This is a genomic window from Hymenobacter sediminicola, assembly GCF_014250515.1.
Lineage (GTDB): Bacteria > Bacteroidota > Bacteroidia > Cytophagales > Hymenobacteraceae > Hymenobacter > Hymenobacter sediminicola.
Window position 1 is genome coordinate 2256188 of record NZ_CP060202.1, and the last position, 57671, is coordinate 2313858.

Consider the following 57671-nt stretch of genomic DNA (forward strand, 5'->3'; position numbering starts at 1 on the left):
CTGCTTTTGGCATTGGGCAGCATCAGCTTAATAATATTGGGGTTCACCATCGTCGAGACAATCAGGAAGAACAACATCAGGAAAAACATGATGTCGTTCATCGAGCCAGTCTCAACGTGCGAAGAAAGCTTACGACGGCGGCTGAGGTCCATGTGGTGAAGTATGACTTGGTGGGTCAGTGGATTCGCTGGACAGCTTGTTTACTGCACCAACTGCATCATCCAGTGCTCCGCTAATTATCCTGCAGAATGTCCATGAACTCGATGGCCGAATTTTCCATGCGGAACACGAGGCGCTCTACCATGATGCTGAGCCAGTGGTAGCCGATGTGGGCAATGATACCAACGATAAGGCCCGTAGCGGAAGTCACCATTTTCGTGTACAGACCGCCCGAAATCTGGGCAATACCAAAGTCGCCGGTGGCGCTGATGGCATAGAAAATCTTGATTACCCCGATGATGGTACCCACGAAACCAAGCATCGGTGCAATACCGGCAATGATGCCCAGAATGCTGATGTTCTTCTCGAGACGGGCAATTTCCACTTTACCTACGTTCTCGACGCTGGTTTCAATGTCTTTCAGCGGCAGCCCAATGCGGCGGATGCCTTTCTCAATCATGCGGGCCAGCGGCGTGGCAGTTTGAGCGCAGAGCATTTTGGCACCCTGCAGGTCGCCTTTCACCATCAGGTTGCGGATGCCAGGCATGAACGACTCCGGCACCGAGGCCGCCCGGCGAATGGTGATGTAACGCTCAATGATGATGTAGAGCGAAACGAACGAGAGCAAAAACAGCGGGAGCATGATCCAGCCGCCTTTCACAATCAGGTCAATCAGGGAGAGGTCGGCGGCGGCGGCGTTGGCAGCGGCGTTGGCAGCAGTGGCGGTTGAGTCGGCGGCGGCAGCCCCGGCATCGGGCGTGCTGCCGACTTGCATCTGGAGCAGCAGAGAAAGCAAAAAGGTCATGCTAGTAATTGAGTACCCAGAGAGAAGAACCCATCCGCTTGCGCAGAATGGTAGCCTGACGGTCGGCCGAGGTCCGGTCGGCGTAGTCGGCAACGGAGAGCTTGAACTGTCGGCTGCCAGCCTGCGGCAGAATTACGCGGGCCGGGTGGCCCAACCGAACCAAGGCCTGACGCCCCTTTTCGGCATTGGCCAGGCTGGTATAAGAGCCTGCCACCACGTAGTAACGGCCCGTGCGGCTTTTAATTGTCGCTGTTTCGGCCACCGGAGTTGCATTGGTGGCCCGCGCCTTTTCCCAGCCCGGTGCTTTCGTAGCCGGCTTGGCTGCAGCAGCTTTAGATTTAGACTTCGCGGCGGCCGGCGTCTGCACATCCACGGAGGCAGCAGCTGGCTTTGCAGCGTCAGCAACTGGCTTTATAGCTACGGTAGGTGCGGCAGCAGGCAACTCAGCAGAACTGCTGGCTGGGCGCTTGGCTACGAAGTTGTCGGCGGGCGTGAGAGCGGCCTGCTGGCGACTGATAACGGCTTCGGTAGCGGCCTGCGAAGCAGCCGGAGCTTCTGGGCGGGTTTCAAATACTGAAAGCTGGGCGGGTAGACGCAGCGAATCGGGCAGGTAGCCCTGCTGATCGGCGAACATGTAGCTGGCCGAGAACATCAGACCTACAACCACCGCTGTCAGGGCATTATACACGACCCGGGAAGCGCGGCGGCGCACTGTCGCCAGTTGCGGAGCAGCGGGCTGCCGCTCACGCGAGTTCAGCGCATCCGTAGCGCGCACCGGTCGCGATACCAGTTCTGGCAGGCCAAAGCTGGCGGAAAGCAGATTGTCGGTACCCGTGTATTCAAACTCAAGGCCACGGCCTGCCGAGCGGCGGAAGATGCCAATGCCGCTCAGTTCGGTGCGCTGGCCGGTTTCCAGTTCCTGCTGCATGCGGGCCACGGCCTCCCGAACCATCTGTCGGGCCTGGGCCGGGCTCAGATTCAGGTGCTGGCTTAGCGCATCTACCAGCAGCCCGTCGTTGCGGGTCAACGACTGATTGAAGGCTACGCGCTTGGCCGGTGGGGCCAGCGTATGGCGCACCGGATGAATGCGGGCGGGAGCGTAGTCGGCAATCAGGCCGCCAAAATCAGGGATGATGACGCAGTCATGGTCCCGGAGCAACGTGCGGATGTGGTCGGATAGCGGCAAGGTGTAGCGGTCTGGGATGAAAAGCAGAGGTAGTAAAATCGTCTGTCAGCCGCTGCAGACAGCAGGCTGACAGACGATTCGGTATCTCAAGGCGCAGATTTAAAAGTCGTAGGTAACTCCTGCCAGGACGTTGATTCCTTTCACTGGGTAGTTCAGGAACCGCTCGTATTTACGGCCTAGCAGGTTATTGCCCTGAGCAAAGATGCTCAGATTTTCCATAATCCGGTAATCTGCCTTCAGGTTCAGGTCGATGACGGAGTCGGTAGGACGCACGATTTCACGGCCGGGCACGAAGGCCGGATCGAAAGACCCCGGCTTGTAGCTGGAGCCGTAGCTGGAGCTATACGTGTATAGTTCGGCGCCCAGCAGCAGCTTCTCATATACGTTGTGCGTGGCGAACAGCATCGACTGGAACGCCGGCCGGTGGAACGGCTGAGCCAGCGTTTTCACGTTGTAGCCGTTGTAGTCGGCCTTGAGCCCGATGCGGGTTTTCTCGGCCGCGTTGTAGATGATTTCGCCGTGTACATTGATCAGCTGCGTGGCCTTCTTGTCATAGACGAGGTCGAACTTGGTGGAGTCACGGCGGGAGTTGTTGTAGAAGTACAGGTTCCGGTCGTTACTCAGCGTCACCTTGGCATTCACCTCCAGCGCGCGGGCCGGGGCCGCGTTGAAGCCGAAGAACACAGTTGGGCCGCGGTGGGTGTCGGCCACGCGCTGGTTGGGCGCCAGCCAGGGGTTTTCGGTGGTCAGGTCGTACATCGTCACACGCTGCAAACCGCCACCCAAGCCGCCAAACACAACGAATTTGTCTTCCGTGACGGTGTACGCTAAACGTACAGCCGGGTAGATTTTGAATTGCGACACGTCACGGATGGTGTCGCCGGTGTAGCCCAGCGTGGCTCCTACCGACACGGCCAGCCGGTCCAGCGTCAGCTCGTAGGCGGGCGTCACCTGCACGAACGGCCGGCTGTAGCTCAGCGAGTCTTTAAAGGAGATGAATGACAGGTCGCCGTTGACGCTCACGCGGCTCGTTTCGCCCAGGGCGTAGCTGGAGCGCAGCTCGGCGTAGATGTTGTTTTCCTTAGCCTCAAACCGGTCGTTCCAGTGCCGGAAACCCAGCGCCACGTCGTACTGGAAAGCCGCGTCGGTGGCCCGGTTGCGGGCATATACCTTGGCATCGGCCCGGAAGAAGGTCTGCTTGAGGCTGTCGGCTACGGGCAGTTCGGGCCGGTTGCGGTTGTAGCCGTAGAAGTTGTACCGCTCCCTTCCCACATCCACTTTGGCCCCCAGCGCCGTAGCGCCGCTGTAGGTTTCGCCGTGCACGCCCAGGCTGGTGCGGCTCTGGCCCGAGTTCTTCTTGTCAATCGGGCCGCTGGCCGAAGACAGGTGATTCAGGTCGAGGCCGTAGGAGGCGGAGTTGCTGCGCGTGTTGTGCAGATGCGCCCGGCCCAGGAACGTGCCGTAGTTGCCGACGCCCGCCTTCAGGTAGTTGCCGGTTTGCGGGGTCAGCTCTTCCTGCCGGATGGTCAGCACCCGCACCGAGGGGTTGAGCAGGTCGGCAGGCATCTTGAAATCGGGGTACGTGTACGGCACCTTGGCCGTGGTTTTGGCCGGCGGTTCAATCTTGATTTTCTCGAAGTTGCGGGCCGCCTCCGGCAGCTGATTGACGCGCTCCTTCACAATCTCAATTTCGGCCTCTTCGATTTTGCCCCGGGGCGTGGTGCGCGTAGGTTGGGCCTGCGCCACAGCCGGCACGGCAGCCAGCAGTCCGGCCAGGGCCAGCAGTTTCGACGGATGAAGCGTCATATAGTCAGGGGTGGCTTACATACAGGCAGTGGTTTAGCACGCCAGCAGCAACCAGTTAAGATTCAGATTTTTATTTTCAGCAGACAACCAGCCTCCTCACTCCTATTCCTCCTCGCCCACGGGCCCATCCGTGCGGTTGGTAACCGTGTCGGTGGGCTGGGTGGTGCTGGGCACCAACGAGCTGCGGCCGGCCGTCTTGCCTTTCGGGGTGGTGGTTTTGGTGGTTCCGGGCTTGGTAGTGGCGGGCTTGGCCGGAGCTGGCTTGGTGGTGCCAGCCGGCGTTTCGCCGGGCAGCGCCGCCAGCCGTTGCCTAGCGCCGGCAATTACCTCGGCCACCGGAAACTTGTTGTCGATGATGGAATTGAGTGTGGCGCGCGCCTGGAAATTCTCACCCTGCGCGGCGTAGATGTCGGCAATCAGCAGGAAGCCCCGGCCCTGCCACAGCTCGTAGTTCGAGGTGTTGGTCTTGTAGGCCGCGTCCAGCGCTTCGGGGTATTTCTTCTGCTGGAACAGGGCGTCGGCCACCAGATACTGCGCTTCGGCGCCGTTTTCGTCGGCGGCGGCCGTGGTGGCGGCCGTGTTCAGCTCCGTGATGGCCTGGTCGTAGTTGCCGGCCTTGAAGCTGGCTTTGCCCAAGTAGAGCAGCGCGGCGTTGGTGGCCGTTGGCGAAGCAGCCTGGGCCTGCAGCTCGGCGGCTACGCGGCGGGTGCCTTCCAGGTCGCCGCTTTCGTAGTAGCTCTTCATCAGGCCCAGCCCGGCGTTGGCTATTTCGCGCTTGTTCTGCGAGGAGGTGCGCAAGCGACCGTAGTAGATGATGGCCTCCGGATAGTTCTTGTTCTCGAACTCCAAATCCGCCACCCGGCCCACAGCGCGGTTCACAAACTCCGACTTGCCTTCCTGCACTACGGCTTTCAGCTTAGGCAAGGCTTCAGCTTTCTTACCGGTGCGCAGCAGTGCGTCGGCCAGGAAGTAGCGGCCATCGGCGGCCAGGGCGTTGTCGGGGTACTGCTTCAGATACGACTCCAGGCGCGGAATGGCCTGGGCATACTTCTCAGCCAGATACAGCGACTTGGCGGCCTCAAACTCCACGCTTTCGGTGGCTTTGCTGTCGGGGTTCTGCTGCTTGAACTGGGCCAGATACTGGTCGAATTCCTCCGTCTTGCCCTGCGCCGACAGGCTTTCCTGCAGCGAGTAGATGGCGCTGCTGGCGGCTTTCGTGCGCGGATATTGGCTCAGCACTTGCTTGAAGTCCGTGGCGGCCTTCTCGTGCTGGTCCAGGTTGGCATAGGCCACGCCGCGCTTGTGCAGCGCCTGCGGAATCAGCTGGGAGTTGGGGCGGTTGGCAATCAGCTTCGAGAAGCCATCCACGGCCTGCTGGAATGAGCCGGCCTCGAAGTCGAGCTGCGCCTGCTGGTACACGGCATCGTCGGCGTAGCGTGACGTAGGCGACGTACGCAGCAGCGTACCCAGCGTCTGGGCGGCTTCATCGCGGCGGCCGAGCAACCCCAGCACCACGCTCTTCTGGTAGTAGGCGTAGTCCTTGTCGGCGGCGTTGGCCGTGATAACCTTGTTGTAGAGGTCGAGGGCCTGCTGGTAGTTTTTGGCCACGTAGTAGGTGTCGGCCAGGCGCAGGGTCACGTCGTAGTAGTTGGGGTCGGCGGGCTTGGCCACCGGGTCCTGCAGCCAAGCCTGGAACTGCGGCCGGGCCCGGTCGTACTGCTGGGTGTTGTAGTAGGCGTAGCCGAGGCCATAGCGGGCCTTCTGCTCGAAATCCTTCTCGCTGGCCGTGACGCCGCCCTGCCGGGCCGTGCGGGCCGCGGCGGTATAGGCTGTAATGGCATCGGGATACTTCTGGCCCACGCTGTAGATTTCGCCCTTCAGCACCTGCGCGGCGGCGCGCAGGGCGTCGTCCTGCGGGTATTTCAGGCTCTTGTCGAGCAGCGGCAGGGCCTCGGAGTAGCGGCTGTTGTTGTAGAGCGTGGCCGCCTGCAGGTACGACACGCGCTGGTAGGTGGCGTTGAGCTTGGTGCTCCGGTCGTCGAGGTTGTCGAGGTAGTTGAGCGCCTGCGCGTAGTCGGAGGAGTTGAGGAAACTCTCGCTCAGGATGTCGTCGGCGGCTTCGCGGTTTTTGGAGCGCGGGTACTTCTTGCCGAAATCCTTGAGCGTGGCAATTACCTCGGGCGTGTTGCCTAGCTCGTAGTTGATCTGCGCGTATTTGAGCGTGGCGTTTTCGCTGATGTTCTTGTCGAACGTGGCCTTGCGGGCGGCATCAAACGAGTTTAGCGCGAGCTGCTTCTGGTTGGTTTGCAGGTAGCTCAGGCCCAGGTGGTAGGCGGCGTTCTGCCCCAGCGAGTCTCGGCGGGCGGCTACGCCTTTGAAGGAGCCGATGGCACCTTTGAAGTCCCCCTGCTTGTAGTTGGCGTACCCGATTTTGTACTGCACCTCGGGCTCAATCTTCTTGCGGCCAGCGGCATACTTGTCGAAATACTCGGCGGCCTGTTTGAAATCCTGCTTCTGATAGTAGGCATCCCCTACCAGCAGCTGGATTTCATCAGCCGACTGCGGCGGCGGGGTCTGGGCCAGCGCCTTGGTGCCGTAGTCGATGAGGCCGTCGAAGTTGCCTTCCTTGTAATAGATCTGGCTCATCACGGCCGGCACCACGGGGCGGTAAGCATCGTTCTGCTCGGCCACCGCCAAATCCTGGCGGGCGCCGGGGTAGTCGCCGGCCCGGAATGCTAGGTAGCCAGCGTAGTAGGAACTGGCGTAGCGGTACTGGTGCGTGCCCTGCTTGTTGCGGTCGAACTGCAGCTTGGCCTTGTCGAACTCCTTCTGCGCGAAGTAGCTGTAGCCGAGCTTAAACTCCGACTCGGCTCGCTGCTCCAGCGTGAGGTTGTCGGCTCCTACGCGTTGCAGGTAGTCGATGGACTTGGCGTAGTCCTTCTTATCGAAGTAGAACTTGCCCAGCTCGAAGAAAGCCACAGCCGCCTTGGGATGACCTGGATTTTGCGTGGCAAAAGACAGAATCCGGTCCTCGGCGTCGGGATGAAACAGGTAGAGGCCGGCTACGGCGTAGTAGTATTCGGCGTCGATGGTTCGGTCGCGCAACTCACCGGTGCGACGCTGCGTGAGGTCGAGGTAGCGCTGGAAAGCCTGTTGGGCGGCGCCATACTTGCCACGGTCGAACAGCTCCAGACCTTCCTGAAAATGGCGCTCGTCGGAGGCGAACACCTGGGTTTGCTGGGCTTGGGCGGCCAGCGGCGCCGCGGCGCTAAGGGAGGCGGCCAGCGCAATCCGGGGGATAAACTTCATTGCTCGGCGTTACGGGAAGCGGCCCAGTAGGGCCGGATATGGCCAAAAGTAGCGAAAAACCTGCTTGGGTTGCCTTTTGGTGCAGATGAACTGCTATTATGCAACGAGCCTTGTATTTATAGTATTGTTGTTTTTACAATTGAAGCAGAAAGCTGAATTCACAATTTCGCTACATTGGCATATCGTTGTATTTTAATCTATCATCACATGCTTATTGCTTCCTACCCGAACTTGCGGGCTGTTATTCTCTGCAGCTTACTGTTGTCAAGCGGTACTGCCTATAGCCAAGGGTTTAATTTTAGTCCTGCAACCTACTATTCCAGAGGATTTAGCGGTTCTGCTCCCCGCCGCATAGTGGCAAAAGATATAAATGCAGATGGCAGAGCTGACATCTTCCTATCCGTGGCCGCAGCCCCTAGACTTTCTAATCAATATCTTACGTTCCTTCAGTCAGTCAATGGCGGTTTTGCGGCGCCAGTTTCATGGCCTATTCCCGGCAGCTCTGGCAATGCAGGCCATATTGAAATAGTCGATGTGACGGGAGATTCTAAACCCGATGTTGTAGTGGGAGGCGGTGCTGTCACTCTCTACACCAATCTTGGCAATTCTAATTTCTCCACAGGCACTAGTATTACAACATCAGGCACTTCTGAGCTAAGCAGAACACTGGCAGTCGGTGATTTTAATGGCGACGGCCACACTGATTTGGCTACGAATGGCGTCTCTACTCCGGGAGGCAGCACCACCATGAAATTGCTATACAATAACGGTAGCGGGCAATTCACCACTCAGCCCCTTACGCTTAGTGGCTACTATATAGAATCAATTGCCGTTGGCCGGCTCAATACGGATTCTCGCCCTGATTTATCAGTGGTGGGATTATATGGAGGTAACTGTTCTACTTATCTGAACACCAATACAACAGGTACTAGTAATAACTTTGCAGCGGTTCCCGGAATAAATCCTTCAGGGGCAGTTGGGTCTAACGGCTACCTTGCTGATGTAGATGGGGACCAGTTAGATGATTTCCTTTCGCCTCATGGATCCAACGTTATTTTTCTGCATCGCAGTATTGGCAACGGGCAGTTTGGTGGAGTAGAACAACTCCCTTATCCGGATGGCCTTAACAGTCCAAGAAGACTGACCACTGCTGATTTCGATAATGACGGAAATCTTGATCTAGTAGCCTCTGGTAACAGTGCTGTACTCCTCTACCGCAACCTTGGAAATGCAAATTTTGCCGCTCCGGTGAGCATTGCTATGCCGGCCGCAGTAATCGACTTAGCAAGTGGCGATGTAGACGGCAATGGCAAGCTCGATTTGGTTGTGTTACTTAATTCTGCAAATCCGATAGCTGTCTTGCTTAACCAAACGGCACTTTCTACCCAGAAGCCCACACTATTGAGCAGCTTAGCGCTTTACCCAAACCCAGCCTCCGAGAAGGTAAATATTGAGCTATCTGATGCCGTTTTTCCGGTTCAGGTGAAACTTGTGAATATGCTGGGACAAACCGTAGCCACGCATACCATCCAGTCCAATAACCAACGTTTCCCCGTTGAGAAATTATCCTCCGGTGCTTATCGAGCAGTGATAACCGATGCAAAAAACCATCAGACTGTTCGCCCTCTACAGATTCGTTGATCCTTTCTGGAAAGATAGTTTTCTTGGTGTTCCGCCTCCTATCTACCTGGGATATTTCAACTGTTCTATTGTTTCTCGCTGCGTGCTCCAAGTCCAGCAAGCTGAATACCTGCTGGACCTGAGTTCGGCCTGGAAAGAAGTGCGGTACTGAGCGCAACCTTTGCTTTCTACTCAGGCTCCTAAGCGCACCCCACACTTGCTCTACCCTGATGCGTTGCGCTTCGCTCCTACTGTTTCTATCTCTGCTGCCTGCTTGCCTATATGCCCAAACGACGGTTGTGCAAGGCACTGTGCTCGATGAGGCTACCCAACAGGTGGTGCCGTTTGCTTCGGTGGGCGTAGCTGGCCGTCCCTTCGGTACCATTGCCGATGAGGCCGGCCACTTCCGGTTTGCACTGCCCGATTCGGTACAGCGCCCGGTGGTGGTTTCCTGCGTAGGCTATGCGGCAGTCACTCTGCCAGCAGACCAGCTGCGGACCAGCGCGACGGTCATCCGTCTGACGCCCGCTGCGCAACAACTGGCGGCCGTCACGGTGCGACCGGGCCGGGTACGCACCCGTACGTTTGGGCGCACCGGCAACGCCACGTTCATGACGGTTCGCCTCTATACCGAGCCCGGAGCTGGGCAGGACGAACTGGCCCGCGAGCAGGGAACAGTAGTGCCGTTGGCTTCCGACTCCTACCTGCGCACGGCCCGCTTGCTGGTGGCTTTCAACCGCTTCCGGTCCGTCACGTTTCGGCTACTGCTGTACCGGGTGCAAAATGGCCTACCCACCGAGCCTTTACCCCAACCCGATATCCGCTTCACTGTCATTCAACCCCGAGGCTGGGTCACGGTAGACCTCGAACCCTACCAGCTCCACTATCCTGGCCTGCGCGAAGTAGCCGTGACGGTGCAGTGGCTGCACAGTGAAGCCGCCCCCGACAGCGCCAATGGTTTCGCCTTTTCGGCCGTGCCGCTGCCAGGTCATCAGGTCCTCACCCGCTCCAAAAGTCAGGCCCGCTGGGAAACCATACCCGGCTACCTGGGCTTTAACCTGACGGCCGATACCTACACCGCTCCCGGTAAAACCAACGGCCTCGCCGACACCGCCCCCAACTACACCTTGCCCGATAGTCTGGCGTATCTGCGCTACTTCACCGCTCCGTACTTGCCCAACCCCGCTGGCTACGGCAGCAATTCGGCCGCCGGACGGTACATCAGGGTGCGCGGAGCCCGCCTCTACTACGAGCGGTACGGCCAGGGCGAGCCGCTGCTGCTGTTGCACGGTAACGGGCAGTCAGGAGCTGCCTTCCAGCTACAGATTGCCGAACTGGCCCGGTATTTCGACGTGCTGGTTCTCGATACACGGGCCCAAGGCCATAGCCAGGATTTCACCACCCAGAATTTCAGCTATGAGTTGTTTGCCGAGGACGCCCGCCAGTTGCTCGACTCGCTGCACCTACGCCGGGTACATATCCTGGGCTGGAGCGACGGGGGCAATACGGCCTTGAGCCTGGCCCTAACTCACCCGGAATACGTGGGCCGCCTGGCCATCATGGGAGCTAACCTGTTTCCTGCCCCCCACGCCCTGGAACCAGCCCTGCTATCCGGGTTCCGACGGCAGTTGCAGCAGGCCCAGGCCCGCAACACCACCGCCATTGATACCCGCCTGCTGCGGCTGCTGGTCCAAGAGCCCCAGCTTACTTTCGCCCAACTCGGCCAGATTACTGCTCCGGTACTCGTATTGGCCGGGCAGCACGATGTTATCCTGGAACCTCACACCCAGGCTATTGCCAAAGCTCTGCCGCACAGTCAGTTGGTTATTTTTCCGGGAGCCACCCATTATGCGCCGCAGGAAATACCAGAGGTATTCAACGCAACCGTCCTGCGGTTTTTCCGGCAGCAGTAGCCAGTGCCAAAGGGTACTATTGGTCAGGCATCCATCCGCGTCAACGTTACCTCATCTTTAGTGAAGTCGATCTGGCTTTTGTCTACCGGGCCGCGGCATTCGAGCACACGGGGCGGCGCCAGCTTGCCTTTGGGGCCGGCCTGCACCTCGGCCTCGCCTGCTATATCCAGCACGGCCACGGTCTCGCCATTCAGGCGCAGCTCCCACTTGCCCGGCTGCACTGCCCCCGTCAGGTATCCAACGAGGAAGGTTTCTTTGGGTGATACCAGGATAATATCAAGGACTTGCATGAGGCGTGAGGCAGCTACTGTATCAAATTGGGTGGCTCTTTAGAAAGCCGGTTTAGTTTATGTCGCTGGCCTTAATCCGCGAATCGAAGCTAAACTCTTCGCGGGCCACGATGCGGATGCGCTTAAAATCGGGGTGGCGGGTGTGCAGGATGTAGTTGAACTCCTGCGGCACGATGGATGAAGGCACCCGCAGCACGGCCGCGCTGCGCCGCTCGTACCACGCGTCGCCGAGGGGCTGGCAGAGGCTGTAGCGGCTGGCTTTTTCCCAGCCGACGGGCAGTTGGGCAGCCGGTATTTCCTCCACGGCCACATCATCGGGCACATCAATCACGAGCACCCGGAACTGGTCGTTGAGGCCTTCGCCGCTCCGGTGTACCACGTTTTCAAGGCAGGCCAGGGCGCGGGAAGCAGCCGTGTAAATCACGAATTTGTCCTGGGTGTTCCAGCGGGCGCGGCGCCCGGAGGCAAACAGGTCGTCGGCGTATTTGGCCAAGCAGATGCGGTATACCTGCATCGTTAGGCCAGGTCGCCGTAAGCAATGCGCGTCAGCTCCTCCTCTACTAGATCAATGCCGCCGCTGGTTTCGAGCAGGCGCAGCGGTACCTCGCCGTCGAGGCCGTGGGCCGGCTTGCTCAGCCAGCGCAAAAACGCCGCCGTATCACCGAATACTTCGATGCCGGTTTCGTAGAGCGCAATAATCTTGAGCGTTTTCTCGCTGCTGGAGGCATTCAGGTTGCGGTTTTCCTGGGTGTAGCTGCGCAGCGTTTTGGTGGAAAGCTCGTAGATGGCCTCCAGTTGGCTGGCCTGCAGCTGAAACGCATCGGCTACCTCAAACGCCGTAGCGGCTGGCAGGCCTTTGCGTGCTTCCATCACCAGGGCAAACGAGTCCTGTCCGGTACGGCTCCAGGCCGCCCATTTCTTCCGCAAAGGCGCAGGAAGCGTAGTCGTGACTTTGGGTTTTGCGAGAGTAGTGGCCATGGCAGTAAGGAAAATCAGCAGTCGAAGCTATGGAAATTTTTCTTCTTAACGCGGAAAAATTTCTTTTTGTTCGATTACCAACTGTCATCCTGAGCGAAGCGAAGGACCTTGTCAGGTTTGAACGGTAACCATTGATAGTAATCCAGCCGTGATAAAATCCTTCGCTCCGCTCAGGATGACGGATGGTATATCAGGCCCCTACCACGGCGTGCAGCGGCACCGGGTGCAGAATCAGCCAGATTAGCTCCCGCAGGATTTCGCCGTCGGTCATCGAGCCCGAGTCGATGCCTTTGCTTTGGGCATCGGCGCGGCGGATGAGGTGCACGATGTCGCGGGTACGGTGGAAGTCGAACACCTTTAGGCCGGTCTGGTAGTCTTTGCGCTGGATGGGGAAGCGCAGGCCCATTTTCAGCCAGTCCGCTTCCGACGGGTTGGGATTCTGGTGCAGCGCCAGCAGTCGGGAGAAGTAGTTGAACAGCAGCGTTAGGTTCGGAATGAGCGGGTTGTTTTTGGGGTTGGCCTCGAAGTAGAGCAGGATGCGGTTGGCCTTGAGCACGTCGCGGCGCACCAAGGCGCTCTGCAGCTCGAAGATGTTGTACTCCTTGCTGATGCCCACCATGCGCTGTACCAGGTCCTCATCAATGCTGTGGCCGGGCAGCAGGTTGATGAGCATCTTGTCTACCTCGTTGGTGAGGCGGCCCAGCTCGCCGCCGATGTACTCGGCCAGCATGACCGTTGCCTGGGGCGTAATCTGCTGGTTTTTGGAGCGCACGTAGTTGCTCAACCAGGGCGCCACCTGGTTGTCGTAGAGCTTCTTGCTGGTCATGAGGACGGTACCGGCCGGGGCGGGCTCCTTTTTGTCGCCAGCCAGCAGCTTGCCGAGCTTTTTGCGGGCGTCCAACGTTTTGTGCTTGTAGCAGAGCACCAGCACCGTGCTTTGCAGCGGGTTTTTCAGGTATGCCTCCAGAAACGGCCACGTTTTCTCCGACTCCAGATCGGCCACGGCCTGGGCTTCTTTCACAATCACCACCGAGCGTTCGGCCATCATCGGGAAGCGCTTGGCTTGGCCCAGGATGCCGGCCACATCGGTGTCCTTGCCATAGAGCACAACCTGGTTAAAGCCCTTTTCGTGCTCCTGTAGCACGTTTTTGTCCAGCAGGTCGGCTACCAGATCGATATAATACGGCTCCTCGCCCTGCAGAAAGTACACGGGCGCAAACTGCCGCTGCTGGAGCTGCTTCAGGATTTCGTCGGCGGTGAGAACAGGCATAGCGGGTTGTCAGATAGACGTTGTCAGTTGTCGGGCCTGAGGATGAACTTCTAACTGCCACCACAAAGGACATGGCAAAGGTACCGCCGGGCCGTTACCTTTGCGCCCTCTTCTGCGGTTTTGCCAGAACACCTTCCGGCCCCCCGCTCCTACCAACCGACAACGACCACCTGACACCTCCCCGAATGGACCTGATAGAAGAATTGCGCTGGCGTGGCATGTTTCACGACATGATGCCCGGCACCGACGAGCATCTGCGCCAGAATGCCCCCATCACCGGCTACATCGGCTTCGACCCCACTGCCCCGTCGTTGCACATCGGCAACCTGGCCACTATTATGCTACTGGTGCACCTGCAGCGCGCCGGCCACCGCCCCTTGGCGCTGGTAGGCGGCGCCACCGGTATGATTGGCGACCCTTCGGGAAAATCAGCGGAGCGTAATCTGCTGGATGAGGAGGCGCTGCGACGCAACCAAGCCGGCATTCAGGCGCAGTTGGAGAAGTTTTTGGTGTTCGATGACTCGCCCACTGGGGCTCGTGTCGTGAACAACTATGACTGGTTCAAGGACTTCGGTTTTCTGCAGTTTCTGCGTGAAGTGGGCAAGCACCTCACCGTGAACTACATGATGGCCAAAGATTCGGTGAAGCGCCGCATTAGTGGCAACGAGGAAACCGGCGCTGAGGGCATCAGCTACACCGAGTTCAGCTACCAGCTGCTGCAGGGCTACGACTTCTTCCACCTCTACAAAGAGCTCGGCACTACGCTCCAGATGGGCGCCTCCGACCAGTGGGGCAACATCACCACCGGCACCGAGCTGATCCGGCGCATGTCGGGCGGCGAAGGCAAAGCCTACGCCCTCACCGGCCAGCTCATCACCAAAGCAGACGGCACCAAGTACGGCAAAAGCGAAACCGGCACTGTGTGGCTGGATAGCACCATGACCTCGCCGTACCAGTTCTACCAGTTCTTCCTCAACGCTGCCGACGCCGACGTGCCGCGTCTCATCCGCGTGTTCACATTGCTCCCGCAGTCGGAAATTGAAGCTCTGGACGCCGAACACGCCCAGGCTCCGCACCTGCGCGTGCTGCAGAAGGCCCTGGCCAAAGACGTCACCATCCGGGTACACGGTCAGGCCGCCTACGAAGCTGCTCTGGCCGCTTCTCAGGTACTATTTGGCGGTGGCGAACTGAGCAGCCTCGACGAAGCAACCCTGCTGGATGTGTTTGCCGGGGTGCCACGTGTAGAGGTACCGCGGGCAGAACTGGCAGGCCTAGATGCCCTCACGCTGCTGAGCACGGCTTCTAGTAACGTCATCTTCAGTTCTAAGGGCGAGGCGCGCAAAATGGTGCAGAACAATGGCGTAAAGCTCAACCGCCAGAAAGTCACGCTGGACCAGACCGCGGAGGCCGTAGCACCGCTCCTGGGCAAGTATCTGGTAGCGCAGAAAGGCAAAAGCTACTTCCTGATTACGCTGGTATAGGCCGGCGGCTCAGCAAACGAAAAGGCCCTACCGAAGTATCGGCAGGGCCTTTTTTTTAGTATAGCTCCCACGCAGTGCGTGGCGCCAGACTACTTCTTCTTGGCTGGAGCGGCTTTCTTGGCAGCAGCAGGAGCAGCTTTCTTAGCAGCAGGAGCAGCTTTGCCAGCAGCAGGAGCAGCACCAGCGGCGCTGTTCTTGGCGTTCTGCACTTCCGTGCGGATGCTCTGAGCCATGTTCTTCAGCTCCTGCATGCCTTTGCGCACGCGGGTGCCAGCGGCCGAGTTGTTCTTATCGTAGAATTTCTCGAAGTCGCTTTCCAGGCCCATAACGAGGTCCTTGAGTTGGCTGAAATTGCTCATGTGAGAGGGGTTGTGTGGAGTGGAAAAATTAGTTTGAACGGGCCTAATATACAGGGATTTCAAATACAAGCAAGTTGACAAGTTTTTTTCTTAATGGCGTTTCACAGCCTTCAAAGGCACTTTTCGGCCAAAACTCTTCTAATTCAACCCTCCACGCTCTAGCTCCAACATCAAAATAATCCTAAATACAAAAGCCGACACCTTTCCAGGTATCGGCTTTTGTATTTAGCGAAGCCCAAACTAGCCTTGGAGGCCGGCAGGAATCTCTGCTTTAGAATAAAGCCCTTTTGCAAGCTTTTCCTGTACTACTTCAAAGGCTTTGATGGTCAAATCCACATCATCTAGTGTATGTACTGCCGTTGGGATGATACGGAGCATGATAACCCCTTTCGGCACCACCGGATACACCACGATAGAGCAGAAAATGCCGTGATTCTCACGTAGATCGAAGGTTACCTGAGTTGCATCGGTCAGTTCACCCTGCAACAGCACCGGCGTAACGGGCGAGGAAGTAGAGCCAATATTGAAGCCTTTTTCGCGCAGGCCGCTTTGCAGGGCGCGCACGATGGTCCACAGATTTTCCTTCAGCTCGGGCTGGGTGCGCAGCAGCTCCAAACGCTTCAAAGCGCCCACTACAAGCGGCATGGGCAGGCTTTTGGCGAAAATCTGGCTGCGCATGTTGTAGCGCAAATATTCAATTACGTTCTCGGGGCCCGCCACGAAGGCGCCAATGCTGGCCATGCTCTTCGCAAACGTCGAAAAATAAAGGTCAATACCATCCTGAATGCCCTGTTCTTCGCCCGTTCCGGCGCCGGTAGCGCCCATTGTGCCAAAGCCGTGGGCATCATCCACGAACAAGCGGAACTGGAATTTTTCCTTCAACGCCACCACGCCCCGCAGGTCGCCTTGGTTGCCCGACATGCCGAATACACCCTCAGTAATGACGAGGATACCACCGCCAGTTTCATCGGTGAGGCGCTTGGCCCGCTCTAGCTGCTTCTCTAGGCTAGCCATGTCGTTGTGCGTGTACACAAACCGCTTGCCGGCGTGCAGGCGCACCCCATCGATAATGCAGGCGTGCGACTCGGCGTCGTACACAATCACGTCATGGCGGTTCACCATGGCGTCAATGATGCTCACTACGCCCTGGTAGCCGAAGTTGAGCAGCATGCAGTCAGGCTTCATCACGAATTCGGCCAGCTCGCTTTCCAGTTGCTCATGCAGGTTAGAGTTGCCGGACATCATCCGGGCACCCATGGGCAGCGCCATACCATATTCAGCCGCCGCATCAGCATCAGCTTTGCGCACTTCGGGGTGGTTAGCCAGGCCCAGGTAATTATTCAGGCTCCAGGTGAGCACCTCTTTACCGCGGAAAATCATGCGGGGCTTAATTTCACCTTCCAGCTTAGGGAAAGCAAAATAGCCGTGCGCGTAATGTGAGTGGACACCCAGCGGGCCGCGGTTGGCGGCAATCTTCTCAAATAGATCCACGAAGGAATGGGTTGAATGTGAAAGGAAACGAGCGGCTGTCCGCGAAGAGCTAACCGCCAAGGAATGTACAAAGTTGTGGCAATCCGCAAAGGTAGCCGCTGGCCGGCAGGCTTCCAACCTTCTGCGAATTGGGCAGGGCGTTTTACGGTCCGGCCGGAATGGCGTTTCTTTGGGTGCTAGAATCAGAAAACACCCTGCCACTCCCACCCGCTCCTATTCTCCCCTAATGAAGAAAATCACCAAGCTGCTCGTGGCCAACCGCGGCGAAATTGCGTTGCGCGTGCTGCGCTCGGCCAAGGAAATGGGCCTCCAGACCGTGGCCATCTACTCTGAGGCCGACCGCAACGCCCTGCACGTCCGCTACGCCGACGAGGCTGTGTGCGTGGGCCCGCCCGCCAGCAAAGACAGCTACCTGCGCGGCGACAAAATCCTGGAAGTCTGCCGCCAGCTGGGCGTTGATGCCATTCACCCAGGCTATGGTTTCCTTTCGGAAAATGCCGAGTTTGCCCGCATGGTCACGGAGGCAGGGTTAATTTTCGTGGGGCCTTCGCCGGAAGCCATGAACCTGATGGGCGACAAGCTCTCGGCCAAGCAGGCCGTAAAAGCCTACAACATTCCGCTGGTGCCCGGCACCGACGAGGCCATTTCCGATGTGGAAGAGGCCAAGCGCATTGCCGCCACGGTGGGCTTCCCTATTCTGATCAAGGCCTCGGCCGGCGGGGGCGGCAAGGGCATGCGCATCGTGAATTCGGCCACCGATTTCGAGGAGCAGATGCAGCTAGCCATCAACGAGGCCACCTCGGCCTTCGGCGACGGCTCGGTGTTCATCGAGAAGTTCGTGACCGGCCCGCGCCACATCGAAATTCAGGTGCTGGGCGACGAGCACGGCAACATTGTACACCTGTTTGAGCGGGAATGCTCGATTCAGCGCCGCCACCAGAAGGTAATTGAGGAGGCCCCTTCCTCAGTGCTCACGCCCGAACTACGCGCCGAAATGGGCCGCTGCGCCGTGGACGTGGCCCGCGCCTGCAACTACACCGGGGCCGGCACCGTGGAGTTTCTGCTCGATTATCAGCACAACTTCTACTTCCTGGAGATGAACACCCGCCTGCAGGTAGAGCACCCCGTCACGGAGCAAATCACTGGCCTTGACTTGGTGAAGGAACAGATTAAAGTGGCCCAGGGCCTGCCCCTCGCCTTCCGGCAGGAAGACCTCAGCATCAACGGCCACGCCCTGGAACTGCGCGTGTACGCCGAAGACCCGCAGAACAACTTCCTGCCCGACATTGGCACGCTGACCACCTACGTGCGCCCCCAAGGCCCCGGCGTGCGGGTGGATGATGGCTTCGAGCAGGGCATGGAAATTCCGATTTACTACGACCCGATGATTGCCAAGCTGGTCACCTTCGGGGCCACCCGCGAGGAGGCCATTGCCCGGATGCTGCGCGCCATCGACGAGTACCAGATTACCGGCATCCAGACCACGCTCGACTTCGGCCGCTACGTGCTGCGCCACCCCGCCTTCGTGAGCGGCAACTTCGACACCAACTTCATCCGTGACCATTTCCCGGCCGATGCCCTAAAACCCGCCGCCCCGGACGAAGCCACTGCCAAGCTCGCCGCCGTGCTCACCGCCATGCTCCTGACCGAGAAAAAACCTAGCACCGCTACTGCCGATGCGCCAGCCGCTACCAGCTCGGCCTGGAAGCGTAACCGGTTAGGAGTACGGTAGAACAATAAGCCTCTCATGTCATTCAAACAAAAGCAGCCGCTCCGGATACCGGAGCGGCTGCTTTTGTTTGAATGACATGAGACAGTCGTCGTCAGCTACAGCAATTCTGTAATTTCTCGCACACCCAGAGGCCGCTCGCGGGTGAATCCTTCCCCGAACTCCACTCCTATCAGGTGGCCGAATTCGCGGGCACGAGCTTCCATGAAGTTGCTGAACACCGGCGTGGATAGGTAGGTACCGGGCTCGGTGCTTTCGGGGTCGTGAAACTGGGTGCGATAGGCTTGGATGCTTTCCCACTTCTTGGGCCAGTGCGCCGAAATGTCCACTACGAAATCGGCCGGAATCTGGCGGTCCTGAATGTAGTGGAACACTAGGCGCGGCCGCCAGGGCTGCTGGGGCTGGCCGTCGTCGCCGAGGGTTTCAATCATGCGCAGCCCACTCAAAAAGCACGATTCGGAAGCCAACTGCGCGCCCCGGCCGTGGTCAGGGTGCCGGTCGTGGATGGCGTTGCAGAGGATGATATCGGGCTGGTAGCGGCGGATGGCGGCAATAACGGGCAGTTGGTGCTCCCGGTCGTTGCGGAAGAAGCCATCGGGCAGGCCCAGGTTTTCGCGGGCACTTAGGCCCAGAATGCGGCTGGCTGCCTCGGCTTCCTGGGCGCGGGTGGCAGGTGTGCCGCGCGTGCCTAGCTCGCCCCGGGTAAAATCGACAATACCGATTTTCTTGCCGGCCGCCGCCGCCGCCAGCAGCGTACCCGCAGCTGACATTTCTACATCATCGGGGTGCGCCCCAAAGGCCAGTATATCAAGTTTCATTTGAGTCTATTGTACAGTAGTTGATTAGTAGTTTCGGATTGTTAGCTGCTGGTCTCCGCCGCAGCTTCCCAGACTAATTGCCAACAATCTGCCACTAACAGTCAGTAATCAACTACTCATTTGATCCGCAGCACGCGGCCTACACGCAGCACGGCGGTACCGCCATTCAAGCGCCGAATCTGGGCCTGTGAAACGCCGTACTTGTCGGCAATTTCCGACAGCGTATCGCCGCTCCGGATTTTGTGGCTGACAATACGGCGAGCCTGAGTGGGCTTGCCGCTGCTGGCACTGCGCGAAGCCGCGCCAGGCACGCTGCCACCCCGGTACTTCAGCGACTTGCTGTAGTACGCAAACAGGCCGGAAGTAATCTGGAAGTTGTCTTTGATAAGCCGATAATCCGGAAAATCATACATCTGCTCCGGGTCGATGGGGTTGCCCTCGTAGCGCACCTCAAAGTGCAGATGCGAGCCGCTGCTCCGTCCCGTGCTGCCGCCCCGGCCAATTAGCTGCCCAGCCTTCACAAACGTACCCGGTGTTACCAAGGACTTCTGCATGTGCCCGTAGAGCGTTTCGATGCCATTGTAATGACGGATGAGCACGTAGTTACCGTAGCCCGAACCGTCCCATTTTACAATGCGCACCACCCCATCGAAGGCCGCCTTTACGGAGTCGCCGGTTTCCAAGTCCAGGTCCACACCATAGTGCCAGCGGTAGCCCCGGAACCCGAAGTCGGACGTAAGCGGCGTTTTTACCAGTGGCATTTTGGCATAACGCTGCCGCTCCGGCTCAGTCAGCTTCAGATTGAGTGTATCCCTGATGCGGCGACCATCTACCCGGTATGGATTGATGTTGTGCGTGTCCCAGATGGCGTAGTAGCCCGCCACCTGAATCCAGGAGGAGTCAATCTGTACTTCCTCCTTCACCTCCACAATGTGCTGGCCGCCCTCGTTGAGTGTGGTTGTGTCCTCGCTTACAATGGACAGCTTTTTAGCCGGGTTGAAGAAGATTGATTTAGCAGCGTCGGAGCCTTCTTCAGGCAATTCCTCCGTTTCAATCAGAATGGTAGTATCGGGCCGCACGTAGCGGATAGTCGGGGATTTGATGCGAAAGAAATCCTTCCGCTTGCCCGCCGCGCCGGCTTTTGCCTTCGGCTGCGGCGCTTTGCGGCGCTGGGCAAGCAGCTGGCCGGGCAAGCCAAGAAACAGCCCGATCAGTAGCAGCGGCAGCAGCCAGTGTTTCACAAAATTCAGCAAGGGCAATGTGATAAAAGGTGAAGGTGTGAGGTGGTGCAGTGGTGAAATGAAGAGGTAGCAGGTTTCAACGCCCAAAGCACCTAATGTCTTGCATCGGATGCAAAACTCATCATTTCACCACTGCACTCCTTCACGCTTAATGGTCGCCGAGCGCGGCCAGATACCGTTCGGCATCCAGCGCGGCCATGCAGCCGGAGCCCGCCGCCGTCACGGCCTGGCGATACGTAAAGTCCTGCACGTCGCCGCAGGCAAACACGCCGTCCACGTTGGTTTTGGCGGTGCCAGGTATGGTTTTCAGGTAGCCCTGCTCATCATGGTGCAGGTAGGGCTGGAAAATTTTGGAGTTAGGCTCATGGCCAATAGCTACAAAGAAGCCCTCCACGGCTAGGTCGCGGGTTTCATGGGTCAGCACGTTTTTCACGCGGGCCCCATCTACGGCGTGCTCACCCAGGATTTCATCCGTCACGGTGTTCCAGAGCACCTCAATTTTGGGGTTGTCGGTTACACGCTTCTGCATGATTTTGGAGGCGCGCATCTCTCCTTTCCGCACAATCATGTACACCTTGTTGCACAGGTTCGCCAGATACGTAGCCTCTTCTGCTGCCGTGTCGCCGGCGCCTACAATGGCCACGTCTTTGCCGCGGTAGAAGAACCCGTCGCACACAGCGCAGGCCGACACACCCGAGCCGTTCAGACGCTGCTCCGAGGGCAGCCCCAGCCACTTGGCGGAAGCCCCGGTAGCAATGATGACCGTATCGGCCGTCAATTCCACCTTCTCATCTACCGTTATGCGGTGCGGGTGGCTCGAAAAGTCCACGGAAGTAGCAATGCCGTAGCGAATATCAGTACCGAAGCGGGCAGCCTGCTTCTTAAGGTCTTCCATCATTTCCGGGCCCATAATTCCATCGGGGTAGCCAGGAAAATTCTCAACGTCATTCGTAATAGTAAGCTGGCCGCCGGGCTGCAAACCTTGGTACATAACCGGCTTGAGGTTGGCGCGGGCCGCATAAATAGCCGCCGTGTAGCCGGCCGGACCGGAGCCTATAATCAGACACTTGATGTGTTCTGGGGTGGTTGTCGCCATGTGAAGTATCGAAACGCCGGATTCTGCCGGCGCCATGAGAAGTGAAGTTGGGGTGCAAAAGTACACGCGTCCCGGGTTATCAGCCGGTGCCGTCCTGTATTGCCGAAAATTAAGCCAATCCTGTCATTCGGCCACTTTGTCTGAAATACTGAGAAAGCAGGACAATCTGGAGTTAGCCAACATGCATTCAACAAAAAACCCCAACCAAAGGCCAGGGTTTTCTGCAGTGGGGTAGAAAAGCTTACCCCAGATATGGTTTTAGTGCTTTACTACGCGAGGTATGGCGCAGGCGGCGAATGGCCTTTTCCTTGATCTGGCGCACCCGCTCGCGGGTCAGGTTGAACTTCTCCCCGATTTCCTCCAGCGTGAGCGAGTGTTCCCCGTTCAGGCCAAAGTAGAGCGTGATGACGTCGGCTTCGCGCTTAGTAAGCGTGCTCAGGGCGCGCTGCACTTCCTTGCGGAGCGAGTCATTCATCAAGCCCGTGTCGGGGCTCTCTTCGTCCTCGTTTTCGAGCACGTCAAGCAGACGGTTTTCCTCACCCTGTACAAACGGAGCATCCACAGATACGTGGCGGCCCGAAATCTTGAGCGTGTCTACCACTTCCGAGGTCGTCAGCTCCAGTACTTCGGCAATTTCCTCGGGTGAAGGCTCACGCTCAAACTTCTGCTCCAACTCCGAGAATGACTTGCTGATTTTGTTCAGCGAGCCTACCCGGTTCAGGGGCAGACGCACGATGCGCGACTGCTCGGCCAAAGCCTGCAGAATCGACTGGCGAATCCACCAAACGGCGTAGGAAATGAATTTGAAGCCCCGGGTTTCGTCAAAGCGCTTGGCGGCTTTAATCAGACCGAGGTTGCCCTCGTTGATCAAGTCGCCCAGGCTGAGGCCCTGGTTCTGGTATTGCTTGGCCACCGACACCACGAATCGCAGGTTGGCTTTGGTGAGTTTTTCCAGCGCTTGCTGGTCACCTTCTTTGATGCGTTGCGCCAGCGTTACCTCCTCGTCGGGGGTTAGCAGATCCACCTTGCCAATCTCCTGGAGGTATTTATCCAGCGACTGGCTTTCGCGGTTGGTGATCTGCTTGCTGATTTTTAGCTGTCTCATTGCGGGCGCGAGAGAGTTGAATTATTGATGCTGGTAAGGTCGTGTTGGTCCGGTATACGAGGGATACCCAAACGCGGGTACCGGGTCAGTTGAAAGCAACACCCCGGTACCCGCGAAAGTTCGGCGGAGCGGGTTACGCCGCGCCGTTGGAATCTGCAGCGCGCTCCGGCTTCGGCAGCAGCACCTTGCGCGACAAGCGGTACTTGCCCGTTTTCTTGTCGATATCGAGCAGTTTCACGTCAATCTCCTGCCCCACTTCCAGTACGCCTTCCAGCGCGGCGAGGCGCTCGTGCGATACTTCCGAGATGTGCAGTAGACCGTCCTTGCCCGGCATGATTTCCACGAAAGCACCATACGGCTGAATGCTGCGCACTTTGCCTTTGTAGGTAGCACCTACTTCCGGTACGGCTGCAATAGCCTGAATCCGGCCGATGGCCGCCTGCATGTCTTCCTGGTTGGAAGCGTAGATGCTCACGTGACCTTTTTCGTCCTTCTCCTCGATGATAACCGTGGCGTTGGTGTCCTTCTGGATCTGCTGAATGACTTTGCCGCCCGGCCCGATTACCGCACCGATAAATTCTTTATCGATGAGCATTTTATGCGAACGAGGCGTATGCGGCTTCAGCTCAGCGGCCGGCGCCGAAATGGTCTTAGCCATTTCGCGCAGGATGTGCAGGCGGCCTTCACGGGCTTGGTGCAGCGCAGCTGTCATGATTTCGGCGCTCAAGCCCTGGATTTTGATGTCCATCTGGCAAGCCACGATACCTTTCTCGGTGCCGGTTACTTTGAAGTCCATGTCGCCGAGGTGGTCCTCATCGCCCAGAATGTCCGAAAGCACGGCGTACTCGCCGGTTTCCTTGTCCTGCACGAGGCCCATAGCAATACCCGAAACGGCCGACCGCACCGGAATACCGGCATCCATCAGCGCCATCGAGGCAGCGCAAACCGTAGCCATCGAGCTGGAGCCATTCGACTCCAGGATGTCTGACACGATACGCACGGTATAGGGATTCTCGTCGTCGGAAGGCATTACCTTCTTCAACGAGCGTTGCGCCAAGTTGCCGTGGCCAATTTCGCGGCGGCCGGGGCCGCGGTTAGGCTTCACCTCACCGGTCGAGAAGGCCGGGAAGTTGTAGTGCAGCATAAACTTGCTATAGCCCGAGGTCATGGCCGTATCGATGATCTGCTCATCGAGTTTAGTACCGAGGGCTACCGTAGTCAGCGACTGAGTTTCGCCGCGGGTGAATAGGGCCGAGCCGTGGGCACCGGGCAGGTAGTTCACCTCGCTCCAGATAGGACGGATTTCTGTGAGCTGACGACCATCGAGGCGCGTGCGCTCCTTGATCATCATGTCACGAATGGCCTTTTTCTCAGCCGACGAGTAATAGCGACCGAACATCTTCATGTCCAGTTCGGGCTGCTCTTCCAGCAGTTTCTCAGTCAGCGACTTTTTGATGGCACCGAAGCCTTCCTTGCGGCCGGCCTTGCTGGGGTTACCCGAGTGCGCCACTTTGTAGGCCTGTTCGTACACACCCTCTTGAATGCGCTTTTTCAGGTCGTCGTTCTCCTCGTACTTGGGGTACTCGCGCTTCACGTGGGATTTCTCCACTTCAGCAGCCAGCTCCAACTGTACGCGCACCTGCTCCTTAATGGCTTCGTGGGCGAAGGCAATGGCTTCTACCATTTCTTCCTCGCTCACTTCGTTCATTTCGCCTTCCACCATGGCTACCGAATCAGCCGTGGCGCCTACAATCAGGTCGATGTCGGCGCGGGCAATGTCGGCGGTGAGAGGGTTGATTTGCAGCTTGCCGTCGATGCGGGCTACGCGAACTTCGGAGATAGGACCAGCGAAAGGAATATCCGAAATAGAGAGGGCAGCCGAAGCGGCCAGAGCAGCTAGGGCGTCGGGCTGCACGGTTTTATCGGCCGAAATCAGGGTAATCATCACCTGCACCTCGTAGTGATAGTCCTTGGGGAACATCGGGCGCAGAATGCGGTCTACGATACGGCACACCAGGATTTCGTAATCCGAGAGGCGGCCTTCGCGGCGCTGGAACGAGCCGGGAATGTTGCCGGCACCACCGAATTTCTCCTGGTAGTCAACCGACAGGGGCAGAAAATCCACGTCGCCGCGCGAGCTAGGCTGCGACACGACCGTTGCCAGCAGCATGGCGTCGCCGAGGCGCACCACTACGGCGCCGTCGGCAAATTTGGCCAGCTTGCCGGTTTCGATGGAAATCTGCCGCCCGTCGGGCAGCGTAATGTGTTTGGTAACCGCGGTGTAATTGGGCATCTGAGAGGATTGCTTGTGGAAAGCGTGCAGCGGGCGAGCAGCCGTAAAAACAGGGCCGGCAGCGGCCCTATTTTGCTCTAAAAAATTAAATTCTGGAAAGGCAACGCCCGAACCCAGTAAATGGTGCACTTAGATTCGGACAAAAAAAGAGCAGGGAACCTTCCGTGGTGGAAGGTCCCCTGCTCCGGACCGTGAGCTTACTTACGAATGCCCAGTTCCTTAATGATGGCGCGGTAGCGGTTGATTTCGCGGTGCTGGAGGTAATCCAGCATGCGACGACGCTTACCAACAAGCTTCAGCAGACCCAAACGGGTCGAGAAGTCTTTCTTGTTTACTTTCAAGTGCTCGGTCAGGTGCGTGATGCGGTGCGTGAACAGCGCAATCTGGGCCTCGGCCGAACCCGTGTCGGTAGATACTTTCTGCAGGCTGTTTTTCTCGAAAATGGCCTGTTTTGCTTCGGTAGTAAGTTTCATCGGCAGATAGGTTTCCCCGTCTTGGATTAAAAATGGAAAAAGAAGATTCACCCCGCACCTCGGGGTGGCCGCAAAGGTAAGGAAAATAGTTTCAGCATGCTAGACGTGAGGCGAACTACGCTGCTTTGCGGTAGCCACGGAACGGCCAGCGCAGCTTAGCCGGCAGCCAACGCCGCAGGTCCCAGTCGAGCAGGCCGGAGTCGTTGCGGGCCTGATAGAGAAAGAACAAGCCAAACGGTAGCAAGGCTAGCGTCGACATCCACATACCAAAACTGACTGGCATTACCTCCTCTCGCCCATACTTCTCGCCCATGATGGAGAGAATGTAGTAGACGATAAAAAATAGGATAGATACCAGGATAGGAACGCCCAAACCGCCTTTCTTGATGATAGCGCCCAATGGGGCTCCAATCAAAAACATAAGCAGAATGGCAGTAGACTGCACGTATTTGCGGTAGATTTCGATACGGTAATTGCCTGATTCCTTCGCCAGGTTTGCCAGCCGTTCGCCGGTAGTGCCAGCAAAGGCACGTAGGTTGCGGGCCCGGTTGGTCGCCTGCTCGAGTACGTTGGCATTTACCACCGGCAGGCGCGAGTCGGGCACCTGTACCTTCTCAACCCGGCGGTTCTGCACCTGCCCGGTCGTATCGAAACGCAGATAGGAATAATAGGGCGCTACCTGGCGGGGCACCTGGCCTCGCTCGGTGTAGAGCCGTTTCTGCAACGAGTCGATGAAGGCCGTCAGTTGCGGTATGTTCTTCATCATTTTGTTCTCAGCAAACAGCTCTTCCTTCGTCCGGTCGAGGCTGAAGGAGGCCAGCGAGAACGTAATCATGTTGCGCTTAAAGGCCTGCCGAATGAAAGTGGCGCCAGAACGGCTGCGGGCATCGGGCTGCTCTACATAGCTCTGCCCCCGAAACAACTCCAGACCCAGATACTGCCCACCAAAGCGCGTGAACATGCGGCCGGAGTCGGCTAGAATGACGCGCATATTGCCAGAGCCCTGCGTGTGGTCATAAATCATGATACCCATCAGCGTTTCGCCATCTTCGCCGAGCTTCTGGTTCACCTTGATGGTGTAGCCGGGAATACCACTGTAGAAAACGCCCGGCCGAATGTCGAGGGCCAGCTTTTGCTGCCGCAGGTCCCAGAGCAGGCTATAGGCCTTGAGGTTGGCTTTGGGTACAATGGTATTGTTGAACCAGAACGCGCCCACGGCCAGCGCGGCACTCGTCAGAAGTACCGGCCGCAGAATGCGCGTCAGCGAAATGCCAGACGTTTTGATGGCCGTCAGTTCGTGGTGCTCACCCAGCGTGCCAAACGTCATAAGCGACGAAAGCAGCACGGCCAGTGGCAACGAAACGGGCACCATCAGCACGCTAAAAAAGAACAGCAGTTGCCCAATTACCTCCAGCCCTAGGTCTTTACCCACCAGGTCATCGAGGTACTTGAGCATGTACTGGGTGAGCAGGATGAACTGCACCACCGCAAAAGTGAGCAAAAACGGGCCGGCAAACGCCTTCAGAATCAGCTTATCGAGTTTTTTCATGCTTGCGCTGCTGCCTGCCCCTACCGCAGGGGCGGCCACAAAAAAGAGCGAACGAGAAACGAAGGTACTGTCCGTTTCGCGTCCGCTCGGCTTCCGTATCCGGAAAACGTATTTAGCCGCCTACCAGTTCGCGCAGCTTCAGGATAAGACTATCCCACATTTCCTGCAGCTCAATTTCATCGGTTTCTTCCGAGTAGTCCAGTACCCGCAGATACACTTCCTGGGTCAGTTGCGACTCTTCCAGCGTGAAGTCGAGGTAATTGGCATCAGGAGTATGGCGTTTGTTCTGGTCGAGGAACACGTAGCGCACGGAGCGGTTGGTGCGGTGTGAGTTCATCTCGGCAAAATGGGGCTGGTTGTCCCAGATAAAATTAAACCGGTGGTCCTCGTCGATCCGCACATCCTGGCAGAACCACTGCGACAGGCCCGACGCTGAGGCCAGGTACGGGTACAGAATTTTGGGCGACGCATTAATGGGGTATTCGACCGTAAACCGATGTTTGAGACGAGTGGCAGAAAGAGGCATAAGCAGAACAGACTGAAGAAGGTACTAGTCCGGCGCCACGAAGAATGCCGGTTGGGAGCCAATATACACGGGTTTTTTTTGTCGACAGGCTTGCGCTAGTACAAATCTTGTCCTTACCTTTGCAGCACCAAAACCCGGCGGGGTAGCTCAGTTGGTTAGAGCACAGGATTCATAACCCTGAGGTCACGAGTTCAACTCTCGTCCCCGCTACTTTTAAAAACGGCCTTCCCATTACGGAGAGGCCGTTTTTTTTGGTTTTACATCATCTGGCTATGTGGCGGCCTGCCTCTATCGAACCGCTGCCAAAGCGCCAAGCAGCTGGGTTCAGGCAACCCACCGACTACAGCAAGCATCAGGTACATCAGGCGGTTTCTGCCCGCGAAACGCAGTGCAGACGGTTTTTCATTGCATCAGCCGCTGCTGCATGATACCTTGCCGACTGATATCCCGTGAGCCCGGCGCATTTTATCTATTCGGCTTGCTCGTCCCCGCACTCTATGATTCACGCCAGACTTTATTTGTTGCTTTTTCTACTTGGAGCGGGCGTGCTGCAGGCAGAAAAAGGACAGGCGCAAAGTCTGCCGCCCGGCAAGCCAGCCGGTAAAACGCAGCGGCAACTGGTCGTTACGCTCACGTTACCCTCGGCGGTAGGCGTTGTAAAGGACTACGCAACCATCCTGTTTTCCGGCGACGAAGGCAAGGACAAGAAGGCAGCTTTGAAACGTGCTCCACGCACCAGCAACCCCGTTATGAAGGTTACACTGCCTCTTCCGGGCAGTTGGGGCGGCAGCAAAGACGCGGCACGCACCTCGCAGAAGTAGCACGATTATCCACAAAACGCTAGTTTGCACCTGCCGGGCAGCACTACAAGGGCCACCAGCGCCTGTGCCCCCCAATCTCCACCCCTGACCGGCACTCCTTATGAGCCTGAATACCTCGCTCCTGATCAGTATTCTAATGGCCCTGCTAATCGTCCGAGCGCTCCGACGGTTTCTGGACCTGCCAACGCGAATACCGCGGCTCAATGCGCTGCTAACCTATGTCTGGGTACCAGGCGCTGCTCTGGCCTTTCTGGCAGCTGTATTTCGGTGGCGAACCGACCAGCTGGACGAGTTATACATGCTCTTCGTGCTGGCGTCGGTGCTGCTGGTTCTGGCACGTCTCCGGGACTATAAGCCGGCCCGTACGCTGCTGCTGGCCATAGCGCCTTACGTGGCATATTCGGCCATTGAGCTGGTTCTGGCCGTAACGGGCCGGGAGCTAATGAAGCGCTACGATGACATTTTTGAAACCTCTCAGGGCTTTGCGTTAATCTGGCTTATCACCTTTGTCTTCATTGCCCGCAGCCAGAAGAAAACCCTGGAAGCCGAACGGCTGCAGCGCGAGGAGGAAACAAGAGCCAAAGAGCGAATTGAGGCGCAGAATGCCGAGCTGGAACGGCTAGTAGCCGAACGCACCGCCACGCTCACCACGCAGGCGGAAGAATTGCAACAGACCCTGACGGAGCTAAAAACCACGCAGGCGCAACTCATCCAGGCCGAAAAAATGGCCAGTCTGGGTGAGCTGACGGCTGGCATTGCTCACGAAATTCAGAACCCGCTCAACTTCGTCACGAATTTCTCCGACGTCAGTGCGGAACTGGTGAGCGAGCTGGAAGAAGAGCAGCAAAAGCCCCAGCGCGACGCCGAAATGGAAGCCGACCTGCTGGCCGACCTAAAGCAGAATCTGCAGAAGATCAACCACCATGGGCAGCGGGCAGCCAGCATCGTGCGCGGCATGCTGGAGCATTCACGTGCCAGTTCTGGTGAGCGGCAGCCTACCGACATCAACCTGCTGGCCGACGAGTACCTGCGCCTTGCGTACCATGGCCTGCGGGCAAAAAACAAGAGCTTCAACGCCACGCTGCACACTGATTTTGATATGAGCCTGGGCAAGGTCGAGGCCGTGTCGCAAGACCTGGGGCGCGTGCTGCTGAACCTGTTCACGAATGCCTTCTATGCCGTGCAAAAAAGAAAGGAAATGCAGCCTTCGGTTAATGGCTACATGCCGACCGTGAGCGTAATTACCCGACGGGGTCCTGACGATACCATAGAGGTGCGCGTGCGTGACAACGGCACCGGGATGCCGGAAGGAGTTCAGCAGAAAATCTTTCAGCCGTTTTTCACCACGAAGCCCACCGGCGAAGGTACCGGACTGGGCCTCTCACTCAGCTACGACATCATTACGAAAGGGCACGGGGGCACGCTCTCCGTTGAAACACAAGAAGGCGAGTACACGGAATTCATTATTTCTCTGCCCGCTTAGCACCTACACCACACCTACCTATTACACCTCCTGTTCATGATGAAGATATTGGTAGTAGACGACGAAACAGACGTACGCGTGCTGTTTGAGCAACGGTTCCGGCGCGAGATTCGCAAAGGCGAGTTCTCCTTTACGTTTGCCTATTCGGGCGAGGAGGCCCTGGATTTTATCCACGCACATGCCTCAGAGGTCGTGCTTATTCTCTCCGACATCAACATGCCCGGCATGAGCGGACTTGAGCTGCTCAAGCGCATCCGGCAGGAGTACAACGAACCGCCGCCAGCGCCGCCTCAGGTCATGATGATTACGGCGTACGGCGATGCTGACAGCCGGCAACAGGCCCTGCAACTCGGTGCGAACGACTTCCTGACCAAGCCCGTAGATTTCACGGCTCTCAAAGAAAAGCTCCACTCAATCGGCATCCATGAAAACTAAAGTCCTTGTGGTCGATGACGAGCCGGACCTGGCGCTGCTCATTAAGCAAAAATTCCGTCGCAAGATCCGGGAAGGCGCTTACGAGTTTGTCTTTGCCGGCAACGGACAGGAAGCCCTGGACCAGCTGCACCAGCAGGCCGATATCGACATTATTCTTTCCGACATCAACATGCCTGTGATGGATGGGCTGACACTGCTGACCCACTTGCCTGATGCCAGTGCCGTTATCAAGGCGGTTATGGTGTCGGCGTACGGCGACATGCACAACATCCGCACGGCCATGAACCGCGGGGCATTCGACTTTGTGACCAAGCCGGTGGATTTCACTGACCTGGAAGTGACCATGGAGAAAACTGCCCACCATGTGCAGCAGTTGCGCCAGACCCTGCGTGCCGTGCAGGAAAACAACATTCTGCGCATGTACGTGGACGAAACGGTGCTCAACTTCATGGGCCGGCCGGGTTTCGAAAACACACTCATGGCCAGCGAAACGGTAGATGCCACGGTCCTGTTCATTGACATTTGCGGCTTCACGTCGCTGGCCGAGGTGCTACCTCCTACCGATGTTGTGACGCTGCTCAACAGCTATTTCGATCAGATGGTGGCCGAAATAATTGCGCAGGGCGGTTACGTCGACAAGTTTATGGGCGATGCGGTGATGGCTGTATTCCGCGACAAATTTCATCTGGACCGCGCAATGGATGCAGCTCTGGCGGTGCGCACCGCCTTGCAGGCCCACGAAGACACTCTGCCCAACGGCACTCTGTATCGGCCCCAGATATCCATTGGCATCAATACCGGCGAGATGGTGTCGGGCAATATTGGCTCGGCAACGCTCAAGCGGCTCGACTACACCGTCATTGGTGATACTGTGAATGTTAGCCAGCGGCTGCAGTCAGCGGCTCAGCCCGGCCAGATTATCATCACGGAAGCCACCTACCAGCGGGTCAAGGAGTCGTTCCAATGCCGCCCGATGCACGAAGTCACGCTGAAGAATAAAGCAAAACCCGTGATGATCTACGAGGTGCTGGCGTAAGCTCAGCTCTGTAGCTGAATTGTAGTTGCTCAATAAAGCCAAACGGCTCCTTCCCTGCCTAGGCAGGGAAGGAGCCGTTTGGCTTTATTGAGCAACTACAACCTGATTTTGGGCGCTATCCGCTACTCCAGCACACCCGCTTTATTCTACTACTGATTTTTCGTTCTGGCGGCGCAAACGCTGACACAGGACACGCACAATATTGCGCAGCACCTCCCCTCGCTCCTCCATTACATCGTAAAAATCCTCCTGGTCTATCCGGAACGCCACGACGGCCCCTCGCGCTACGGCCGAAGCAGAGCGGGGCTCGGCATCAAGCAACGCCAACTCACCGAAGAAGTCGCCGGGGTGGAACGTAGCCAACTGCTGCGTACCAGCGAAGATGCCTACCTCACCAGCCTGCACAATAAACAGGGAAGTGCCCAGGTCACCTTTATCAAACAACGGCTGGCCATCCTGAAAGCTGACTTCCTTCATGATGGGGGCAATGCTGCTGAGCACGTTAGCGGGTGTTGCGGCAAACAAAGCCGTTTGCTGCAGCAGTGCCACACGCTCCACAGCCGACATGCTAGCGGTACCTGAAGAATGGTTCATACGTAGTACGGATAAGGTAGGATGATTGGTCAATAGCTGCCCATAAGCAGCGGGCTGTTCCGCAAGTAGTTGCTCCAGCACCTGAAAGGCACTCTCGCGCACCAGTAGGCTGCCACTCTGCAGATGAGGCAATAAATGAGCAGCTGTAGTGGCGGAAGGGCGCCACAAGGGCAGCGCGATACTCACAGTCCAGTCCGTAAAAACTGCTTCTCCCTGCTCTACAATGCTATCAACAACGGAATTTTCCATTGGAGCCGAGCCCAGCACCCGGTCGAATGTGCGGAGCTTTTCGGCAACTGGCGCTACTTCCAGCAGGGCCTGCAACGCCTGATAGATGGGCCGGGCAATGAGGTTGTCCAGGATTTCGAGGGCGTTGGCCTGCCGCTCTCGCGCGGCATGCTGAACGCCACGTTGCGCAGCGGCTATACTTTGCGGAGCATATAGCTGTAGCAGCAAGCCAAACAGACGCTGCTCCAGCCGTCCTAGCTCATACTCCAGACTTTGGGACAACACAGGATCAGTAGTGACGGACAGGCCTCGGAGCAGGTGCCGGGCCAAGTGCATGTCATCCTGCACCAACGCCCGGAATACGGACGCGTCGGCAACCTCCTGTTCAAAATAGCGCAGAGCACGCAGGGCGGCTTCGCGCTTGAACAGTTGTGGCTGTTGGGCCAGCGCAACCAGCGCCGCGCGGCTGGCAGGCACCCGAATATGGCCACACACCTGCGCTAGGCGGCGCACCAGCACCTCGTCAGAGCTAGTTTGCATAGCCTGCGCCAATGTGGGTATAGCAGCAGCTCCCTGCTGGCGCAGCTGCAGTGTAGCGGCTGAGCGGGCAGTACGGTCCTGCAGAGCTTCTATCAACTGGTCAACCGAAGCCGCCGTCAGCTCGGTTCCCGCTGATGCCTCATTCGTACTTTCTGTAGCTAGTGCCGTTTCCTTGTCGTGCGTAAACCGGCGGCTCAGTGCATGCTGTAGTTCGCTTAGATAGTGCCCGTACGTCCGATGCAGCAGCAGCAGTGCGCCGCCCATAAACAGGCTCATCCACAGAAAAGGTGCCCACTCTCTCCAGGCCGGCAGTTGATGCACTGCAACCAGCAGTACCCCAGAAAGGCCCATCCCCAGTGGCTCGTACAAGCCTTTGGCCAGTGTATGGGCCTGCAGGCGTTCTGGCGGCGACAAAGGCTGGAAGAGTACCAGAAAAACGGGGTCGAAGACGGCGCGGCGCAGCACTTCCAGCGTCAGATAGAGCCCGCAGAAGTACAGCAGCAGTGTGCTTTCGCCAGCCTGACCCAGCCACAAGCCTCCAGCCAGTAGCAGCCCGGCCAGCATCACGGCTGGCAGCGCCACCAGCATCCATCTGACTCCTACTTGGTCCAGCGTGACGCGGGAAAGCAGCAGCTTGAAAATCAATGCCACCAGATACGTCGCTACCAGTACCGTTCCGACGTAGCGCATCACCGTGCCCTGGTCGTGGAACTTGTGCTTGACGTTGACAAAAAACGAATACTCGATGCCCGTGGTAACGGCTGCAATAAGCAGCATGCTCAGGCACATAGTCAGTACAAGCCGACTGGCCCCAAACCATTGCTGCAACTGTGGTGCCACGCCTCCCTGGCGGGCGGCGCGTGGAGCAGGGCGGGCTTCCACCACGTGCTGCCGCCGCGTTGCCTGGAGCACTAGCAGCGCCCCGATATAGGCTCCGAAAGCCACTAACAGCAGCCAGAGCAAATCCGTATGATGGTGAATCAGGATGGCCAGCACGGCCCCCAGCGCCTTGGCCGGCATATCGCCCGAGCTAATGACACTAAATAGCCGCCGGCTTTGCCGCACATCAAACACCACCGCCGATACTCCCCAAAACTCCAGGTTCGTGAGCAGATAGATTACACGGTAGCCTGCCATAATTGCCACTGCTGCAGCTACCGACTGGCCTACTGCTACCAACACACCTAGTATCGCCATCAGGGCCACTACCGCCAGCAGCACCCGCACCGCCACCCGCTCCAGCCCCAGATGATGCTCAAAATGCGCATATACTTTGCCGGCTACTATCATGGCCAGCGCCGCCAAGCCATAGGCCAGCGGCAGGCTGCGTTCCGGGTCGTTTTCCAGCAGAATAACGTTGGCCGCTACATACACCAGAATGGTACCAATGCCTAACAGGAAATTGTGCAGGAAAAACAGCCCTACCGTACGGCCTTCTTCCACCCGTATTCCTAGCAGCCGTTGCCAGCGTTCAAGTAGCGTCATTCGGAATTTAAATAATAAGCCTGCGGGTCTGATGCTGCCGCAAGATAGCGGCGAGGAGTGTCAATTCGCCCGGTTTTGCTGTTATTAGGTCTGTCAATTCTATTCCTTCCCCGATGAACTGCCAATGCGCTGAAGATTACGTGCTCGAGCAATTGCGTCAGCACCTTCCCGCCAACCTCTACTACCATGGCCCTCATCATACTCTCGACGTTGTGGCCCGGGCCCGCGCGTTGGCTGATGCCGAGGGCATCACCGACCCCGAGCAGCTTGCTCTGCTGCGGACAGCCGCCTTCTACCACGATGCCGGATTCCTGACAACCTATCAGGGCCACGAAGCTGCTGGCTGCAAGCTGGTACGGCAGTTGCTACCTAACTTTGGCTACTCCTCGGGGCAGGTTGATTTCATTTGCGGGCTGATTATGGCTACTCAGGTGCCGCAAAGCCCTGGTGACTCGCTGCCGGCCCAGATTCTCTGCGACGCAGACCTCGATTACCTTGGCCGCCCCGACTTCTGGCCCATCAGCCACAGCCTGCGAAACGAGCTATCCGACCTTGGGCTTATTGAGAGCGAACAGGCGTGGCAACAGCTTCAGCTCAGCTTTCTGCAGCAGCATCAGTATTGGACACGTTCAGCCCTGTCTTGGCGTGAGGCCAACAAACAAGACAGGATTTTGGAAGTACAGGCACTGCTGAACACTATTGCCTAGTACCACTAGCTGATGGCTGAACCATCTTTTTCCAGAATACATAAAAAAAGCCTGACCGGGATGGTCAGGCTTTTTTATCAGCAAGCAGGACAGCTTACTTGATTTTCTCCACAATGCCTTTGAAAGCAGCAGGGTGGTTCAGGGCGAGGTCAGCCAGAACTTTGCGGTTCAGCTCGATACCAGCCTTCTTCAAGCCGCCCATCAGCTGCGAGTAGGACAGGCCATGCTCACGGGCACCAGCGTTGATACGCTGAATCCAGAGGGCACGGAACTCACGCTTCTTAACCTTCCGGTCACGGTAAGCATAGAGAAGACCTTTCTCAACGGCGTTTTTAGCAACGGTCCATACGTTCTTGCGACGGCCATAATAGCCTTTCGCCAGACGCATTATTTTTTTCCGACGGTGGCGCGAAGCCACGTGGTTGACACTTCTTGGCATAACCAGTTTTTTTTGGCGGCCGGCGGCGGACTAATGCCGCAGCTTTCGTTTCAGCCGGACGCCTGGTGAAAAATTTAATGGGTGATTATTGACTTCCGATTGAGACGTAGTTCCCGAAATAGAAACAGCGCCCAATCGTCAATAATCAAATGTTGAGCATGTCCTTTACGCGGTTCATGTCGGCCGAGCTAACCAGACCAACGTGCGTGAGAGCACGCTTCTGCTTGGTGGTTTTCTTGGTCAGGATGTGGCTCTTGTACGCGTGCTTACGCTTGATTTTGCCCGTGCCGGTCAGCGAGAAACGCTTTTTGGCGCCGGACTTGGTCTTCATTTTCGGCATTGTGGTGGTGATAAAAAGGTGAAAAACTGCGGCGGTCGGCTGCCTAGGGCCGGTGCGCCAGCGCAAAAGATGGAGCCGAAGCCCCGGAAAAGCTATTCAGCGGCGCTGTCTGCGGGAGCGGGAGCAGCAGCCGGTTTGGTCTCCTTAGGAGCTTCTTTGCTGCCTTCTTTCGGAGCAGCAGGCTTGGCGGGTTTTGCCGGAGCTACTGCTTTCGGAGCCAGATACAAGAACATCCGCTTGCCTTCGAGCTTAGGGAGCTGCTCTACTTTGCCAAGGTCTTCGAGAGCCTGAGCAAACTTGAGCAACAAAATCTCGCCCCGCTCTTTGAACACGATGCTCCGGCCTACGAAGTGCACATACGCCTTGATTTTGGCGCCTTCGCGCAGAAATTCCTGCGCGTGCTTCAGCTTGAAAGCAAAGTCGTGGTCATCGGTGTTGGGTCCGAAACGGATTTCCTTAATAACGACCTTGGTCTGCTTGGCCTTCAGCTCGCGGGTTTTCTTCTTCTGCTCGTACTTGAATTTCGAGTAGTCGATAACGCGGCACACGGGCGGTACAGCCGTGGGCGAAATTTCCACGAGGTCCAGGTTCTGCTCCTGAGCAAAGCGCCGGGCTTGCTCAATAGAATAGATGCCTTGTTCGATGTTGTCGCCAACAAGACGGACTTCGCGGGCCGTAATCTTCTGATTGATTTTGAACGGCTCCTCGACCTGGGCGCGAGGGATATAACGGCGGTTAGGGGTTGCTATGGCTTTTTCTCCTTAAGGTGAAAGTCGGTTTTTGCTAGGATTGATTAGGACGCTTACGCAGCCTGTTGGGTTCAATCAGCGGGCAAATATCCGCCATTTTTTCCAAACCCTCAACAATGCCTATATAAAATCACCCTGAAATTGTCCTTTTCTGTTGACTAGCCCAGGCAATTCTTCCTTTTCGGAAGTCCGCTACTGCACAAACAACAAGCCCTCACCATGAAACATGGCAAGGGCTTGTGTGAATGAGCGTAGAGCCCGGCATCAGATGCCGGTGGCAGGACTAGCTGACAGCGGCAATCTGTTTGCCATCCATCATGTCGTTTACCTGTTGCTGGAAGCTACTGATGAACTCGGCAATAGACATAGCGCCCACGTCACCTTGGCCGTGGCGGCGCACCGATACGATGCCTTCGGCCTGCTCCTTCTCACCCACAATGAGCATATAGGGCACTTTGGAAACCTCCGCGTCGCGGATTTTGCGGCCGATTTTCTCGTCGCGGTGGTCTACGGTGCCGCGTAACTCGGCCTGCACCAGCTGGTCGTACACCTGCTGGGCATAGTCGTGATACTTCTCCGAGATGGGCAGCACGGCAAACTGCTCAGGCGAGAGCCAGAGCGGGAAGTTACCACCACAGTGCTCGATGAGCACAGCCACGAAACGCTCCAGCGAGCCAAACGGGGCGCGGTGCAGCATCACGGGACGCTGGCGGGAATTGTCGGAGGCCACATATTCCAGCTCGAACCGCTCGGGCAGATTGTAGTCTACCTGAATGGTGCCCAGCTGCCACTTGCGGCCAATGGCGTCACGCACCATGAAATCGAGCTTAGGGCCGTAGAAGGCTGCTTCACCTAGTTCCGTTACAGTGGTCAACCCCTTCTCGGCGGCGGCTTCGATGATGGCCCGCTCAGCTTTCTCCCAGTTCTCGTCGGAGCCGATGTATTTGGCTTTATTCTCCGGGTCACGCAGGGAAATTTGGGCCGTGAAATCGGGAAAATCGAGGGCTTTGAGTACGTAGAGTACTATGTCAATCACCTTCAGAAACTCCTCCTTCACCTGGTCGGGGCGGCAGAAGATATGGGCGTCGTCCTGCGTGAAACCACGTACCCGCGTCAGGCCGTGCAGCTCACCTGATTGTTCGTAGCGGTACACGGTGCCAAACTCAGCGAAGCGCACTGGCAGGTCGCGGTACGAGCGAGGCTTGGTTTTGTAGATTTCGCAGTGGTGAGGGCAGTTCATGGGCTTGAGGAAGAACTCCTCACCCGGGTTCGGCGTCTTGATGGGCTGGAACGAATCGGCGCCGTACTTCTCGTAGTGGCCGCTGGTTACGTACAGTTCCTTCGAGCCAATATGGGGCGTCACGACGGGCTGGTAGCCAGCTTTAATCTGGGCGCGGCGCAGGAACTGCTCCAGCCGTTCGCGCAGGGCGGTGCCTTTGGGCAGCCACAGGGGCAGCCCCGCTCCTACTTTCTCACTGAATGCAAACAGCTCCAACTCCTTGCCCAGCTTACGGTGGTCGCGGCGCTTGGCTTCTTCCAGCCGCTCCAGGTACTCGGTCAGCTCCTTCGCCTTTGGGAAGGTGATGCCGTAGATGCGCGTGAGCTGCTTGTTCTTCTCGTCTCCGCGCCAGTAAGCGCCGGCCACGTTGAGCAGTTTTACAGCCTTGATAGGTGAAGTATCAGGGATGTGCGGGCCGCGGCAGAGGTCGGTGAAGTCGCCCTGCGTGTAGAAAGTGATGGAGCCGTCTTCGAGGCGCTCCAGCAAATCCAGCTTGTACGGGTCCTGCTTCTCAGTGAAGTAGGCAATGGCATCGGCTTTGCTCACTTCCTTGCGCTCGAATTGGCTTTTCTTCTTGGCCAGCTCCAGCATCTTCTTCTCGACTTCCGGCAAATCGTCGGTTGAAATCGAACGACCTTCACCCAGGTCGATGTCGTAGTAGAAGCCGTTTTCGATGCTGGGGCCGATGCCCAACTTTACGCCGGGGTACAAGGCTTCCAGGGCTTCGGCCATGAGGTGGGCCGAAGAGTGCCAGAAGGACGCTTTGCCTTCGGGGTCGTTCCAGGTCAGGATGGCAACCTGCGCATCTTGGTCAATCGGGCGGTGCAGGTCGCGCACTTCGCCGTTGACACGCACGCCGAGGGCATTGCGGGCGAGGCCTTCGCTGATGCCGGCGGCAACGTCGTAGCCCGTGGCGCCATCTACAAACTGGCGCACCGAGCCGTCGGGGAGGGTGATATTGAGCATTGAATTGGGTAGATAATGGCTATACAAACAGCCGTGAAGCCGCAAGTTAAGGAAATGGCGAAATGGAAAGTTGGTGGAACTGCAAGTTCGTGCAGATTACTCCCTAACTCAGCACTTCGCCAACTCTCCTAGAGCCCTAATCCGGGGAGACCCGGCCGCTGAATAGAAATGGGCTCGATGGGCTCGACGGTGCGGCGTGGAGTTTCGTCCACAATGATGCCTCTGGCCCGGTTGCTCACCTTCCATGCTTTGTAGGTCCAGTGCCGGTTGCCTGGGTTTTCGGCTACCAGCAGGCGGTACTGGTCGGCGGCTTCTGGGTAGCGGCCAAGGCTTTCCAGGCTTTCTGCCAGCATCTGGCGGGCGCCAGCTAGGCGGGGTGCACGGCGCAAGGCGCGCTGCAGGTGCGGAATGGCCACGGCATACTTTCGGGTTTTCAACGCAGCCAATGCCAAACGATAATCAGCACGGTAAAAAGTGGTATCCAGCTGCACGGTACGGGCATAAATGCGCACGGCGCTGTCAGGCTGGTTTTGCAGCTCAAACTGACGGCCATAGTCATACCAGAGCGGACCATAATTGGGCGCTACCTTCAGGCCACGAGCCGCATACAGGGCCGCATTAGCTGGCTGGCGGTAGGCATTCGACAGAAAGGCCAGCTGGTGCAGGGTTTCGGGCTGACGCGGGTCGCGGGCCAGGCTGGCACGCAGGTAGTCCAGAGCCTGCGTGGTATCCTGTAGCCCAACGTGGGCCATGCCTTTGTAGAAAAGGGCAGCTGTGTGGTCGGGTTCCTGCTGCAGGGCACGGTCGAGATAGTCGATGGCAGTTTGATAGTGGCGTGAGGCCAGATGTGTTTCGCCCACCAGCAGGTTCAATTCAGCAGACGCGTAGCCACGCCGCGACGCAATATCGGCGGCGGCCAGAGCACTCTGGAGCTTGCCTTGGGCACGCAGGGCCCGCGCTTTAAGGAAGTAGAACTCACCGGGCGTATCATCCAAGTCGAGGGCCTGGGTTATATCCTGCAAGGCAGGCTCAATCTGGCCGGCATCGAGGCGAAATGCAGCTCGGCGCGCGTAAAGAGAAGCATTGCGCGGTTGGCGAGCTATGGCCCCGTCTAGTTCTTCGGCCTGAATTTTTGGACCGCTCTGTACTGTTTTCAGGTCCACCATTGCCTCAGGCTGCTCCTCGGCGCCGGCACCGCAGGCCGTAGCAAGCAGTGCCGTAAGAGGCAGCAGCAGAAACGGGCGCAAAAAACCCAGGAAGGAAGAAACGGTAGCTGACATCGGGGGCAAAGATACGGAAGGTAGCAGCCGGATAGCACGGGCCGGCTAGTCTACGTTGCGCATGTGCCGATGCACCTGCTTTACCAGCCGCCGGTTTAGTTGCACCAGCATCTTACGGCAGCGCCGGCTGATTTCCAGTTCCTCGGCCGTAACCGGTGTTAGCTCCACGGCATCCTGCAGTACCGCAGTTGCTTGGGTATTATAGCCCTGGTTCAGATACACCCGCGCCAGATCATAAGCATATTCAATGCGCTTGGGGTTCAGCTCGTGCGCTTTGGAAAGTGCCTCTATGGCGGCCCGGGTACTGGCTCCGGAAGGCATACCACCCAGAAACACCCGACTGAATATCCGCTCCAGAATGTTGTAGTGGTCGACGCGGTAGTGCCAGCGGCCCAGCAGCTGCCAGGCATCCGCAAAATCAGGACGCTGCGCCACAGCCTTAAACACATATGGCTTCATCTCCTTATAGGAAAGCAACCGGCTGCGGGCAGTGAGCAAGGTGGCTTGGTTTGCCAGCGCCAAGGCCTCCGCATAATTTCCCTCAGCTCCCTCAGCCCGTACGACAAGGGCCCGGCTGGCATAAAGCCGAGCAGCAGAGAAGTAGGCCATTTTTCGGGTTTCGTCGGTGTAGCGGGCCCCAATCCGGACGCTGAGTACCGCAGCCCGCCATAGAGCTTCGTAGGTGGCGGGAGCCTGAGCCAATGCCTGCTCGTATTTGCCCAAGGCCTCTGAGTCCTTGTACTGGTTTTGCAACTCCTGCCCTTCGCGCAACAGCTTCGCGACAAGAGCTGTTTCCGGCGTTTCTGCGGGCAGCTTAGGCGTAGGCTTAGAGGTCCTGCGCCATTGGGCTTCGGTAGGCACAGCCAGTAGGCCAGCCCAAAGCAGTATCAGCCAAAAAAAACGACCCAAAGGCACTACCATGCAAACAACTACCGCAGACTGTGCCGCAAAGCTGCAGCTTTTCACAAGATGCTTCACTCTGTCGGTGAAGCGTCTGCTTACCACAGGGCAAGCGTACTGCAAGTTCACGAAAAAGCCCCGCAAGTTGCAACTGCGGGGCTTTTCGGTATTTAAAACAACTTAAGCTGCGACTTGGGAGTCTTTAGTATGGCCTGGGCCTGGGCAATATCGGCAGCCGAAATATCCACGGGGCCGGTCAGATCAGGCAGTGGCCCTTCCGGCTCGCTGGGCCCAGCGGCCGACCGGGGAATGGTGGCCGGACCGGCCTTTTTCTTCACTTCGCGCCGCTGGGGCTCAGGACCTTCATCCGTCAGCAGGGTCACGGCATGAATCCGGAAGTAGTTGAGCTTGTTGCCCATTGCCTTCCACCCTTTCACATCAATGAACTCGTGCAGGCTGATTTTCTCGGTTTCCTTGTCGGCTTTCTTATCGCGCTGCAGCTTCACCTCCACTTGCGGTTCGGGGTTGGCCGTTACCGCTATCAGCTTCGAGCCCGTGGTTTCGCTAATAAATGTGAAGCGCTTTTTCAGGGTCGTCGTCTCGATGGTGAACCGCTTTACGTAGTACGTCTTTGATTCGCCCTCGTAATACACAGCCGTTAGCACCAAACCGGGCTCCAGCTTGCGTAGCAACACCATGTTTGCCATCTCAAAGTGCAGCGACAACTCGGGCGGCATCAGTTCGTAGCTGCCATCCTTGTACACACGCAGCAGCGTGTCATCGGTATCGAAGGTACCCAGGTAACGGCCATGGCCGGCATGGTTGAGGCGGCCCACCACACTATCAAAGAACATTTCGCGGCCACCCAGCGTCGAGTCGCCGAGGCTTTTCTGCGTGATTTTCTTGATAGGTTGCTTCGTGACAATGTTTCCCATCGAACCCTTGCCTTTGATTGACAGCTCGGCAAAGTCAAAGTCGAACTGCTTCACGCGGGCCGGCGCCTTATCGGAAAGCTGCACACCTACTATCTCCGACTCCGAATTGGGATTGGCCGTGAGGTAGAGCGTTTTGGTGCCTTTCGTCCCCTTCGTCAGGTCGTATACTTTGTCGCGGGTGATGCCCGTTACAAGGAAGCGCTTAGCGAAGCTGATACCTGAGACACCATCCTGGTAAATCATGTTGTACACCAGCCGGTCGTCGTTCTTGTTATAGACGCCAACGTGCAGAATGTCCTTCCCCACGAAGGTCTTTTCGGCAATCCGGGTTACTGTGAACGTGCCATCCCGCTTGATGCTGATGATGTCGTCGAGGTCGGAACAGTCGCAGACATGCTCTACCTGCTCGTCCTTTTTCAGGCCGTAGCCCACAAAACCGTCGCGGCGGTTCACGTAGAGCTTTTGGTTGGCCACGGCTACTTTTTGGGCCGTTACCACATCAAAGGTGCGGAGTTGGGTTTTCCGCTCCCTATTCTGACCGTACTTTTTAAGCAGCCCCTCGAAGTAGTTGATGGCGTAGCGCGTGAGATTGGCGAGGTGGTCGGCCACTTCTGCCAGCTCCGTTTCCAGCCGCTGAATGTACTCATCAGCCTTAAAGCCGTCGTATTTGGAAATGCGCTTGATGCGGATTTCGGTGAGGCGGGTGAGGTCGTCTTCGGTAATGGCCCGGCGCATCACAATGCGTGTGTCATTGGCCTTGGGCTTCTCGCCTTCGATGCGCACGAATTTCTTCAGGCCCGCATCAATGGTCTGCAGGATTTCCTCCCATGTTTCGCACTCCTCAATTTTGCGGTAGATGCGGTTTTCGATGAAAATCTTCTCCAGCGAAGCCGAATGCCACTTTTCCTGCAGCTCTTCTTCCCGGATTTCTAGTTCCCGCTCCAGCAAGCGCAACGTCTTCTGGGTGCTCAGGCGCAGCATGTCCTCCACCCCCACGAAGCGCGGCTTGTCCTCGATGATGACGCAGGTGTTGGGCGAAATACTAACCTCGCAGTCGGTGAAGGCATACAGCGCATCCATCGTCAGGTCCGGCGAAACGCCGGTGGGCAGATGTACTTGTATTTCTACCGTGGCAGCCGTGTTGTCGACTACCTTTTTAATCTTGATTTTATTCCCTTCCGAGGCTTTCACGATGCTTTCCATCAGCGCCGTGGTGGTGGTGCCGTATGGAATGTCGCGAATAACCAGCATGGTCTTATCGACCTTCTCGATGGTGGCACGCAGCCGGATTTTGGCGCCGCGCAGGCCACCGTTATAGTTCGTGACGTCGCAGAGTCCACCGGTCGGGAAGTCCGGAAACAGCTGGATTTCCCGGCCGCGCAGTACATCAATACTGGCTTTGCACAACTCGCGGAAGTTGTGGGGCATGATCTTGGTGCTCAGGCCCACAGCAATGCCTTCCACGCCTTGTGCCAGTAACAGCGGAAACTTCACGGGCAGCGTAGTCGGCTCACGCTTGCGGCCGTCGTAGCTCATCTGCCACTCCGTGATGTCGGGGTTGAACACGACGTCCAGCGCAAACTTGCTCAGGCGGGCTTCTATGTAACGCGGGGCCGCCGCGCCGTCGCCGGTCCGGATGTCGCCCCAGTTGCCCTGAGTTTCAATCAGTAGGTCCTTCTGCCCCAGGTTCACCATAGCGTCGCCAATGCTGGCGTCGCCGTGGGGGTGGTACTGCATGGTCTGCCCAATGACGTTGGCCACTTTGTTGAAGCGGCCATCATCCATCTCCTTCATGGCGTGCAGAATGCGGCGTTGCACCGGCTTAAGTCCATCTTCAATGGCGGGCACGGCACGCTCCAGAATCACGTAGCTGGCGTAGTCCAGAAACCAGTTCTGGTACATGCCATTCACGGTGGCTACATCGTGGATGGTTTCGCCAGGTGCGAACTTCGGCTCTTCTTCTGCCTCCGCAATTTCTTCGGTTTCGGCTGGTTCCGTTTCCTCAGTGGATGCTTCGGCCGTGGCCATTTCGCTCAGTAGTGCCACTGTTTCCTCATCCGAATCGGCGGGAATGCCGGCGGGGCCAGCAGCAGTAAATGCAGCGGGAGCAGCCCCAAGTTCAACAGTGTCGCCGGCCGTGAACAGGTCGGCCGCATCTTGCTCGGGGGTGTGGGGAGTATTCTCTTCTGACACGGCGGGGTGTGGCGCTTGCCACGGTTATTATCCTTGTACCTCTCTCCGGGTATGGCGGAGCCACACCCGGAGGAAACTCAAAATTACGCTAAATCTTCCTCGGGCACTTCTGCTACGGGCAGCACATCCGAGGTTACCAGGTCCTTTTCCTGACGCAGGTTTTCGATGATGAATTCCTGACGGGCCGGCGTGTTCTTGCCCATGTAATAAGTCAGTACCTGCTGAATACTACGGTCCGACTGCAGAATCACGGGCTCCAGCTTGATGTTGTCACCGATGAACTTGCCGAATTCGTCGGGGCTGATTTCGCCCAGCCCTTTGAAGCGCGTGACTTCGGGGTTGCGGCCGAGCTGGCGCATGGCAGCCTGCTTCTCCTGCTCGTTGTAGCAGTAGATGGTCGTTTTCTTGTTGCGGACGCGGAACAGCGGCGTTTCCAGAATAAACACATGGCCGTTGCGCACGAGGTCCGGGAAGAACTGCAGGAAGAACGTGAGCAGCAGCAACCGGATGTGCATCCCATCCACGTCGGCATCGGTAGCAATAACCACGCGGTTGTAGCGCAGCCCTTCAATGCCTTCCTCGATGTTGAGGGCGTGCTGCAACAGATTCAGCTCCTCGTTTTCGTACACAATCTTCTTTTTCAGCCCAAAGCAGTTCAGCGGCTTACCGCGGAGGCTGAAAACGGCCTCCGTTTCTACGTTGCGGCTTTTCGTGATAGAGCCCGACGCAGAGTCACCTTCGGTGATGAACAGCGTGGTCAGGGCTTCGGCTTCCTGTTTGCCTTCGCCGAGGTGGAAGCGGCAGTCGCGCAGCTTCCGGTTGTGCAGGTTGGCCTTTTTGGCGCGCTGGTTGGCCAGCTTCTTCACGCCCGCCATATCCTTCCGTTCCCGCTCGCTCTGCTCAATACGCTTGCGCAGCGCCTCGGCAGTAGCAGGATTTTTATGCAGGAAGTTGTCGAGGGATTCTTTTACGAAGTCCAGAATAAAGCCGCGTACCGTGGGGCCATCGGGCCCCATGTTCATGGAGCCCAGCTTGGTTTTGGTCTGGCTTTCGAACACGGGTTCCTGCACCCTTACCGAAATGGCCGCAATAATGGAGCCTCGGACATCGGTAGCATCGTACTCTTTCTTGTAGAACTCGCGCACCGTTTTCACTACTGCCTCGCGGAAGGCGGCCAAGTGCGTTCCACCCTGCGTGGTATACTGCCCGTTCACGAACGAGTAGTACTCTTCGCCGTAGTCGTTGCCGTGCGTGATGGCCATCTCAATATCCTCGCCTTTGAGGTGGATGACCGGGTAGCGCAGGCTTTCCGGATCAGCTTTGCGGGCCAGCAGGTCGGCGAGGCCGTTTTCGGAGTAGTACTTCTGGCCGTTGAAGTTGATGGTGAGGCCAGCATTCAGGTACACATAATTCCAGATCTGATTTTCGAGGTACTCTGGGATAAAGCGGTAGTTGCGGAAAATCGTGTCGTCTGGCTGGAATGTCATCAGCGTGCCGTTGCGCTGGCTGGTTTTCACCGGCTTAGCGTCGCTGGTAAGGATACCCTGCGCAAACTCGGCAGACTTCATCAGCCCGTCGCGGACGCTCTGTACCAGAAAGTAATTGCTGAGCGCATTAACCGCTTTGGTACCGACCCCGTTTAACCCCACAGACTTCTGAAAGACCTTGGAATCGTACTTGCCGCCCGTGTTGATTTTGCTGACTACATCCACCACTTTACCCAGCGGAATGCCGCGGCCGTAGTCGCGCACCTGCACCCGGTGGTCAGAAATCTTAATTTCAATCGTGCGGCCGTGGCCCATCACGTGTTCGTCAATCGAGTTGTCGATGACTTCTTTTACCAACACATAGATGCCATCATCGTACGCCGAACCATCGCCGAGCTTGCCGATATACATACCAGGCCGCAACCGGATATGCTCGCGCCAGTCAAGGGAACGAATGCTGTCTTCGGTGTAGCCGTGCGTAGCAACGGATATCTGTTCTTCACTCATCAGTAGATCGAAATTCAATTCCGGAGTAAAATAACGCAGAAAACTGACCTTTTCCACGTTTCAATTTCGCTAGTAAAGTTAGCAAAATCTCTTTTCCAAACCCAGCACCGCTTCAGTTTGTTCCGGGGCATTTCAATACAAATGCCTCACAACCGCACTTTTCTCTCTCCCAATTTTACCAACTCTATTAGCAAAATGCTTACTCCTGCTGCTCAGCATCATTTGCCTCCTTCCGGCCATAAGCCCAGTCCGGTAGTCAAGCAGACCCCCATCATTCAGTTCGCCTTCTTTCTGCTTGGTGCGGTACTGCTGGTCTACTCGCTGAAAGTCCTCGACGACATCCTGCTGCCGCTGCTGTTTTCGGCCGTATTCACTTTGTTGCTGCTGCCCATCTGCCGCTGGCTGGAGCTGCGTGGCTTGCCGCGGGTACTGGCCATTATTCTGTGTCTCTTGCTAGTGCTGGCCGTTTTTGCGGGGGTTATTCTGGGGTTTGGCTCGCAGTTGGCGCAGTTTAAAAGCGAGCTACCCAAGCTGCAGACCAAGATGATGGAATTCTTCACCCAGGCGCAGGAATGGGCGCATGTGAAGTTTGGCTACAAGCCCATGAGTATCGAAGATCTGAAGGAAACGACGGTCAAGACGCTGAAAAAATCGGGCGGCTCCTACCTCGGTACTACGCTTAACACCACCACCGCGGTACTCAGCAACCTAGCGCAGGTACTCATCTACATCTTCTGTCTGCTGCTCTACCGTGACCATCTGCGGCAGTTTATGTTCCGTTTTGTAGCCCCCGACAAGCGCACGTCGGTGCTGCATACCGTCGACAGTATTCAGACCGTAGTGCAGGCCTACATTTCGGGCCTGTTCAAAGTCATTGTAATTGTGGCTGTACTTAACGGTATCGGGCTGCTTGCGTTGGGCGTCAAGTTCGCCATCTTTTTCGCCATTTTCGCCTCTGTGCTGGCCATTATCCCCTATATCGGCATCATGATTGGAGCCACCGTGCCGGCCATTATTACACTGGTTGAAACCGGCTCCCCGCTGCAGGCAGCGCTGGTAGTTGGGGTGTTTGTGGTGGTGCAGTTTCTGGAAGGCAACTTCATCACGCCCATGATTACTGGCTCGCAGGTCAGCATCAATCCGCTGGCCGCTATTCTGGCCCTGATTCTGGGGGCTGAACTGTGGGGCACACCGGGCATGATTCTCAGCATTCCGCTCATGGCCGTTGCCAAAGTTGTACTGGATGCTAATAAAGCCACAGAGCCCTGGGGTTTCCTGCTCGGCGACACTGCCGAAGGCGAGGACTCCACCAAGCCCGAAAACAACGAGCCGAACAGTGTCCAGAAGCTCTGGCGACGGCTGCTAAATAAAGATTGATGGCTCAAGCGCCCGGCTAACTGCCGGGCGCTGCTTTTTATTGCAACTCGAGGGTGTAAGTGTCTGTGGTTTCGGCCGTGGCTCCGAAGCCCTCTTTTTGATTTAGCAGGCCCTGGTTTACCTCTCCGTGCACGGTAGAAATGCCGAATGAAAACCGTTGAAAATGCGCTGACTTCACCTCAAGCAGATGCGCCAGAACGGCATCAACGGCGCCGGTTTGCTTGCCGAAAGGGTTTCCGGCTATGTACTGCGTATGCACAAATCCCTGGTGCGTGTCCTGAAACACTACCACCCCGGCCACAACTTCTACCCCTATTCGTGCCACCCAGAGTTCTATATGGTCCGGGTTCTGGTCGCGCAAGCGGCATATTTCAGCTAGCGTATGTACGGGGCGGCGCCCGTGCACCTGGAGTAGGTTTTGAGTGAGAATGTCCCAGAAGGCCGCGTACTCAGAGTCAGCTGCCGTAGCTGCTACTACTACCCCGTGGCGGCGCGCTTTGCGCAGATTGCCCCGCCGCCAGGTGCCAATCCGGAAAGGCCGTGTCAGATTGATGACGGAATTCAGCTCACGGCCAGTGAGGCGGGCGCCCTGCTGGTGCAGCCAAAACAATAGCCCTTCAGAAGGCTGGCGGCAAAACACGCGTGGTACCGGCTTCAGAATAAGCTGCCGGAACCCAGCTGCCTGCCAGGCAGCGCGCAGCAATTCTAGCCAGGCAGCTACCTCCGTGTATTTGGGTTGTGCAACCGTAACGAGGCCGCCATAGGCCAGTCCTGGGTGCGCTATCAGTACATCAGGCGCGGTGGTGGTATGGGCGGTAGCTGCCACAAAAACGGCCCGTAGCTCCTGCCCCTGCCATACCAGCCACGATTGGTCCTGGAAACGGTCTTGGTGATAGGTAAGAAACGACTGTTGAAACAGGAAAGGCCCGTTGTCGGAAGCCGCTACCAGCGCATCCCAGGCTGCCTCATGCGCCTTTGCGTACGGTTCTACCCAGGTTACGGCCGGCAAGTGGCTCATAGCGTGTCCGACGCATTAGCCAGGGCCCGAAAAGCCGCATAGTCGCGGATATAGCTAGCCTCGGAATAGGGCTGCGATACTAAACATAGCAGCACGGCCTGCTTGTGGAAGCGGATGGTGCGCCAGTACAGGCCCGGCAGGTACAAACCGACATCTGGGCGCTCCAACGTAAACTGCTGCTGCTCGCCAGCCGGATTTTCGAGGGTAACATCAAGGCGGCCACTTACGGCAACCAGCAATTGTTCCAGTGTATGGTGGGCATGGTGGCCCCGCAGTACATTGGCCGGAGTACCATACGTCCAATAGACCCGTGCAATAGGGAATGGCAACGCCCCTGGAGCAGCCGTTGCGGTATAGCCAGTGGCTGCATCACCGATGACGGGTAGCGGCATCAGGCGCGGTACAGGCAGGGCTTCAGCAGGCACTATGGACATGGGAGCAAACGGACACAAACCCCGCCAGCACTACTGTGCGGATTAGTCAAAAGTAGCGCTTCTCCCCTTCCCGGCCAACCTTGGCTCTTATATAAGAAGATGAGCCAAAGCCGCGCAGCACGCCAGAATTTTATTCCGTTCTGCTACAACTCCTCACCCCACCACTAAGTATACTTCTCCGGCGTGGTCCTGAAAAACGGACAGGCCCTGAACTTCTCACTTCCACCTAAACTTCTACCCCATGGCAGCTATTACCGGCGAAACCGCCCGCGCATACAACGACTTGGTTGAAATCAACAAGACAGCCGCCAAAGGCTACCAAGAAGCAGCAGAGGAGATTTCCGATGCAAATCTAAAATCGAAGCTGAGCCAGATGAGCCAGCAACGCGCCCAATTTGCCGCCGACCTCACGCAGCATGCGCAGCAATTTGGCATCAATCCGGCGCAGGAAAGCACAGTTGAGGCCACGATAGCCGATGCTGCCGCTGCTGTACACCGGGGCTGGATCAATATCAAATCGGCCATTACGGGCCAAGATGACTCGGCTATTCTGGGCGAGTGCGAAAACGGTGATTCGGTGGCTCTGCAGTCGTATGAAACAGCGCTGAAGTCGCAGGAACTGCCCGCAGAAGCCCGCACCGTCATTCAGCAACAGCATGGCTCCATCCTGTCTGATAAGAACTGGATTACGCAGCAGAAAGCGACACGCTAGAATTACTGCACCTCGTGAAAAAGACCCGCCTCGTGCGGGTCTTTTTTTGTGCGCTTAGCTGAAACAAGTCGATGCAACCTCCCAGGCTGTATCTTTGTTACCAATTGCATTAGCATTGTTTATTACCTGATACCGCGCCGCTTTTGTACGCCATCATTGACCTTGAGACTACCGGGGGACAGCCCACGCAGGACCGCATTACGGAAATAGCCATCTTTATTCATGATGGTGAAAAGGTGGTGGACCAATACGATACGCTGGTTAATCCGGGGCGCTCCATTCCATTTTTTATCACCCAGCTCACCGGCATCAACGATGAGATGGTGCGCGACGCACCCAAGTTTCATGAGGTGGCCCGCAAAGTGGTGGAAATGACGGAAGGCTGCGTGTTTGTGGCCCACAACGTACGCTTCGACTATTCCTTTCTGAAAAAGGAATTCGGCGACTTAGGCTACAACTATTCGCGCAAAACGCTGTGTACCGTGCGCCTCAGCCGCTCCCTGATGCCGGGCCAGCCCAGCTACAGTCTCGGCAAGCTGTGCCAGAACATTGGCATTCCGCTGAACGGTCGCCACCGGGCTGCTGGCGACGCCGCCGCTACGGCTATCTTGTTTGACCGGCTGCTCAAAATCAGCCAGCAGGAAGAGGCGCTGACTAAGCCCGGCCTATCTCCGGCCGATACGCTGGCTGCCGTGGATGCAAATGCCCCGGCCGGCCGCCGACCAGTTCCGCCGGCCACTGCCAGCCCGGCCGCCACAAAGGCCCCTTCTGCCCGCAAGATAAAAGCAGTGCAGGAAGCTATCCGGACGGCGCTACTACCGCCCAACATCACACCGGAAAAAGTGGCCTCACTGCCGCATACGGCGGGCGTATATTACTTCCACAACGAGCAGGGCGAGGTGATTTATGTGGGCAAGAGCATCAATATCTACAAACGCATCCAGCAGCATTTCGCGGTTGACTACAAGTCGCGCAAAAGCATAGAATTCAAAAACTCCATTTCCGATATCACCTGGGAACTGACCGGCTCGGAATTGGTGGCGTTGCTGTATGAGTCGCACGAAATCAAGCGGCTGAAGCCACTTTACAATCGGAAGCTGCGGCGCTCCGTGTTTCCGGCCGGTATTTTCCTGCGCACCGACGAGCAGGGCTACAAACACCTCTACTACGGCCGCGCCGATGACCATGCGGAGTCGCACCCGCTCATTGCGCTGGGCAACCAGTACAAGGCCAAAGGATTCCTATTTCATAAAGTCTCCAAGTTCAATCTGTGCCAGAAGCTCTGCGACTTATACAAAACCACGGGGGCCTGCTTCGACTACCAGGTGCACCGCTGCAAAGGTGCCTGCCTGGGCCTGGAGCCACCCGAAGAGTACAACCAGCGCGTAGAGGAAGCCATTGAGTCGTTTACGTATGAGCACGGCTCATTTGTGGTGATTGGGCAGGGCCGCCGCGAGGACGAAAAGACGATTGTACTAGTTGAAAACGGCCGGTACCAAGGCTTTGCCTATGTCGATACCGAATCGTTTTCCGCCCGCAGCTTAGCTGATTTCAGAAACGTCATTACTCGCTACAACGACAACAAGGATGCGCAGCAGATTATCCGGCAATATCTGCGCACCAAGCATAAGGACAAGGTGAAGATTTTCAAATAGTTCTCGGCTTACCGCCACCCAATCTTGGTACCCTGCTTATATAGCGGGGTATTTTTTTTATATCCAAGACAGGTTTCCGCCGGTTCTATTTCATTAAGATTAGGAATACCTTATATTCAGTTTGTAGGCTGTCGGCCTCTGTCGTTCTGTTTGTCTTCGTGCCTATGAAAACGCTCTTTACGTCCCCGTACTTGCTTATTCATCATGATGGATTCGGGCACGCCCTGGAACTGGAATGGCTCGACTTTGCCAACAGCGTACAGCTGCGCGAAGGCATGTGGGAAGGGCTGCGGCTGGCTAGCCTCTACAATGTCCGGGCATGGATTGGTAACCTACGCGGCATGCACGTTATCCGCCCCATAGACCAGATTTGGCTGAATGATGAATGGTTTCCGCGCTTCGCGGAGCTCAATATCACGCACATGGCCATTGTGGAATCGGAGGATGTGCTGAACCGCCAGGGCGTGACGCAGGTAATGCACCGCGCCGGCGCTATGGCCCCACTCAGCACGGCGTGGTTCCAAACGGTAGAAGAAGCGCGCAGTTGGGTACGCAACACGGCATTCGCCCTGCAGGCTTAGCTTACTGAATGAACATCTGGGTTCAGGCGTATTTGCCCGCCTCAGGACGCACTAATATGCTAGTGCAGCCTAACCCTGCTCTTGCTGGCAGCTACGCAGCCATTCTACCGCCTGGGCTTCATCATTGAAACGGCGCATCCGGTACGTATGGGTCGGATTGCTCTCGTTTTCCTGAAAGACCGGTATGGCCTGGGTAACCAATTGATAGGTTGGAGATATCAGTTGGCTCAAAAACACGGGCTGCCCCAGCTGCGCGCGCAGGTGTGGAAAGTACTCTTCGAAACCCCATTTAGTGGTTTCGGCATCTGCTGGCAGACGCCGCCGTCCATCGAGCAGCCAATATGGGCACTGGCTTTGGCGGGCTGCTTCCAGAATAAAGTGGTAGCCTTCCTGGGTTTCAGCACCAGAAACCGGCCGCAGCCACCGTGCTACCAGCATGTTCAAATCTAGACGGTGAACGATATGGAGATAGTCGGAAATAGTAAACGCTTGCATTGTAAGCTCGGCAGAAGCTCAAATGTAGGGCAGATTCCCTGCATATCGAACAGCTAACCGCCGGGAGTTTTTAGTACAGCCGGTGCCGCAGAAGCCAACCAGCTGCATCAAATTCGGTGGCGGCAGGGTGGTACTTCTCTACCTTTATGGCCTTCGGAACGAGCACCGTGTTACCGTCGCCGCTTTCAAATACGGTGCTGCGGGTGCGCGCTTGCCCAGTGGCGGCGGGTGGGCCCAGCACTACATCCTGCCCGGCGCCATCATAGAGCCCGACTGTGATGCCGGTAGGTGGCAGGGCCCGGAATTCGAATATATCATTGCCACCCAGCCCGAACAGTTTGAGCGTGCTGGTTTCGGTGGTGCTGAAGGTACGCTGCCCTACCAGACTGTCAGGGCGGCTGGCACCCAATTGATACACCCGAACCCGAACCTGCTGCGCATTCGGCGAGTCCAGCACAAACCGCTCGGGCTGGTCGGTGCCGGGCAGCTCTATGTTGCGGGCCAGCAGCGCGTAGAACTTGTCGGCCACAGCCGGAAGCTGGTTGCGGCGCTGACTGAGCTTGTGCTCAAACTCCTGCCCGGCCAAGGCATACACTTCTTTGGGCCATATTGCCAGCGCCTCCCGAATCACCGGGTCAGGCAGCTGTTTCTGAAGCGAATCGGCAATCTGGCGGAAATCCTCGCGGCTCAGGTACACCAGCAACGACTTATCCATGGGCTGCGCGGCGCGGTTCAGGCCTTCCACATCGGAGAGCCTGATTTTTTCTTCGAAGGTCTGATAATTAGATTTCACCCACCCTATCATGTGCGTGAACAGGCCATCATTGAACTTAAAGAAAGCATGGTCTCGGTCGCGTGGAATGGGATGATACCGGACTCCGCCCCCAGAACCTTCAAAACTGGCCCAGCGCCATTGGTCTTCCCGCCGGCTCCAGTCGCCGAGCCACATATCAAACAGCCGCGCCCGCAGGTAGCGCCGCGCATCCACCCGAAACTGTGGGTTGGTCATCAGATTGGTAAACACTTTACGAGAGCTTTCCACCCGTGCAGAATTGCCGAAGCTGGCCACTGTACTTTGGTCACCCTCGGGCCGCTCTTCCAGCAGATACAGCGCGTTGGCGAATCCCTGGCGGTACTCCCCAAGCCCGGGGTCGTCGCCGACGTATACTAGGCGCGGGTTGGTGTGGTAAACGCCTGCCGCCCGGGCCAGCCGGGGCACTACGTAGGCGCCGTATGGATTGATAACACTAGTCTGGTCCTTCATCAACCGCCCAATAGGGCCATTCTGCAGGCCTTCGGGCAGAGCTTTGGTTGCGTCTTTATCTACGGAGCGTAGCACGTACTGCACCCCGTTTCGGTCTACAAGGCGCAGGTTTTTGGTTTGGAATGAGCCGCCTTCCCGCACCGGAGTAAGTCCGCCGGGCACCACGGTGCGCAGATTCAGCACGGGTACTGTTACGGGCAAAGCCCATAAGTCGCGGTAGTGCTTGCCCCAGAAGAACGTGTGCAGGCCGGAACGCTGGTACTGAGGGCCGGCTGCTATCTGCACCGTGGAATCAGTGAGCATACGGGCCACGGGCGGCACGGGCGGTGCGGCCGGAGCTGAGCAGGCATGGCACAACAACCCAATACAAAGTCCGCCGGCCCACAGGCCTCGGGATGGTAGCAAAAAACGTGACACGCGGCAAAGCAATTAGCTGCCGCCGGGCTGGCGGACTGTCTTATACCGTAAACACAGCCGTAGGGGTTGGCAGCGGCCGGTATGAAGTGCCATGCCTACTCGAATTCCGTTACCCTAGCCTGTTCAGCTAACAAGTCCATCATATCTGCGTTGAAGGATACCAGCCGCGCTTTCCGCTCCGCATGATTTTTCGCTACTCCCTCCCCTTTTTCCTGCTCCTGACGGCTGGCTGCGCCCGCCAGACCTTCTTTCAGCCTGATGCCCGCCCTGACACCGCGCCCCTTGCAGCCGGCGCCGATAGTGCCCGGGTGACAGCCGGCCGGCACTATCAGCGCGGCCCTATTGGGCGGTTTTTGCTGGGGCAGCACCATCGGGCAGCCTGGGCTCAGCCCGTGACGCTGCCCGTGCTTGATGTGGCTTCAACAGTGCCAGGGGGCCTTAAAGCCGGCAAGATTGGGGGCGGGTTTCAGACTATCAGCATGACAGTGCTAGGAGCAGATGGCCGAGGCTACGCGCTTCGCTCCATCGACAAAGACCCCTACCGCACCCTACCAAAAGTGCTGCGCCATAGCTTCGTGCTGAATGTAGTGCGCGATGCTACGGCGGCCGGACAGCCGTATGGTGCATTTGTAGTGCCTCCGCTAGCCGAGGCCGCCGGTGTGCTCCACACCAATCCCAAAGCCTATTATGTCCGCTCTGACGAAACTGGCTTCGGGGCAGCCTCGGAGCGGTATCAGGGGCGAGTAGTGCTACTGGAAGAAAAGCTGGAAGGAAAGGAAAACATAGCCGGCCGCCTGCCCGGTGCTACGGATCTGGAGGAGAGCGACAACATCCTGGCTGAACGGTATAAGTCGCCTAAAAATACCGTTGATGAAGCCGCTTTTCTACGGGCCCGCCTGCTGGATCTGTGGCTCGGCGACTGGGACCGGCACGAGGGCCAATGGACCTGGGCTGCCTACCCGCAGGCGCAGGGCCAGACCCGCTGGGTACCTATACCGCAGGATCGGGACCAGGTTTTTTTCCGGTTTGACGATGGTGTGCTGTCTTGGCTAATGAGCAAGGCGGTAGCGAAATTTCGGACGTTTGGGCCGCGCTATGAAAGCATAGAGGGCTACACCCGCAATTCCCGCTACATCGACACGCACGTCCTGACCGAACTGAACCGCCGTACCTACCTCGCCACCGCACAGGACCTACAGCGCCGCCTCACCGACTCGGTGATTACGCAGGCCGTGCGGCAGGGCCTGCCCCGGGAGGTTTTTCGCCTTGAGGGCCCAGCCATGATTGCCGCTTTGCGTGCTCGTCGCGAAGCTCTACCCAAAGCGGCCACCGACTACTACCGCCTCCGCGCCCACGATGTGCTGGTAGCTGGTACTGATGCCGACGAGCGGTTTGTGGTTGAGCGGCTCAATGACACGGCTACGGTTGTGTCGGTGTATGAGCTGGAGCCTTCCGCCAAACGGCCCGACTCGCTGCTGTACCGCCGCGTCTTCAATCCCGCTGAAACGCACAGCATAGCACTGCACGGCCTGCACGGCGACGATGTATTTGAGCTGAGTGGTTCTGTACGCCGCAGCCCGTTCGTGCATATCTACGGTGGGCCCGACGAAGACAAAGTGCGCGATAAGTCCCGCGTGACCGGCCTGCGCCGCAAAACGCGTTTCTACGACACCAAGCGCAACAACGACTTTGAGCCTGCCCCGGAGCTAAAGGACAACACGACCAAAGGCGTAGAAAGCCACGCCTTCGACCGGGACGGCTCGGGGAGGTAACTGGCCCTCCCCGTTTCATTATTTCGCCTTTTCCAACTCGGCCAGCATGTCCAGCACCATGTGTTCGGTGGGCGTGAGCAGGTCGTTTTCGGCGGGGTCCGCGTCGTGGCGGCGCAGGTAGTCGATGAGCTTATCCGAGTTGAACAGCTCCATCACCTGCGGATGGATGTAGTATTTGGAGCACACAGTGGGTGTGTTGCCCAGATCGTGGGCCACGTCTTTCAGAGCGCGCTTCAGCGTCTTGGGCTTGGGGAAGTCCGGCTCTTCGTCCAGTACCCGCTCCAGGCATTCCACCATTTTTACGGTGCCGCCCCAGGTCCGAAAGTCCTTCGCCGAAAGCTTCATGCCCGTAACCTGCTGCAGGTACTCATTTACATCACCCGATTCCAGCTCCTGGCGTTGCCCATCGGTGCTGTAGTACTGGAACAGGTGCTGGCCTGGTATTTCCTTGCATTTCAGCACCAGCCGGGCCAGCTTTCGGTCGTGCAGAGTCAGGTCGTGGGCTACTCCTTTTTTGCCCACAAAAGCAAAGCGGACATCGGCTCCTGTCACCTGCACATGCTTGTCGCGCAGAGTCGTGAGGCCATAGGTTTTGTTCTTTTCGGCGTATTCACGGTTGCCGACCCGGATGAATGATTTGTCCATGAGCGTCAGCACTAGCGCCATCACCTTTTGCTTATCCAGCTGCGGGCGGGCCAGGTCCTTATGCATTTGGGCCCGCAGTTCGGCCAGCTTTTCCCCGAAAGCCCGCAACCGGCTGAACTTGGTGAGGGCACGTGCTTGGTCCCAGGCGGCATGGTAGAGGTATTGCTTGCGGCCTTTCGCGTCACGGCCCGTTACCTGCAAATGGCTGTTGGGCGAAGGCGAAATCCAGACTTCCGTCCAGGCTGGCGGAATCACGAAGCTCTGGATACGGCTGAGCACTTTCTCGTCCATAATTTTCTCGCCCTGCGCGGTGTAGTAGCCAAAATTACCGTTGCGGGTAGCTTTGCGAGTGATACCCGGTTTGGTATCGGTTTGGTAACGCAAGCCAGCCAGCTCGGCCTGACGAGCAGGATCTTTGTACAATTCGTGCGCTTCCTCCAGAGGAAGCAGGTGCTTTTTGCGGGTTTTGGGGCGGGCGTGGGTAGTGGCAGAAGCGGACATGACAGATAGCAAAGTATGAGCGCCGGAATGGCGGCTTCCGGTGTACGGGTGGCAGCCCGGAAAAGGTGGCATGCGGAGCGAAAGGCTTTTTTTCCTACTGGTTTTCGGTGCCTTAGCCCAGAATGCGTTCCGCAGACAACCTCCAAAAGCCACTTCCCGTACCCGCTCCAGTGATTCTGGCATCGTTTTTTCTTCCGCCTGCCGCAGACTACCACCCTTTCTACACCCCAAATCCAATTTTCATGCGCCGTCTTTTGCTCAAACCTTGGCTCCTGCTTTCCCTGGCTGCCACCCTCGGCGGTACTGCCGCCTGCTCCTCCGATGGCGACGGAGTTCTCCTGTTTTCGGTGGAGGACGACAAAGCTCTTGGCGAACAGGTAGCCGCCCAAACCGACTCTACCTACCGGGCCAAAGGCCAGTTGCTGGAGCGCAACTCTACAAACGCCCGTGCTTATCAGCTGCTCGATGGCGTAGTAAATAAGGTGCTCAATTCCGGCGAAGTGAAGTACCGCACCGAGTTTCCCTGGGATGTTAAGATCATCAAGGATGATGCCGTGCAAAACGCCTTTGCTACCCCCGGCGGCCACATCTACGTATTTTCCGGTCTGATCAAGTTTCTCGACAACGAGAACCAATTGGCGGGCGTGTTGGGCCACGAAATTGCTCACGCCGACCGTCGGCACACTTCCAAGCAACTGCAGCAGCAGTATGGCATCAGCCTGTTGCTGAGCATCCTGGTAGGTGACAACCCAAATCAACTGGTGCAAATTGCTGCCGGTTTGGGCCAGCTTAAATTCAGCCGCGACGATGAAAGCGAGGCCGACCAATACTCAGTCATTTATCTCAATAAGACGGAATATGCCTGCGACGGCGCCGCTGGCTTCTTCATTAAGGCTGAG

The 57671-nt window shown here is 57.4% G+C and carries 46 protein-coding genes, 1 tRNA gene and 2 pseudogenes (2 of these 49 running past the window's edge); 16 read left to right on the forward strand and 33 right to left on the reverse strand.

Annotation, left to right across the window (positions count from 1 at the left end; all coding sequences use genetic code 11):
- The 5 genes from H4317_RS09540 to H4317_RS09560 form a co-directional block, all read right to left on the reverse strand.
- Positions 1-152: the 5' end (the start) of an ExbD/TolR family protein gene (locus H4317_RS09540; protein WP_185886258.1), read on the reverse strand. The gene continues 259 nt to the left of window position 1, outside the view; 152 of the gene's 411 nt are visible here — the first part of the coding sequence; the start codon lies at positions 150-152; its stop codon lies off the left edge, out of view.
- Positions 153-232: 80 nt separating this feature from the next.
- Entirely contained in the window at positions 233-964 is a 732-nt protein-coding gene (locus H4317_RS09545; RefSeq protein ID WP_185886259.1) for a MotA/TolQ/ExbB proton channel family protein, read from the reverse strand.
- 1 nt (position 965) lies between these two features.
- Positions 966-2150 (reverse strand): HU domain-containing protein, encoded by a 1185-nt coding sequence (locus H4317_RS09550; protein ID WP_185886260.1) that lies wholly within the window; start codon positions 2148-2150, stop codon positions 966-968.
- Between the two features lie 99 nt (positions 2151-2249).
- The gene (locus tag H4317_RS09555; RefSeq protein ID WP_185886261.1) at positions 2250-3956 is read right to left on the reverse strand and encodes a hypothetical protein; all 1707 of its coding nucleotides are present in this window, start codon (positions 3954-3956) and stop codon (positions 2250-2252) included.
- 102 nt (positions 3957-4058) lie between these two features.
- Positions 4059-7265 (reverse strand): tetratricopeptide repeat protein, encoded by a 3207-nt coding sequence (locus tag H4317_RS09560; RefSeq protein WP_185886262.1) that lies wholly within the window; start codon positions 7263-7265, stop codon positions 4059-4061.
- Between the two features lie 207 nt (positions 7266-7472).
- Here H4317_RS09560 and H4317_RS09565 point away from each other — a divergent pair, with 207 nt between their 5' ends.
- Positions 7473-8906, forward strand: a complete 1434-nt coding sequence (locus tag H4317_RS09565) for an FG-GAP-like repeat-containing protein (protein ID WP_185886263.1) — start codon at positions 7473-7475, stop codon at positions 8904-8906.
- A gap of 278 nt (positions 8907-9184) precedes the next feature.
- Positions 9185-10798, forward strand: a complete 1614-nt coding sequence (locus tag H4317_RS09570; protein ID WP_185886264.1) for an alpha/beta fold hydrolase — start codon at positions 9185-9187, stop codon at positions 10796-10798.
- A gap of 23 nt (positions 10799-10821) precedes the next feature.
- On the opposite strand, the gene H4317_RS09575 is transcribed toward H4317_RS09570, so the two are convergent.
- The 4 genes from H4317_RS09575 to holA all read right to left on the reverse strand — a co-directional run bounded on the left by H4317_RS09575 (position 10822) and on the right by holA (position 13336).
- Entirely contained in the window at positions 10822-11088 is a 267-nt protein-coding gene (locus H4317_RS09575) for a hypothetical protein (protein ID WP_185886265.1), read from the reverse strand.
- Between the two features lie 52 nt (positions 11089-11140).
- On the reverse strand, positions 11141-11602 hold the full coding sequence (locus H4317_RS09580; protein WP_185886266.1) for an RES family NAD+ phosphorylase: 462 nt from the start codon (positions 11600-11602) through the stop codon (positions 11141-11143).
- 2 nt (positions 11603-11604) lie between these two features.
- Entirely contained in the window at positions 11605-12066 is a 462-nt protein-coding gene (locus H4317_RS09585; RefSeq protein WP_185886267.1) for an Xre family toxin-antitoxin system antitoxin, read from the reverse strand.
- Positions 12067-12256: 190 nt separating this feature from the next.
- Positions 12257-13336 carry a DNA polymerase III subunit delta gene (gene holA / locus H4317_RS09590; protein WP_185886268.1) on the reverse strand — a complete coding sequence of 360 codons (1080 nt, stop codon included), beginning with the start codon at positions 13334-13336 and terminating at the stop codon, positions 12257-12259.
- A 185-nt stretch (positions 13337-13521) separates the two neighbouring features.
- On the opposite strand from holA, the gene tyrS reads away from it, so the two are divergent.
- Entirely contained in the window at positions 13522-14817 is a 1296-nt protein-coding gene (gene tyrS, locus H4317_RS09595; RefSeq protein ID WP_185886269.1) for a tyrosine--tRNA ligase, read from the forward strand.
- 188 nt (positions 14818-15005) lie between these two features.
- Here tyrS and H4317_RS19475 read toward each other — a convergent pair.
- Positions 15006-15176 (reverse strand): annotated as a pseudogene (locus H4317_RS19475) (histone H1); the annotation flags it as partial.
- 240 nt (positions 15177-15416) lie between these two features.
- Positions 15417-16667 (reverse strand): aminotransferase class I/II-fold pyridoxal phosphate-dependent enzyme, encoded by a 1251-nt coding sequence (locus tag H4317_RS09605; protein WP_185886271.1) that lies wholly within the window; start codon positions 16665-16667, stop codon positions 15417-15419.
- Between the two features lie 226 nt (positions 16668-16893).
- Between H4317_RS09605 and accC the strand changes: the two genes are divergently transcribed.
- Positions 16894-18399, forward strand: coding sequence for an acetyl-CoA carboxylase biotin carboxylase subunit (gene accC / locus H4317_RS09610; protein WP_185886272.1), 1506 nt, complete (start codon positions 16894-16896; stop codon positions 18397-18399).
- Between the two features lie 95 nt (positions 18400-18494).
- Here the strand turns inward: accC and bshB1 are convergent, their stop codons facing one another.
- From bshB1 to H4317_RS09650, 8 genes are all read right to left on the reverse strand, one after another.
- Entirely contained in the window at positions 18495-19214 is a 720-nt protein-coding gene (gene bshB1 / locus H4317_RS09615; protein ID WP_185886273.1) for a bacillithiol biosynthesis deacetylase BshB1, read from the reverse strand.
- Positions 19215-19330: 116 nt separating this feature from the next.
- Complete coding sequence (locus tag H4317_RS09620) at positions 19331-20455, reverse strand: M23 family metallopeptidase (RefSeq protein ID WP_260625609.1); 1125 nt, start codon at positions 20453-20455, stop codon at positions 19331-19333.
- Positions 20456-20603: 148 nt separating this feature from the next.
- Positions 20604-21551: a thioredoxin-disulfide reductase gene (gene trxB, locus H4317_RS09625; protein ID WP_185886274.1), complete on the reverse strand. Its 948-nt coding sequence runs from the start codon at positions 21549-21551 to the stop codon at positions 20604-20606.
- 241 nt (positions 21552-21792) lie between these two features.
- Entirely contained in the window at positions 21793-22656 is an 864-nt protein-coding gene (locus H4317_RS09630) for a sigma-70 family RNA polymerase sigma factor (RefSeq protein ID WP_022823752.1), read from the reverse strand.
- 133 nt (positions 22657-22789) lie between these two features.
- Positions 22790-24949: a polyribonucleotide nucleotidyltransferase gene (pnp, locus tag H4317_RS09635; RefSeq protein ID WP_185886275.1), complete on the reverse strand. Its 2160-nt coding sequence runs from the start codon at positions 24947-24949 to the stop codon at positions 22790-22792.
- A 197-nt stretch (positions 24950-25146) separates the two neighbouring features.
- Positions 25147-25422: a 30S ribosomal protein S15 gene (gene rpsO / locus H4317_RS09640; protein ID WP_185886276.1), complete on the reverse strand. Its 276-nt coding sequence runs from the start codon at positions 25420-25422 to the stop codon at positions 25147-25149.
- Positions 25423-25537: 115 nt separating this feature from the next.
- Positions 25538-26971: an LptF/LptG family permease gene (locus H4317_RS09645; protein ID WP_185886277.1), complete on the reverse strand. Its 1434-nt coding sequence runs from the start codon at positions 26969-26971 to the stop codon at positions 25538-25540.
- Positions 26972-27083: 112 nt separating this feature from the next.
- On the reverse strand, positions 27084-27497 hold the full coding sequence (locus H4317_RS09650; protein WP_185886278.1) for an START-like domain-containing protein: 414 nt from the start codon (positions 27495-27497) through the stop codon (positions 27084-27086).
- A gap of 136 nt (positions 27498-27633) precedes the next feature.
- Between H4317_RS09650 and H4317_RS09655 the strand changes: the two genes are divergently transcribed.
- The 5 genes from H4317_RS09655 to H4317_RS09675 all read left to right on the forward strand — a co-directional run bounded on the left by H4317_RS09655 (position 27634) and on the right by H4317_RS09675 (position 31272).
- A tRNA-Met gene (locus H4317_RS09655) sits at positions 27634-27707 on the forward strand.
- A 311-nt stretch (positions 27708-28018) separates the two neighbouring features.
- Positions 28019-28318: a hypothetical protein gene (locus H4317_RS09660; protein WP_185886279.1), complete on the forward strand. Its 300-nt coding sequence runs from the start codon at positions 28019-28021 to the stop codon at positions 28316-28318.
- Between the two features lie 100 nt (positions 28319-28418).
- Positions 28419-29801: a sensor histidine kinase gene (locus H4317_RS09665; protein WP_185886280.1), complete on the forward strand. Its 1383-nt coding sequence runs from the start codon at positions 28419-28421 to the stop codon at positions 29799-29801.
- 39 nt (positions 29802-29840) lie between these two features.
- A complete protein-coding gene (locus H4317_RS09670; protein WP_185889994.1) occupies positions 29841-30236 on the forward strand; it encodes a response regulator in 396 nt (131 codons plus the stop codon).
- Positions 30226-31272 (forward strand): adenylate/guanylate cyclase domain-containing protein, encoded by a 1047-nt coding sequence (locus tag H4317_RS09675; protein ID WP_185886281.1) that lies wholly within the window; start codon positions 30226-30228, stop codon positions 31270-31272. The genes H4317_RS09670 and H4317_RS09675 overlap by 11 nt, the downstream gene beginning before the upstream one ends.
- A gap of 141 nt (positions 31273-31413) precedes the next feature.
- Here the strand turns inward: H4317_RS09675 and H4317_RS09680 are convergent, their stop codons facing one another.
- Complete coding sequence (locus tag H4317_RS09680; protein ID WP_185886282.1) at positions 31414-34119, reverse strand: cyclic nucleotide-binding domain-containing protein; 2706 nt, start codon at positions 34117-34119, stop codon at positions 31414-31416.
- A 113-nt stretch (positions 34120-34232) separates the two neighbouring features.
- On the opposite strand from H4317_RS09680, the gene H4317_RS09685 reads away from it, so the two are divergent.
- Positions 34233-34826 carry an HD domain-containing protein gene (locus H4317_RS09685; protein WP_185886283.1) on the forward strand — a complete coding sequence of 198 codons (594 nt, stop codon included), beginning with the start codon at positions 34233-34235 and terminating at the stop codon, positions 34824-34826.
- A gap of 94 nt (positions 34827-34920) precedes the next feature.
- Here the strand turns inward: H4317_RS09685 and rplT are convergent, their stop codons facing one another.
- The 8 genes and pseudogenes from rplT to H4317_RS09725 form a co-directional block, all read right to left on the reverse strand.
- Positions 34921-35265, reverse strand: coding sequence for a 50S ribosomal protein L20 (gene rplT, locus H4317_RS09690; protein ID WP_185886284.1), 345 nt, complete (start codon positions 35263-35265; stop codon positions 34921-34923).
- A gap of 145 nt (positions 35266-35410) precedes the next feature.
- Complete coding sequence (gene rpmI / locus H4317_RS09695) at positions 35411-35605, reverse strand: 50S ribosomal protein L35 (protein ID WP_185886285.1); 195 nt, start codon at positions 35603-35605, stop codon at positions 35411-35413.
- 191 nt (positions 35606-35796) lie between these two features.
- Positions 35797-36354 (reverse strand): annotated as a pseudogene (infC, locus tag H4317_RS09700) (translation initiation factor IF-3); the annotation flags it as partial.
- A 283-nt stretch (positions 36355-36637) separates the two neighbouring features.
- The gene (gene thrS / locus H4317_RS09705) at positions 36638-38599 is read right to left on the reverse strand and encodes a threonine--tRNA ligase (protein WP_185886286.1); all 1962 of its coding nucleotides are present in this window, start codon (positions 38597-38599) and stop codon (positions 36638-36640) included.
- 128 nt (positions 38600-38727) lie between these two features.
- Positions 38728-39879, reverse strand: a complete 1152-nt coding sequence (locus H4317_RS09710) for a tetratricopeptide repeat protein (protein WP_185886287.1) — start codon at positions 39877-39879, stop codon at positions 38728-38730.
- Between the two features lie 45 nt (positions 39880-39924).
- Positions 39925-40788, reverse strand: coding sequence for a tetratricopeptide repeat protein (locus tag H4317_RS09715; protein WP_185886288.1), 864 nt, complete (start codon positions 40786-40788; stop codon positions 39925-39927).
- Between the two features lie 161 nt (positions 40789-40949).
- Positions 40950-43742 (reverse strand): DNA gyrase/topoisomerase IV subunit A, encoded by a 2793-nt coding sequence (locus H4317_RS09720; protein WP_185889996.1) that lies wholly within the window; start codon positions 43740-43742, stop codon positions 40950-40952.
- 248 nt (positions 43743-43990) lie between these two features.
- Complete coding sequence (locus tag H4317_RS09725; RefSeq protein WP_185889997.1) at positions 43991-45901, reverse strand: DNA topoisomerase IV subunit B; 1911 nt, start codon at positions 45899-45901, stop codon at positions 43991-43993.
- A 195-nt stretch (positions 45902-46096) separates the two neighbouring features.
- Here H4317_RS09725 and H4317_RS09730 point away from each other — a divergent pair, with 195 nt between their 5' ends.
- Positions 46097-47278 carry an AI-2E family transporter gene (locus H4317_RS09730; protein WP_185886289.1) on the forward strand — a complete coding sequence of 394 codons (1182 nt, stop codon included), beginning with the start codon at positions 46097-46099 and terminating at the stop codon, positions 47276-47278.
- Between the two features lie 37 nt (positions 47279-47315).
- Here H4317_RS09730 and H4317_RS09735 read toward each other — a convergent pair whose 3' ends face one another.
- Positions 47316-48296, reverse strand: a complete 981-nt coding sequence (locus tag H4317_RS09735; RefSeq protein ID WP_185886290.1) for a GNAT family N-acetyltransferase — start codon at positions 48294-48296, stop codon at positions 47316-47318.
- On the reverse strand, positions 48293-48730 hold the full coding sequence (locus H4317_RS09740) for a sugar 3,4-ketoisomerase (RefSeq protein ID WP_185886291.1): 438 nt from the start codon (positions 48728-48730) through the stop codon (positions 48293-48295). Before H4317_RS09740 ends, H4317_RS09735 begins: the two co-directional genes overlap by 4 nt.
- Positions 48731-48971: 241 nt before the next feature.
- Here H4317_RS09740 and H4317_RS09745 point away from each other — a divergent pair, with 241 nt between their 5' ends.
- The 3 genes from H4317_RS09745 (at position 48972) to H4317_RS09755 (ending at position 51678) form a co-directional block, all read left to right on the forward strand.
- A complete protein-coding gene (locus H4317_RS09745) occupies positions 48972-49442 on the forward strand; it encodes a ferritin-like domain-containing protein (protein ID WP_185886292.1) in 471 nt (156 codons plus the stop codon).
- A gap of 143 nt (positions 49443-49585) precedes the next feature.
- On the forward strand, positions 49586-51097 hold the full coding sequence (locus tag H4317_RS09750; RefSeq protein WP_185886293.1) for an exonuclease domain-containing protein: 1512 nt from the start codon (positions 49586-49588) through the stop codon (positions 51095-51097).
- Positions 51098-51261: 164 nt separating this feature from the next.
- Positions 51262-51678, forward strand: coding sequence for a hypothetical protein (locus tag H4317_RS09755; protein ID WP_185886294.1), 417 nt, complete (start codon positions 51262-51264; stop codon positions 51676-51678).
- Between the two features lie 69 nt (positions 51679-51747).
- Here the strand turns inward: H4317_RS09755 and H4317_RS09760 are convergent, their stop codons facing one another.
- Both H4317_RS09760 and H4317_RS09765 read right to left on the reverse strand, forming a co-directional pair.
- Positions 51748-52173 (reverse strand): hypothetical protein, encoded by a 426-nt coding sequence (locus H4317_RS09760; protein ID WP_185886295.1) that lies wholly within the window; start codon positions 52171-52173, stop codon positions 51748-51750.
- A 70-nt stretch (positions 52174-52243) separates the two neighbouring features.
- Positions 52244-53740: a hypothetical protein gene (locus H4317_RS09765; RefSeq protein ID WP_185886296.1), complete on the reverse strand. Its 1497-nt coding sequence runs from the start codon at positions 53738-53740 to the stop codon at positions 52244-52246.
- Positions 53741-54036: 296 nt separating this feature from the next.
- Between H4317_RS09765 and H4317_RS09770 the strand changes: the two genes are divergently transcribed.
- Positions 54037-55626, forward strand: a complete 1590-nt coding sequence (locus H4317_RS09770; RefSeq protein WP_185886297.1) for a hypothetical protein — start codon at positions 54037-54039, stop codon at positions 55624-55626.
- 18 nt (positions 55627-55644) lie between these two features.
- Here H4317_RS09770 and H4317_RS09775 read toward each other — a convergent pair whose 3' ends face one another.
- Complete coding sequence (locus H4317_RS09775) at positions 55645-56772, reverse strand: DNA topoisomerase IB (protein WP_185886298.1); 1128 nt, start codon at positions 56770-56772, stop codon at positions 55645-55647.
- Positions 56773-57014: 242 nt separating this feature from the next.
- Between H4317_RS09775 and H4317_RS09780 the strand changes: the two genes are divergently transcribed.
- On the forward strand, positions 57015-57671 hold the 5' portion of the coding sequence (locus tag H4317_RS09780; RefSeq protein WP_185886299.1) for a M48 family metalloprotease. 156 nt of this gene lie beyond the right edge of the window; the window shows 657 of its 813 coding nt (coding positions 1-657); the start codon lies at positions 57015-57017; the stop codon falls past the right edge of the window.

What these genes read in the sequence shown, in the direction of transcription:
- rpmI (WP_185886285.1), bottom strand. Translation starts at nt 35,605, where the DNA reads ATGCCGAAAATGAAGACCAAGTCCGGCGCCAAAAAGCGTTTCTCGCTG.
- H4317_RS09760 (WP_185886295.1), bottom strand. Translation starts at nt 52,173, where the DNA reads ATGCAAGCGTTTACTATTTCCGACTATCTCCATATCGTTCACCGTCTA.
- accC (WP_185886272.1), top strand. Translation starts at nt 16,894, where the DNA reads ATGAAGAAAATCACCAAGCTGCTCGTGGCCAACCGCGGCGAAATTGCG.
- H4317_RS09645 (WP_185886277.1), bottom strand. Translation starts at nt 26,971, where the DNA reads ATGAAAAAACTCGATAAGCTGATTCTGAAGGCGTTTGCCGGCCCGTTT.
- pnp (WP_185886275.1), bottom strand. Translation starts at nt 24,949, where the DNA reads ATGCCCAATTACACCGCGGTTACCAAACACATTACGCTGCCCGACGGG.
- H4317_RS09565 (WP_185886263.1), top strand. Translation starts at nt 7,473, where the DNA reads ATGCTTATTGCTTCCTACCCGAACTTGCGGGCTGTTATTCTCTGCAGC.
- H4317_RS09555 (WP_185886261.1), bottom strand. Translation starts at nt 3,956, where the DNA reads ATGACGCTTCATCCGTCGAAACTGCTGGCCCTGGCCGGACTGCTGGCT.
- H4317_RS09720 (WP_185889996.1), bottom strand. Translation starts at nt 43,742, where the DNA reads ATGGCCACGGCCGAAGCATCCACTGAGGAAACGGAACCAGCCGAAACC.
- H4317_RS09575 (WP_185886265.1), bottom strand. Translation starts at nt 11,088, where the DNA reads ATGCAAGTCCTTGATATTATCCTGGTATCACCCAAAGAAACCTTCCTC.
- H4317_RS09770 (WP_185886297.1), top strand. Translation starts at nt 54,037, where the DNA reads ATGATTTTTCGCTACTCCCTCCCCTTTTTCCTGCTCCTGACGGCTGGC.
- H4317_RS09745 (WP_185886292.1), top strand. Translation starts at nt 48,972, where the DNA reads ATGGCAGCTATTACCGGCGAAACCGCCCGCGCATACAACGACTTGGTT.
- H4317_RS09630 (WP_022823752.1), bottom strand. Translation starts at nt 22,656, where the DNA reads ATGAGACAGCTAAAAATCAGCAAGCAGATCACCAACCGCGAAAGCCAG.
- holA (WP_185886268.1), bottom strand. Translation starts at nt 13,336, where the DNA reads ATGCCTGTTCTCACCGCCGACGAAATCCTGAAGCAGCTCCAGCAGCGG.
- thrS (WP_185886286.1), bottom strand. Translation starts at nt 38,599, where the DNA reads ATGCTCAATATCACCCTCCCCGACGGCTCGGTGCGCCAGTTTGTAGAT.
- H4317_RS09725 (WP_185889997.1), bottom strand. Translation starts at nt 45,901, where the DNA reads ATGAGTGAAGAACAGATATCCGTTGCTACGCACGGCTACACCGAAGAC.
- H4317_RS09680 (WP_185886282.1), bottom strand. Translation starts at nt 34,119, where the DNA reads ATGACGCTACTTGAACGCTGGCAACGGCTGCTAGGAATACGGGTGGAA.
- H4317_RS09585 (WP_185886267.1), bottom strand. Translation starts at nt 12,066, where the DNA reads ATGGCCACTACTCTCGCAAAACCCAAAGTCACGACTACGCTTCCTGCG.
- H4317_RS09775 (WP_185886298.1), bottom strand. Translation starts at nt 56,772, where the DNA reads ATGTCCGCTTCTGCCACTACCCACGCCCGCCCCAAAACCCGCAAAAAG.
- H4317_RS09735 (WP_185886290.1), bottom strand. Translation starts at nt 48,296, where the DNA reads ATGAGCCACTTGCCGGCCGTAACCTGGGTAGAACCGTACGCAAAGGCG.
- tyrS (WP_185886269.1), top strand. Translation starts at nt 13,522, where the DNA reads ATGGACCTGATAGAAGAATTGCGCTGGCGTGGCATGTTTCACGACATG.
- H4317_RS09545 (WP_185886259.1), bottom strand. Translation starts at nt 964, where the DNA reads ATGACCTTTTTGCTTTCTCTGCTGCTCCAGATGCAAGTCGGCAGCACG.
- H4317_RS09675 (WP_185886281.1), top strand. Translation starts at nt 30,226, where the DNA reads ATGAAAACTAAAGTCCTTGTGGTCGATGACGAGCCGGACCTGGCGCTG.
- trxB (WP_185886274.1), bottom strand. Translation starts at nt 21,551, where the DNA reads ATGGCGACAACCACCCCAGAACACATCAAGTGTCTGATTATAGGCTCC.
- H4317_RS09730 (WP_185886289.1), top strand. Translation starts at nt 46,097, where the DNA reads ATGCTTACTCCTGCTGCTCAGCATCATTTGCCTCCTTCCGGCCATAAG.
- H4317_RS09755 (WP_185886294.1), top strand. Translation starts at nt 51,262, where the DNA reads ATGAAAACGCTCTTTACGTCCCCGTACTTGCTTATTCATCATGATGGA.
- rplT (WP_185886284.1), bottom strand. Translation starts at nt 35,265, where the DNA reads ATGCCAAGAAGTGTCAACCACGTGGCTTCGCGCCACCGTCGGAAAAAA.
- rpsO (WP_185886276.1), bottom strand. Translation starts at nt 25,422, where the DNA reads ATGAAACTTACTACCGAAGCAAAACAGGCCATTTTCGAGAAAAACAGC.
- H4317_RS09665 (WP_185886280.1), top strand. Translation starts at nt 28,419, where the DNA reads ATGAGCCTGAATACCTCGCTCCTGATCAGTATTCTAATGGCCCTGCTA.
- H4317_RS09740 (WP_185886291.1), bottom strand. Translation starts at nt 48,730, where the DNA reads ATGTCCATAGTGCCTGCTGAAGCCCTGCCTGTACCGCGCCTGATGCCG.
- H4317_RS09650 (WP_185886278.1), bottom strand. Translation starts at nt 27,497, where the DNA reads ATGCCTCTTTCTGCCACTCGTCTCAAACATCGGTTTACGGTCGAATAC.
- H4317_RS09685 (WP_185886283.1), top strand. Translation starts at nt 34,233, where the DNA reads ATGAACTGCCAATGCGCTGAAGATTACGTGCTCGAGCAATTGCGTCAG.
- H4317_RS09710 (WP_185886287.1), bottom strand. Translation starts at nt 39,879, where the DNA reads ATGTCAGCTACCGTTTCTTCCTTCCTGGGTTTTTTGCGCCCGTTTCTG.
- H4317_RS09580 (WP_185886266.1), bottom strand. Translation starts at nt 11,602, where the DNA reads ATGCAGGTATACCGCATCTGCTTGGCCAAATACGCCGACGACCTGTTT.
- H4317_RS09560 (WP_185886262.1), bottom strand. Translation starts at nt 7,265, where the DNA reads ATGAAGTTTATCCCCCGGATTGCGCTGGCCGCCTCCCTTAGCGCCGCG.
- bshB1 (WP_185886273.1), bottom strand. Translation starts at nt 19,214, where the DNA reads ATGAAACTTGATATACTGGCCTTTGGGGCGCACCCCGATGATGTAGAA.
- H4317_RS09765 (WP_185886296.1), bottom strand. Translation starts at nt 53,740, where the DNA reads ATGCTCACTGATTCCACGGTGCAGATAGCAGCCGGCCCTCAGTACCAG.
- H4317_RS09670 (WP_185889994.1), top strand. Translation starts at nt 29,841, where the DNA reads ATGAAGATATTGGTAGTAGACGACGAAACAGACGTACGCGTGCTGTTT.